Annotated in this window: 51 protein-coding genes (2 of these 51 only partly in view); 20 read left to right on the forward strand and 31 right to left on the reverse strand. The window is 63.0% G+C overall.

What is annotated here, in order from left to right; all coding sequences use genetic code 11:
- Positions 1–870, reverse strand: partial view of a DNA helicase RecQ gene (recQ, locus tag MJ639_RS06480; protein ID WP_243369486.1) — the beginning only. It extends 954 nt beyond the left edge of the window; 870 of the gene's 1,824 nt are visible here — the first part of the coding sequence; its start codon is at positions 868–870; its stop codon lies off the left edge, out of view.
- Complete coding sequence (locus MJ639_RS06485; RefSeq protein ID WP_243369487.1) at positions 867–2,117, reverse strand: BaiN/RdsA family NAD(P)/FAD-dependent oxidoreductase; 1,251 nt, start codon at positions 2,115–2,117, stop codon at positions 867–869. The genes recQ and MJ639_RS06485 overlap by 4 nt, the downstream gene beginning before the upstream one ends.
- A gap of 153 nt (positions 2,118–2,270) precedes the next feature.
- On the opposite strand from MJ639_RS06485, the gene MJ639_RS06490 reads away from it, so the two are divergent.
- Entirely contained in the window at positions 2,271–2,735 is a 465-nt protein-coding gene (locus tag MJ639_RS06490) for a CAP domain-containing protein (protein WP_243369488.1), read from the forward strand.
- A 214-nt stretch (positions 2,736–2,949) separates the two neighbouring features.
- Complete coding sequence (locus MJ639_RS06495) at positions 2,950–4,725, forward strand: SLC13 family permease (RefSeq protein WP_243369489.1); 1,776 nt, start codon at positions 2,950–2,952, stop codon at positions 4,723–4,725.
- 61 nt (positions 4,726–4,786) lie between these two features.
- Here MJ639_RS06495 and MJ639_RS06500 read toward each other — a convergent pair whose 3' ends face one another.
- Positions 4,787–5,059 carry a hypothetical protein gene (locus MJ639_RS06500; RefSeq protein ID WP_243369490.1) on the reverse strand — a complete coding sequence of 91 codons (273 nt, stop codon included), beginning with the start codon at positions 5,057–5,059 and terminating at the stop codon, positions 4,787–4,789.
- A gap of 564 nt (positions 5,060–5,623) precedes the next feature.
- On the opposite strand from MJ639_RS06500, the gene MJ639_RS06505 reads away from it, so the two are divergent.
- Positions 5,624–6,583 carry a DMT family transporter gene (locus MJ639_RS06505; protein WP_243369491.1) on the forward strand — a complete coding sequence of 320 codons (960 nt, stop codon included), beginning with the start codon at positions 5,624–5,626 and terminating at the stop codon, positions 6,581–6,583.
- On the opposite strand, the gene MJ639_RS06510 is transcribed toward MJ639_RS06505, so the two are convergent.
- Positions 6,546–7,508, reverse strand: coding sequence for a hypothetical protein (locus MJ639_RS06510; protein ID WP_243369492.1), 963 nt, complete (start codon positions 7,506–7,508; stop codon positions 6,546–6,548). The genes MJ639_RS06505 and MJ639_RS06510 overlap by 38 nt on opposite strands.
- Positions 7,509–7,731: 223 nt before the next feature.
- Here MJ639_RS06510 and ribA point away from each other — a divergent pair, with 223 nt between their 5' ends.
- Together ribA and MJ639_RS06520 are read left to right on the forward strand one after the other, a co-directional pair.
- A complete protein-coding gene (ribA, locus tag MJ639_RS06515) occupies positions 7,732–8,844 on the forward strand; it encodes a GTP cyclohydrolase II RibA (protein ID WP_243369748.1) in 1,113 nt (370 codons plus the stop codon).
- A gap of 146 nt (positions 8,845–8,990) precedes the next feature.
- A complete protein-coding gene (locus MJ639_RS06520; RefSeq protein WP_243369493.1) occupies positions 8,991–10,676 on the forward strand; it encodes an L-lactate permease in 1,686 nt (561 codons plus the stop codon).
- Between the two features lie 65 nt (positions 10,677–10,741).
- Here the strand turns inward: MJ639_RS06520 and MJ639_RS06525 are convergent, their stop codons facing one another.
- The 7 genes from MJ639_RS06525 to MJ639_RS06555 form a co-directional block, all read right to left on the reverse strand.
- Positions 10,742–11,911: a M20 aminoacylase family protein gene (locus MJ639_RS06525; RefSeq protein WP_243369494.1), complete on the reverse strand. Its 1,170-nt coding sequence runs from the start codon at positions 11,909–11,911 to the stop codon at positions 10,742–10,744.
- 147 nt (positions 11,912–12,058) lie between these two features.
- Complete coding sequence (locus MJ639_RS06530; RefSeq protein WP_243369495.1) at positions 12,059–13,270, reverse strand: peptide ABC transporter permease; 1,212 nt, start codon at positions 13,268–13,270, stop codon at positions 12,059–12,061.
- Between the two features lie 200 nt (positions 13,271–13,470).
- Positions 13,471–14,355 carry a 3-hydroxyisobutyrate dehydrogenase gene (gene mmsB, locus MJ639_RS06535; RefSeq protein ID WP_243369496.1) on the reverse strand — a complete coding sequence of 295 codons (885 nt, stop codon included), beginning with the start codon at positions 14,353–14,355 and terminating at the stop codon, positions 13,471–13,473.
- Between the two features lie 9 nt (positions 14,356–14,364).
- Positions 14,365–14,631, reverse strand: coding sequence for a hypothetical protein (locus MJ639_RS06540; RefSeq protein WP_243369497.1), 267 nt, complete (start codon positions 14,629–14,631; stop codon positions 14,365–14,367).
- Positions 14,628–15,782: an isobutyryl-CoA dehydrogenase gene (locus tag MJ639_RS06545; RefSeq protein WP_243369498.1), complete on the reverse strand. Its 1,155-nt coding sequence runs from the start codon at positions 15,780–15,782 to the stop codon at positions 14,628–14,630. Before MJ639_RS06545 ends, MJ639_RS06540 begins: the two co-directional genes overlap by 4 nt.
- Positions 15,783–15,875: 93 nt before the next feature.
- Entirely contained in the window at positions 15,876–16,553 is a 678-nt protein-coding gene (locus MJ639_RS06550) for a hypothetical protein (protein WP_243369499.1), read from the reverse strand.
- Positions 16,554–16,642: 89 nt separating this feature from the next.
- Positions 16,643–18,139, reverse strand: a complete 1,497-nt coding sequence (locus MJ639_RS06555) for a CoA-acylating methylmalonate-semialdehyde dehydrogenase (RefSeq protein ID WP_243369500.1) — start codon at positions 18,137–18,139, stop codon at positions 16,643–16,645.
- A gap of 112 nt (positions 18,140–18,251) precedes the next feature.
- Here MJ639_RS06555 and MJ639_RS06560 point away from each other — a divergent pair, with 112 nt between their 5' ends.
- The 3 genes from MJ639_RS06560 (at position 18,252) to MJ639_RS06570 (ending at position 20,758) form a co-directional block, all read left to right on the forward strand.
- Positions 18,252–19,142 (forward strand): LysR family transcriptional regulator, encoded by an 891-nt coding sequence (locus MJ639_RS06560; protein ID WP_243369501.1) that lies wholly within the window; start codon positions 18,252–18,254, stop codon positions 19,140–19,142.
- A gap of 80 nt (positions 19,143–19,222) precedes the next feature.
- A complete protein-coding gene (gene tal, locus MJ639_RS06565; protein ID WP_243369502.1) occupies positions 19,223–20,194 on the forward strand; it encodes a transaldolase in 972 nt (323 codons plus the stop codon).
- 6 nt (positions 20,195–20,200) lie between these two features.
- Positions 20,201–20,758 (forward strand): cysteine hydrolase family protein, encoded by a 558-nt coding sequence (locus MJ639_RS06570; RefSeq protein ID WP_243369503.1) that lies wholly within the window; start codon positions 20,201–20,203, stop codon positions 20,756–20,758.
- Positions 20,759–20,893: 135 nt separating this feature from the next.
- Here the strand turns inward: MJ639_RS06570 and MJ639_RS06575 are convergent, their stop codons facing one another.
- From MJ639_RS06575 to MJ639_RS06585, 3 genes are all read right to left on the reverse strand, one after another.
- A complete protein-coding gene (locus MJ639_RS06575; RefSeq protein ID WP_243369504.1) occupies positions 20,894–22,573 on the reverse strand; it encodes a thiamine pyrophosphate-binding protein in 1,680 nt (559 codons plus the stop codon).
- 78 nt (positions 22,574–22,651) lie between these two features.
- Complete coding sequence (amaB, locus tag MJ639_RS06580) at positions 22,652–24,199, reverse strand: L-piperidine-6-carboxylate dehydrogenase (RefSeq protein WP_279306527.1); 1,548 nt, start codon at positions 24,197–24,199, stop codon at positions 22,652–22,654.
- Positions 24,200–24,426: 227 nt separating this feature from the next.
- Positions 24,427–25,560: a saccharopine dehydrogenase family protein gene (locus tag MJ639_RS06585; protein WP_243369506.1), complete on the reverse strand. Its 1,134-nt coding sequence runs from the start codon at positions 25,558–25,560 to the stop codon at positions 24,427–24,429.
- Between the two features lie 119 nt (positions 25,561–25,679).
- Here MJ639_RS06585 and MJ639_RS06590 point away from each other — a divergent pair, with 119 nt between their 5' ends.
- The 7 genes from MJ639_RS06590 to MJ639_RS06620 all read left to right on the forward strand — a co-directional run bounded on the left by MJ639_RS06590 (position 25,680) and on the right by MJ639_RS06620 (position 33,801).
- Positions 25,680–26,108, forward strand: a complete 429-nt coding sequence (locus MJ639_RS06590) for an Lrp/AsnC family transcriptional regulator (protein ID WP_239351282.1) — start codon at positions 25,680–25,682, stop codon at positions 26,106–26,108.
- On the forward strand, positions 26,105–27,310 hold the full coding sequence (locus tag MJ639_RS06595; RefSeq protein ID WP_243369507.1) for an NAD(P)/FAD-dependent oxidoreductase: 1,206 nt from the start codon (positions 26,105–26,107) through the stop codon (positions 27,308–27,310). The genes MJ639_RS06590 and MJ639_RS06595 overlap by 4 nt, the downstream gene beginning before the upstream one ends.
- Before the next feature lie 397 nt (positions 27,311–27,707).
- Complete coding sequence (gene ugpB, locus MJ639_RS06600) at positions 27,708–29,015, forward strand: sn-glycerol-3-phosphate ABC transporter substrate-binding protein UgpB (protein WP_423790760.1); 1,308 nt, start codon at positions 27,708–27,710, stop codon at positions 29,013–29,015.
- Between the two features lie 123 nt (positions 29,016–29,138).
- Positions 29,139–30,020 (forward strand): sn-glycerol-3-phosphate ABC transporter permease UgpA, encoded by an 882-nt coding sequence (gene ugpA, locus MJ639_RS06605; RefSeq protein WP_243369508.1) that lies wholly within the window; start codon positions 29,139–29,141, stop codon positions 30,018–30,020.
- Positions 30,020–30,865 carry a sn-glycerol-3-phosphate ABC transporter permease UgpE gene (gene ugpE, locus MJ639_RS06610; RefSeq protein WP_243369509.1) on the forward strand — a complete coding sequence of 282 codons (846 nt, stop codon included), beginning with the start codon at positions 30,020–30,022 and terminating at the stop codon, positions 30,863–30,865. Before ugpA ends, ugpE begins: the two co-directional genes overlap by 1 nt.
- A gap of 116 nt (positions 30,866–30,981) precedes the next feature.
- On the forward strand, positions 30,982–32,061 hold the full coding sequence (locus MJ639_RS06615) for a sn-glycerol-3-phosphate import ATP-binding protein UgpC (RefSeq protein ID WP_243369510.1): 1,080 nt from the start codon (positions 30,982–30,984) through the stop codon (positions 32,059–32,061).
- A gap of 108 nt (positions 32,062–32,169) precedes the next feature.
- Positions 32,170–33,801 carry an HAL/PAL/TAL family ammonia-lyase gene (locus MJ639_RS06620; RefSeq protein WP_243369511.1) on the forward strand — a complete coding sequence of 544 codons (1,632 nt, stop codon included), beginning with the start codon at positions 32,170–32,172 and terminating at the stop codon, positions 33,799–33,801.
- A 50-nt stretch (positions 33,802–33,851) separates the two neighbouring features.
- On the opposite strand, the gene MJ639_RS06625 is transcribed toward MJ639_RS06620, so the two are convergent.
- Positions 33,852–34,157, reverse strand: a complete 306-nt coding sequence (locus tag MJ639_RS06625) for a hypothetical protein (protein WP_243369512.1) — start codon at positions 34,155–34,157, stop codon at positions 33,852–33,854.
- A 76-nt stretch (positions 34,158–34,233) separates the two neighbouring features.
- Here MJ639_RS06625 and MJ639_RS06630 point away from each other — a divergent pair, with 76 nt between their 5' ends.
- Positions 34,234–34,749 carry a GNAT family N-acetyltransferase gene (locus MJ639_RS06630; protein ID WP_243369513.1) on the forward strand — a complete coding sequence of 172 codons (516 nt, stop codon included), beginning with the start codon at positions 34,234–34,236 and terminating at the stop codon, positions 34,747–34,749.
- Here MJ639_RS06630 and MJ639_RS06635 read toward each other — a convergent pair.
- The 9 genes from MJ639_RS06635 to MJ639_RS06675 form a co-directional block, all read right to left on the reverse strand.
- The gene (locus MJ639_RS06635; RefSeq protein WP_243369514.1) at positions 34,746–35,192 is read right to left on the reverse strand and encodes a GNAT family N-acetyltransferase; all 447 of its coding nucleotides are present in this window, start codon (positions 35,190–35,192) and stop codon (positions 34,746–34,748) included. The genes MJ639_RS06630 and MJ639_RS06635 overlap by 4 nt on opposite strands.
- On the reverse strand, positions 35,189–35,632 hold the full coding sequence (locus MJ639_RS06640) for a GNAT family N-acetyltransferase (protein ID WP_243369515.1): 444 nt from the start codon (positions 35,630–35,632) through the stop codon (positions 35,189–35,191). The genes MJ639_RS06635 and MJ639_RS06640 overlap by 4 nt, the downstream gene beginning before the upstream one ends.
- Complete coding sequence (locus MJ639_RS06645; protein ID WP_243369516.1) at positions 35,629–36,867, reverse strand: allantoate amidohydrolase; 1,239 nt, start codon at positions 36,865–36,867, stop codon at positions 35,629–35,631. Before MJ639_RS06645 ends, MJ639_RS06640 begins: the two co-directional genes overlap by 4 nt.
- A gap of 189 nt (positions 36,868–37,056) precedes the next feature.
- Positions 37,057–38,100, reverse strand: a complete 1,044-nt coding sequence (locus tag MJ639_RS06650) for an NAD(P)/FAD-dependent oxidoreductase (protein WP_243369517.1) — start codon at positions 38,098–38,100, stop codon at positions 37,057–37,059.
- A gap of 71 nt (positions 38,101–38,171) precedes the next feature.
- On the reverse strand, positions 38,172–38,486 hold the full coding sequence (locus tag MJ639_RS06655) for a 2Fe-2S iron-sulfur cluster-binding protein (RefSeq protein WP_243369518.1): 315 nt from the start codon (positions 38,484–38,486) through the stop codon (positions 38,172–38,174).
- Between the two features lie 130 nt (positions 38,487–38,616).
- Positions 38,617–39,333, reverse strand: coding sequence for an ABC transporter ATP-binding protein (locus MJ639_RS06660; RefSeq protein ID WP_243369519.1), 717 nt, complete (start codon positions 39,331–39,333; stop codon positions 38,617–38,619).
- Entirely contained in the window at positions 39,330–40,106 is a 777-nt protein-coding gene (locus MJ639_RS06665; RefSeq protein WP_243369520.1) for an ABC transporter ATP-binding protein, read from the reverse strand. The genes MJ639_RS06660 and MJ639_RS06665 overlap by 4 nt, the downstream gene beginning before the upstream one ends.
- On the reverse strand, positions 40,103–41,950 hold the full coding sequence (locus MJ639_RS06670) for an ABC transporter permease (protein ID WP_243369521.1): 1,848 nt from the start codon (positions 41,948–41,950) through the stop codon (positions 40,103–40,105). Before MJ639_RS06670 ends, MJ639_RS06665 begins: the two co-directional genes overlap by 4 nt.
- A 48-nt stretch (positions 41,951–41,998) precedes the next feature.
- Complete coding sequence (locus MJ639_RS06675) at positions 41,999–43,204, reverse strand: ABC transporter substrate-binding protein (protein ID WP_243369522.1); 1,206 nt, start codon at positions 43,202–43,204, stop codon at positions 41,999–42,001.
- 155 nt (positions 43,205–43,359) lie between these two features.
- On the opposite strand from MJ639_RS06675, the gene MJ639_RS06680 reads away from it, so the two are divergent.
- The 3 genes from MJ639_RS06680 (at position 43,360) to MJ639_RS06690 (ending at position 46,511) form a co-directional block, all read left to right on the forward strand.
- Positions 43,360–44,553 (forward strand): amidase, encoded by a 1,194-nt coding sequence (locus tag MJ639_RS06680; protein WP_243369523.1) that lies wholly within the window; start codon positions 43,360–43,362, stop codon positions 44,551–44,553.
- Between the two features lie 61 nt (positions 44,554–44,614).
- On the forward strand, positions 44,615–45,496 hold the full coding sequence (locus MJ639_RS06685; protein ID WP_243369524.1) for an SMP-30/gluconolactonase/LRE family protein: 882 nt from the start codon (positions 44,615–44,617) through the stop codon (positions 45,494–45,496).
- A gap of 4 nt (positions 45,497–45,500) precedes the next feature.
- Entirely contained in the window at positions 45,501–46,511 is a 1,011-nt protein-coding gene (locus MJ639_RS06690; protein ID WP_243369525.1) for an aldose epimerase family protein, read from the forward strand.
- Between the two features lie 308 nt (positions 46,512–46,819).
- Here MJ639_RS06690 and MJ639_RS06695 read toward each other — a convergent pair whose 3' ends face one another.
- Both MJ639_RS06695 and MJ639_RS06700 read right to left on the reverse strand, forming a co-directional pair.
- Positions 46,820–48,880 (reverse strand): M3 family metallopeptidase, encoded by a 2,061-nt coding sequence (locus MJ639_RS06695; protein ID WP_243369526.1) that lies wholly within the window; start codon positions 48,878–48,880, stop codon positions 46,820–46,822.
- A gap of 46 nt (positions 48,881–48,926) precedes the next feature.
- Positions 48,927–49,706, reverse strand: a complete 780-nt coding sequence (locus tag MJ639_RS06700; protein ID WP_243369527.1) for a dienelactone hydrolase family protein — start codon at positions 49,704–49,706, stop codon at positions 48,927–48,929.
- Between the two features lie 184 nt (positions 49,707–49,890).
- On the opposite strand from MJ639_RS06700, the gene MJ639_RS06705 reads away from it, so the two are divergent.
- A complete protein-coding gene (locus tag MJ639_RS06705; RefSeq protein WP_243369528.1) occupies positions 49,891–51,915 on the forward strand; it encodes an AI-2E family transporter in 2,025 nt (674 codons plus the stop codon).
- Positions 51,916–52,036: 121 nt separating this feature from the next.
- Here the strand turns inward: MJ639_RS06705 and MJ639_RS06710 are convergent, their stop codons facing one another.
- The 5 genes from MJ639_RS06710 to MJ639_RS06730 all read right to left on the reverse strand — a co-directional run.
- Positions 52,037–52,864: an ABC transporter ATP-binding protein gene (locus MJ639_RS06710; protein WP_243369529.1), complete on the reverse strand. Its 828-nt coding sequence runs from the start codon at positions 52,862–52,864 to the stop codon at positions 52,037–52,039.
- Positions 52,861–53,718, reverse strand: a complete 858-nt coding sequence (locus tag MJ639_RS06715) for an ABC transporter ATP-binding protein (RefSeq protein WP_243369530.1) — start codon at positions 53,716–53,718, stop codon at positions 52,861–52,863. Before MJ639_RS06715 ends, MJ639_RS06710 begins: the two co-directional genes overlap by 4 nt.
- A gap of 2 nt (positions 53,719–53,720) precedes the next feature.
- On the reverse strand, positions 53,721–54,635 hold the full coding sequence (locus MJ639_RS06720; protein WP_243369531.1) for an ABC transporter permease subunit: 915 nt from the start codon (positions 54,633–54,635) through the stop codon (positions 53,721–53,723).
- Positions 54,632–55,642, reverse strand: a complete 1,011-nt coding sequence (locus MJ639_RS06725; protein ID WP_243369532.1) for an ABC transporter permease subunit — start codon at positions 55,640–55,642, stop codon at positions 54,632–54,634. Before MJ639_RS06725 ends, MJ639_RS06720 begins: the two co-directional genes overlap by 4 nt.
- 66 nt (positions 55,643–55,708) lie before the next feature.
- On the reverse strand, positions 55,709–56,186 hold the 3' portion of the coding sequence (locus MJ639_RS06730; protein ID WP_243369533.1) for an ABC transporter substrate-binding protein. The gene runs 1,124 nt beyond the window's last position; the window shows 478 of its 1,602 coding nt (coding positions 1,125–1,602); its start codon lies off the right edge, out of view; its stop codon occupies positions 55,709–55,711.

Consider the following 56,186-nt stretch of genomic DNA (forward strand, 5'->3'; position numbering starts at 1 on the left):
CGCCACCATCACCACGCCGTCCTCCTGCAGGAAGATGTCCTGGTTCTTGGAGCGCTCCGCCTGCGGCATGCCCGCGTGATAGGGCATGGCGCGATAGCCTGCCTGGCTCAACGAATCCGCGAGCTTTTCCGTCGCGTCGCGCGAGGAGCAATAGACGATGCCGCTCTCGTGCCGGTGCTTGTCGAGAAACGAGAAGAGCTGGCGCCTGGATTGCTCCTTCGCCTGCATGGCAAGCCGCAGGTTCGGGCGGTCGAAGCCGTGGATGAAGAGGCGCGGCTCCTCCTCGAACAGGCGATGCATGATGTCGCCGCGCGTTGCCACATCCGCAGTGGCGGTGAGCGCGATGGTCTGCACGTTGCCGAGACGGCGGCGCACCTCGCCGAGCATGGCGTATTCGGGGCGGAAATCGTGGCCCCATTGCGAGACGCAATGCGCCTCGTCGATGGCAAGCAGGTTCACGCCGGAGCGTCCGAGCCATTCGGTGGTGCCGGTATTGGCGAGGCGCTCGGGCGAGGCGTAGAGCAGGCGCATGCGGCCATCGCGCACCGCGTCGACCACGCGGCGGTTCTCGTCCGGATCGTTGGCGGAGTTGAGGCTTCCCGCCTCGATGCCGAAATGGCGGAGCGCCGCCACCTGATCGCGCATGAGTGCGATGAGCGGCGAGACCACGACGGTCAGACCCTCGCGGGCGAGCGTCGGCAGCTGATAGCAGAGCGACTTGCCGGCACCCGTGGGCATGACGGCCAGAACGTCCTCACCGCTTAAGACGGCGCGCACGATCTCCTCCTGTCCTTCGCGGAAGGAGGGGAAGCCGAAAACATCATGGAGAATCTTGGCGGGGTCGATCACGTTGGGGGTGTGGCCGATCACGGATTCGAGGTCAATGCGGCATCGGGAATCTGGAGCAAGGAAAGCACGCCCCGGGCCGCAGCCAAGCCGGTGGCGAAGGTGGCCTGGAGCAGGTAGCCACCGGTCGGGGCCTCCCAATCCAGCATCTCACCCGCCGCGAAAACGCTGGCTAAGCGCTTGAGCATGAGATTGCCGTCGAGCTCAGTGAAGGGGATGCCGCCTGCCGTGGAAATGGCCCGGTCCAGCGGCTTCGTACCCGTGAGCCTCAGCGGCACGGCCTTGATGAGGCGGGCCAGAGGGCCGGGTTCCAGGGGGAGCTGGGGTGCTGATTCGCGCATCAAGGCGATGCCGAGAGGCGTCAGGCCCGCCGCCTTGCGCAGGAAGGTGGAGGTGGATTGGCCTTTTCGCGGGGCGCTCAGGCGCTTTTCCAGCGCCTCCGGGGAAAGATCGGGGCGGAGATCCACATGAAGCGTGGCGTGGCCATGCCGCTCGATGGCGTTGCGCAGGGGGCCGGAGAGGGCATAGACCGCGCCGCCCTCGATCCCGTCCGCCGTCACGATGGCTTCGCCCTTCACGGTTCGGCCCTCGAAGGTCAGAGCAATGCGCTTCAAGGGCTCACCCTCGAAGCGGCCTCGCATGACTTCCGACCAGGGAAGCGTGAAGCCCATATTGGCTGGGCGCAGGGGAGCGATGGCGATTCCCTTGTCGGCGAGGAGGCCCGTCCACGACCCGTCCGAGCCCAGCCGCGGCCAGCTCGCGCCGCCGAGCGCCAGGATCGTGGCATCGGGCTTGGACGTCACCGTCCGGCCCGCTGCATCGGCGAAAACGAGAGCGCCATCCGCATCCCAGCCCTGCCATGTGTGGCGAAGGGCGAAGCGCACGCCGAGACTTTCTAGCCGGGTCACCCAGGCCCGCAGGAGGGGAGAGGCCTTGAAGGCCTTCGGGAATACACGTCCGCTGGAGCCCACGAAGGTCTCCTGGCCCAAGCCCTCGCACCAGGCCCGCAGATCCTCGGGCCGGAAGGCCTCGATGAGGGGCTTCAGAACCGGCTCGGCCTCCGCATAGCGGGAGACGAAGCGTGCGAAATCTTCCGAATGGGTGAGGTTCAGCCCGCCCCGTCCGGCCATCAGGAACTTGCGCCCGAGGGAGGGCATCCGGTCGTAGACGGTCACGGCAAGCCCTGCGCGGGCCAGCTTTTCCGCCGCGATCAGGCCGGCGGGACCGCCGCCGATGATGGCGGCCTGATGGGTGGAGGAGGGCGGGGACATGCGCTCAGCTGACGCGGGAAAGGACGATTCGGTGGTATGGACCCCCACGCTTCGCCATGGCATTCAGCGCTTCAGGTCGTGGCTTGCACATGACCACCACAGGACTTTTTTGCAAGGGGAACGGCATCTCAAGCCGTTTTAAGGGGATTCTCGATGCGTGCTCTTTCGTTCTGCGCCCTGATCGCGCTGGCGCTTGCGGGCTGTGCCAGCGATGCGTCGCTCGTGGGAGGCGATACGGTTCTCGCCAGCTCCACCAAGGATGCGACCGAGGCCGCGAAGCTCATTTCCGCCTATCGCGTCTCCCGGGGCCTGAGCCCGGTGACGGTCGATTCGAAGCTCAACGAGGCGGCGGAATACCAGGCCCGTGTGGTGGCGGCTGCGGGCAAGCTCAGCCACGGCAATTTCGGCGGCCGCATGGATCAGTTCGGCGTCATCGGCTATTCCGCCGAAAACCTCTCGGCCGGCGCGGATACGGTGGACGGCACCATCGAGCGCTGGAAGAGATCTTCCGGCCACAACGTGAATCTGCTCATGCCCCAGGCCCGCAAGATCGGCTTCGCCCGGGCGGATGCCAACAACCGCTATGGCCGCTACTGGGCCCTGGTGCTGGGTCAATAAGTCTCCGACGGCTTGAAACGCCAGCACAGCCTCACCCTGAGGAGCGCAGCGTCTCGAAGGGCGAGGCGTCTCCAGTGCCATCTGGGCCCTCCTTCGAGACGCCGCTTCGCAGCTCCTCAGGATGAGGGGCTTCGCGAGACTCATGAAGCTGTAGCGGCACAAAGCCCGACGGTTGCGCGTTAGAGAGCAAGGTCCTCTCTTTCGCGCACCCCTGATGACACAGCCTCAAATTCTTTCCTTCGCCATCGTCGCCGGGATGATGGCGCTCTTCGTGTGGGGACGCTTCCGCTACGATCTCGTCGCCGCCCTGGCCCTGCTGGCGGCGGTGCTTGTCGGCATCGTGCCGGCGGACAAGGCGTTCACCGGCTTCAGCGACGACATCGTGATCATCGTCGCCAGCGCGCTTCTGGTGAGCGCCGCAGTGGCGAAATCGGGGGTGCTGGAAGTCGCGCTCAACCGGGTTGCGCCTTATCTTCGCAGCGAACAATCCCAGGTGATCGTGCTTGTCGCTGCCGTCACCGTTCTCTCCGCCTTCGTGAAGAATATCGGCGCGCTCGCGATGATGATCCCCGTCGCGTTCCAGATCGCGCGGCGCACCAACACGCCGCCTTCAAGCTTTCTCATGCCCATGGCCTTCGGCTCGCTTTTGGGCGGCATCGTCACTCTGGTAGGAACGTCTCCCAACATCATCGTGTCGCGGATGCGGGGCGAATTGCTGGGCGAGCCTTTCGGCATGTTCGACTTTACGCCTGTCGGCATCGGTGTGGCGCTCGCCGGCGTGGCGTTCCTCGCCTTCGGCTATCGCATGCTGCCGAAGGGACGAAAGGGTGCTGCTTCGCTCGATGAAGCCCTCAACATCAAGGATTACATCACCGAGGCCCGCGTCATTCCCGAATCCGATGTGGTCGGCCAGACGGTGGCGGACCTGCACACCCTCGCCAATGGCGAGGTGAAGGTGGCAGCCATCATCCGCAACGAGACCCGCAGCTCAAGTCCGCTGCCGGATGCGATGATCCGCGAGAATGACGTGCTCATGCTGGAGGGCGAACCCGATGCCTTGGAAAGCGCCGTCGCGCGTGCCGGGCTCAAGCTGTCGCGCGAACATCGTCAGCCCGAGATGGAAGAAGCGACCGACGAGATCGGCGTGATCGAAGCCATCGTCGGACCCAGCTCTTCGCTGGCAGGATATTCTGCGGAGAACCTCGAACTCTACGAACGCTTCGGGGTCAACCTCATCGCAGTCAGCCGCAGCGGCGAGCGTTTCAAGGAGCGTCTGCGGACCATCGTTCTGCGCCCCGGCGATGTCATCGTGCTTCAGGGCAATCTCAAGAAGATGCCGGACACGCTGCGCCATCTCGGCTGCCTGCCTCTCGCGGCGCGCGCCATTCGCCTCGGCAATGCGCGCCGCAGTCTCATTCCCATCGCGGTTCTCGCCGCCACCATGGTGCTGGTGGCGTTCAACCTGTTGCCTGTCTCCATCGCCTTCTTCGGCGCGGGCGTGCTGCTCATCCTGTTCGGATCGCTCACCTTGCGCGAGGCTTATGAGACCATCGAATGGCCGATCATCGTCATGCTCGGCGCGCTCATCCCGGTCAGTGAATCCATCCGCACCACGGGCGGAACGGATCTGATCGCGGGCTGGCTTTCAGCTGCCGCCAACATGCTGCCGCCCACCGGTGCGCTCGTGCTCATCATGGTGGCGGCGATGGCGGTGACGCCGTTCCTGAACAATGCCGCGACCGTGTTGGTGATGGCGCCGATCGCCGCGAGCTTCGCCACGCAGCTCGGCTTCAGGCCGGATGCGTTCCTCATGGCAGTGGCGATTGGCGCGGCCTGCGATTTCCTCACGCCCATCGGGCACCAATGCAACACACTGGTGATGGGCCCGGGCGGTTATCGCTTCGGCGATTACTGGCGGCTCGGCCTGCCGCTCTCGATCATCGTAGTGGTGGTGGGGACGCCACTGATCATGCTGTTCTGGCCGCTGTGATAGGCATCGGGCGCAAAAGTGGGTACCGGTTTTGCGCGAAAAGATGCTTCAAGCCGAAAGATCAACGCAGCATGGCGGTGAGCAGAAGCGTAGTGCCTGCGGCGGAAGAGGCCAGCGCGATCACCATGGACCAGCAATGCAGGCGGTCTCGCTGCGCCTGGTTGAGCAGGGGGCGAATGCGTGAATCCGAGCGACCGAAGACGAAGCTGGTGCTGCGATCCGGGCCGTGAACATGCGGCATGATGCAAAAGCTAGACCGCACTTGAGCGCGCGACGGAGCATAGCCGTGGTGGCCGGCGCCGTAAGACGGATGATGTGAGCTCTGCGGGTTCATGCTGGAGGCTTCCGAGGCGTGTGAGGCCTCTAAACTCGCCGCAAGGCGTGAACGAGCGGTAAAGGTTCGAAACTACCCACAATCGTCGTAAACCAATTCTTTCCGAGGCTTTGCTGGAATGAGCGATGGTTCATGAAGCGCTACGTGCGTTCCCTCCCCCTTGCGGGGAGTGGCAGGGGTGGGGGTGGTTTGGCTGGGTGAGTGGATCCATCAGTGAGACGCAGGCCCACCTCTCCCCGGTGGGGAGAGGTCGAGCGTAGCGAGGGTGAGGGGGGGAGACCTCTCCGGATGGACCTGTAACCCCTCACCCCAACCCTCTCCCTCAGGGAGAGGGAGGACGCTGTAGCGCTCTGTGCATGCACTGGAATTCGCGCAGCGCTCTGACTTTGCGAACCCTACCCTTCATCTCTCCCTGCAAGGAGGAGGGAAACACGCGCGTCTCATTTTTCTGAAGGCAGTCAGCCGCGCGATAATAAGGAGCGCTTATGACGCCCATCACAGGAATCGTGTCGCGCAACGGTGCTGCCCGTGGCATGAGTGAGCCCAACGTTCGGGACCCTGCTCATGATTCAAGCGCCCATCCAGAAAACCATCGCGGCGTCCGATTGGGCGCTGCTCGGCCTGCTCTCCGTCATCTGGGGCGGCTCGTTCCTGTTCATCGGCGTGGCCGTGAAGGAATTGCCGCCGCTCGTCATCGTGGCGTTGCGCGTGTCGCTGGCGGCGATTGCGCTTCAGATCGTGCTGCGCGTCATGGGTCTCACGCTGCCCCGCGAGCGTCAGGCCTGGGCTGCCTTCTTCGGCATGGGCATTCTCAACAACGTCATTCCCTTCAGCCTGATCGTCTGGGGACAGAGCCATATCGCGAGCGGGCTCGCCTCGATCCTCAACGCCACCACGCCGCTCTTCACGGTGATCGTCGCGCATTATCTCACGACGGATGAGAAGCTCACGGGCTCGCGGCTCGGCGGTGTGGTCGTCGGTTTCGTCGGTGTGGCGGTGATGATCGGCTCCGCCGCACTCACATCGCTGAACGCCAATGTTCTCGCGCAGCTCGCCATTCTGGGGGCGGCCTTGTCCTATGGCTTCTCGGGCGTGTTCGGGCGACGCTTCAAGACACTCGGCATTCCGCCGCTCGTGGCCGCTGCCGGGCAGGTTACTGCATCGAGCTGCATGCTGCTCCCTGTGAGCCTCATCGTCGACAGGCCGTGGACGCTGACGATGCCGAGCCTCGCCACCATTCTGTCGATTCTCGCGCTGGCGCTCGTCTCGACGGCCGTTGCCTATCTCATCTTCTTCCGCCTGCTCGCGCGGGCAGGGGCGACGAATGCGGGTCTCGTCACGTTTCTCATTCCGGTCAGCGCCGTTTTCTTCGGCGTGCTGCTGCTCGGAGAGACGCTGGAGCCGCGCCACATGGCCGGCATGGCGTTGATCGCGGCGGGGCTGATGCTGATCGACGGGCGGCCCGCCGCCGCGCTCGGAAGATACGTTAGCGAGAAGCGCCCAGCGGCCCGCGGAAATGGTTGAACATCATGTCCGGCGCGCTGGTGTTGTGACGTGAGGGGACGAGACGCCCCATCCACGCATCCGTCGCCGTGGCGTCGCGGAAATTCATGATCATCTCTTCGCGCCAGGAGCGGGCCTTCTGCTCGCGAACGGCAATGCGCGCCACATCCGCGTTGAATTCGGTCACGTACATGGAGCGCAGGGTCGCGAAAGGCATGCCGGTCACGGGCTGATCGAACTCCACATCGAGGGTCATGCGTTCCTCGTTGAGGTTCGCGACTGCGACATGGGCCTTGCCGCCCTTGGCGAGCGTGAGAGCGAACGTCATGGTCTTCGGATCGAAGGCCACGTCTTTCAGGTTCGCGATGGGGCGCTGATCGAACTCGATGGGACCGACGATGAAGGACGACCCATAGGCCGTCCATTCCAGATGCTGCGGCGGCAGCGGCTTGATGCGCCAATAGCCGTCGCCCGGATACATCGCGATCACCTCTTCCGCCTTGCCCTTGTGCTTCTTCAGAAGCTGCATCAGGTGGATGTTGCGCGTGACTTTGCCGCCGATGGTGACGGTGGTCTCCATGGGGCGCCAGAACTCGCTGAACGAGAGGCCCATGATGCGCACCTGGTCATCCTCGTAGAGCGTGTGCATCACCGGATGCGGCTTGGTGGAGGTGGCCTCCGAGATGTCCTCGCAGGCCGTCCAATCCGGCTCCCAGCGGTCCTGCTTCAGGCTGCCCATATAGGCCGGGTGCACGGCCTCGATGCGGAAGCTCTTCACCTCCGGCGAGGCGAAGTTGATGGCCACATTGTCCTTCTCCGCGCAGAGCACCGGCTCGCTCGTATTCGTCACCTGGACGGCCAGGCCATCGAGGGTCGCGGCCTGAGCGGTCGCGGCGAATCCGAGGATACCAAGGGCAAGAAGCCGGGAAAGGAGCGTGCGGGCCATCGAAACCGTCTCTGGTTGGGCTTGAGTGAGGCGCACAGATAGCCCGCTCCGAAGGCTCCGTCGAGCGGGGCTGTTGATACGGCATGGCTGCCATCCCATCTAGAGGATTAGGGATCGCCCATAGCCTGTGATAAGGTGCGCTCGACCGGCAAGCGTGGCTTTAACGGCCTGCGCGCCTCAGATTTTCCATCGCGAGAAGGGCCTCCCTTAGAGTTCATCGATGATGCGCCTCTCTTTAAGCCTGTCCGACAACCCCGCCACGACCTCCGTCGAGCGGGCGATCATGGAGTTCCGCAGCGCCCGTCCCGTCGTGATCGACGGGGCGCAAGGCAGCGCGCTCGTGGTCGGCGTGGAGGATTGGGACGAGACCCGCAGCACGGAGATCGAGGCCTTGGCCGGAGGGCATGCCCATCTCGTTCTTCCTGCGGCACGCCTGCGCCGCCTCGGTCTCGACCGCGAGGCTCCCGGCCGCGTAGCCCTGCCCGTGGTGGAACGGGAGCGCATCGAGGTTCTGGCGCTCAAGCTCGACGGGCGCATCGACGCGCCGGTAAGGTCCATCGACGTCCTCGACGAAGAGGCTCTGGAGTTGGCCCGCCTGTCTCTCGTGCTGCCCGCCGTGATCGTGGTGCCGCTCTCATCCGGCATCGAGATCGATGCGTCGCTGGTGCGCGTCTCGGGCGCGGCCATCCGCGATTATCGCCGCGCGAAGGCCGCGGACCTCTCCCTCGTCAGCCGCGCTCCGGTGCCGCTGGAAGGCGCACCCACGAGCGAGTTCGTTGTGTTCCGTGGCGGTGAGGGCCTGCGCGATCAGGTGGCGATCATCGTCGGCAAGCCGGACCTGTCGAAGCCTGTCACCGTGCGGCTGCACTCGGCCTGCCTGACGGGCGACCTCTTCGGCAGCCTCAAATGCGATTGCGGCGATCAGCTGCGTGAAACCGTGCGCTTCATGGCGCAAAACGAAGGCGGCATCCTGCTCTATCTCGATCAGGAAGGACGCGGGAACGGCATCGCCAACAAGATCCGCGCCTACAAGCTCCAGTCTCAGGGCTACGACACCTACGAGGCCGACGAGGTTCTCGGCTTCGAAGCGGATCAGCGCCGTTTCGATTTCGCCGCCGTGATGCTCAAAAAACTCGGCGTGAGCGCGGTGCGTCTCATGACCAACAATCCGGAAAAGATCAAAGCTCTCTCGGAAGCGGGCCTGCAAGTGATCTCCGATCACCGCGTGCTCGGCCGTCCGACGGCGGAGAACGTAAGCTACCTCGCCGCCAAGCGTGACCGTGCCGGCCATTACATCGATCTCGAAGGCCTGCTCGCCTGTTCCAACAAGGATTGAGCGCCAGCCGGCGTTCAAGATTCCTCTTAAGACCATATTGCCGCGATAGATTAGACTCCTAGCTTCCCTCGGGCGGCCCGACCGCTTCGGCCTGACCGTTGTCATGCGTGCGCCAGCATGCGCTGGCGGGTTCAGGGGAAACGCTCATGTGGAGCCAAGTCTACGACCCATTCGGCAGCCCGGCGCTGTCGACGCTTGCCGCCGCCATTCCGGTGGTGCTGCTTCTGGTGATGATCGCCTCCGGTAAAGTGAAGGCGCATATCGCCGCCGTGATCGCCCTTCTGGCGGCGGTCGCCGTTTCGATCTTCCTGTTCACGATGCCTGCCGGACTTGCCATCCGCGCCGCCCTGTTCGGCGTCGTCACTGGCATGTTTCCTATCGGCTGGATCATCCTGAACGTCATTTTCCTCTACCGGCTCACGGTGGAGAGAGGGTACTTCGCGACCCTTCAGCAATCGGTGGGCGGCCTCACGACGGATCGCCGCCTGCAATTGCTTCTTGTCGCCTTCGCGTTCGGCGCGTTCTTCGAGGGCGCGGGCGGCTTCGGCACGCCGGTTGCTGTAACGGGCGCGATCCTCATCGGCCTCGGCTTCTCGCCACTCGCCGCCTCCGGCCTCTCGCTCATCGCCAACACCGCGCCGGTGGCTTACGGCGCGCTCGGCGCGCCGATCCAGGGCCTCGCATCGGTGACGGGCTTCGATCCTTACGTGCTCGGCGCGATGGTCGGCCGTCAGCTGCCGTTCTTCTCGCTGATCGTGCCGTTCTGGCTGATCTGGGTCTTCGCGGGATTCCGCGGCATGATGCAGGTGTGGCCGGCGATCCTGGTCTGCGCCGTATCCTTCGCGATCCCGCAATTCCTGATCTCGAACTACATCAATCCGTGGATCGTCGATATCGGCGCGTCTCTCATCTCCATGGCCTGCCTCGTGGGCTTCATGCGCATCTGGCATCCGAAGGAGATCTGGACCTCGCCCGCTCTGCGCACGCGCGACGACTCCGCCGCGACGCTTGCACGTCCCGCGCCGCTCGGCGCCGGCACCGCCGACATCACGCCGCGGCGTGCCTCCCGCGAAGAGGTCATCCGCGCCTGGGTGCCGTGGATCATTCTCTCGATCATCGTGGCGATCTGGGGCACGGGCTGGTTCAAGGCGCTGGTCAATCCGATCTTCACCTGGAGCTATCCGATCCCGGGCCTGCACAACATGGTGCAGAAGGTGGCCCCCATCGTCGCCAAGCCGACGGCGGAGGCTGCGGTCTTCGCCTTCACCTACATGTCCTATACGGGCACGGGCGTGCTGATCGCGGCGATCATCTCCGGCCTCGTCATGGGCTTCTCGCCGTTGCGGCTCATCACCGCCTGGTTCGAGACGATCTGGGTGCTGCGCTACTCGCTCATCACCATCGCCGCGATGCTCGCCATCGGGACGCTCACGCGCTTCTCCGGCGTCGATGCGACGTTGGGCTTGGCCTTCGCTGGAACGGGTATCCTCTATCCGTTCTTCGGCACGCTGCTCGGTTGGTTGGGTGTTGCGTTGACGGGTTCTGACACGGCGTCCAACGTGCTGTTCGGCGGCTTGCAGAAGATCACGTCGGAGCAGCTCGGCTTGTCGCCGATCCTGATGGCGGCAGCCAACTCATCCGGCGGCGTGATGGGCAAGATGATCGATGCGCAATCCATCGTTGTGGCTTCGACCGCGACGAACTGGTTCGGACACGAGGGCAGCATCCTGCGTTTCGTGTTCTGGCATTCCATCGTGCTTGCATGCCTGGTGGGCTGCCTCGTGATGCTTCAGGCTTATGTCTCACCCTTCACGTCGATGGTTCTGCACTGACTTCATCGATGCAAAAGAAAACCGCCGCCGGATCGTTCCCGGCGGCGCTTTCATTGTGATCACGTTTATCGCGCGGGCATTCCCGTCTCGATGATCTTTGCCCAGAGCGACACACCATAGGGCGTGGCTGCGTCGTTGAAGTCGTAGGCCGGGTGATGCACGCCTGCCGTGTCGCCGTTGCCGACGAAGATGTAGGCGCCGGGGCGCTTCTCGAGCATGTAGGAGAAATCCTCCGCGCCCATTTCCGGCGGGAATTCCGTGGCAACCGCGTTCTCGCCCGCAACCGCCTTCGCGACGGAGGCGACGAAGTCGGTCTTCTCCGCATCGTTCACGGTGACGGGGTATCCGCGATTATACTCGATGGTGGCCCTCGCGCCGAAGGCCGCGCAGGTATTCTCGATGATGGTGCGGATGCGCGCTTCGGCCAGATCGCGGACGGTCGACGACAACGTGCGCACGGTGCCGAGCATGGTGACCGTTTGCGGGATCACGTTGAAGGCGTCGCCGCCTTTGACCGAGCAGACTGACACCACAACCGATTCCAGCGGATCGACGCTGCGCGAGGAAACCGTCTGCAAAGCGGTGATCACATGTGCGCTCACCACGACAGGGTCGATGCAATTGTGCGGATAAGCCGCGTGACCGCCCTTGCCTTCGATGGTGATCGTGAAGCGGTCGGCTGCCGCCATGACGGGACCTTTGCGCATGGCGAAATGGCCGATCGGCACGCCCGGCCAGTTGTGCATGCCGTAGACCTCCTGGATGCCGAAGCGCTCCATGAGGCCGTCCTTCACCATCGCGTCGCCGCCGCCGCCGCCTTCTTCGGCGGGCTGGAAGATCATGATGGCGGTACCGTCGAAATTGCGCGTCTCGGCGAGATATTTCGCGGCGCCAAGAAGCATCGCCGTGTGGCCGTCATGGCCGCAGGCATGCATCTTGCCGGGCGTCTTGGACTTGTAGGGCACGTCGGTGGCTTCCAGGATCGGCAACGCATCCATGTCGGCGCGCAGGCCGATGACTTTGCCTGACGTATTCGTGCGTCCCTTGATGACGCCGACGACGCCCGTGCGGCCGATGCCCGTCACCACTTCGTCGCAGCCGAACTCCTTCAGCTTCTCGGCGACGATGCCCGCGGTGCGGTGCACGTCGTATCCGAGCTCCGGGTTCTCGTGGAAATCCCGGCGCCAGGCGGTGACCTCATCGGCCAGATCGGCAACGCGGTTGATGATGGGCATGGGATGTCCTTCTCATGAATCGAGCAAGTTGCTCTAGCAAGGGAGCAACGGATTGATCCCAAAAGTGCATTCCACTTTTGGGTCCTATGCTCCAGCGAACCAGATGCGGGGTGGTCCGGTCAATGCCGCTCTCGGAATAGCTGCTCTTCAGCGCAGGCGGCGCAGGATCGCCTTGGGCCGCTTCGTGCGAAACTGGCCGCGCTCGACCGCCACGAAAACCAGCACCAGCACGACAAGCGACGTGAACCACCAGACCTGGGCCGTGCCGATGCCGCAGGCGCCGAGTGCAAAGGCCGAGGCGAAGGCCGCCATGATGCCTGGTCCCAGAATGGGCCGGCTTCCGCCCGCGCTGGAGGCCGCCTGGAAGAGCAAAGCCGCAGCGGACAGGGCGCCGACTACGCCAAGCTCGTACCAGATCTCGAACAGAATGCTGAAGGGCACGGCTGCAGGCACGAGGCCGAACATACGTCCGCGCCAGGAGGTCTCCAACCCATGGCCGGTCACGAGGCGCAGGGGTTCTTTGAGAATCAGCGCCTGCCAGGCATCGAGCCCGGCAACGAGGGAGGACGGAGAGCCCAGGATTTCGCTGGCGAGGGGCTTGAGCAGGAAAGGCAGGGCTGGAGCCGCCACCAGCAGGAGGGCCATGAGAAGGCCGATGAGGCGGCTGCCGGTTTTCGGGCTTGTCGCGGTGAGGACGAAGGCCACGGCGCCGACTGTAAGACCGATGAGAGGCAGCACGCTCGCTGTCAGGAAAGCGCTCAGGCCCACGGCCAGCGCAAGCGCCGCCGCCTCCACGTTGCGTCCACGGGAATGGAGCCAGGTTACGGCGGGCCAGAGCAGGAGAACGAGCAGGACGATGCCGCGCTCCACGCCGAGGCCGTCGGGCTCAAGATGGCCGCCTTCGCGGATGAGCATGGGAATGCCGATCAGGGCGGCGAGGCCCACGCCCACGGGCAGCAGATAAAGGTTGGCCGAGCGCATCCGCTCCGGCAGGGCGAGATATCCTGCGATTGCCATCAGACCCATGGCGACGATGTTGAAGAGGCGCTCCGAGGCCTGGGGCATGAACGGCGTCCAGACCAGTGACAAGGCTGCCCAGAGTACCAGCACGAGGCCGGCGATGCCGGCCCTGGAAGTCACGACACCGATCGCCTTCTGCCAAGGGTCCCTGGCCATGCCGTCGAGAAAGGCCGCCAGCACGATGAGGCCCACAGCCAGAGGAGCCATCACCACCAGGGCGCGACGCGTGAAGAGCGCGGCCAAGGGAATTGCGAAGAAAAGGATCGCGAATCCCAAGCGCCGCAGCAGGGCGGCGGCGTCTGCGGAGAGATTGGCCGTGGGAAGAGCGGAGCGGACCATACGGGCGAACAACCAGGGATTGAGCGGGCAGGGGCGGGTTACGCTAATGGACCGGTCGCGTAAAAGCTGTAGGTGCAATGCAACACATGCCGAAGCTTTGCTTCACTTTTGTCGTCACCGGCCTTGCGCGCCTCCTCAGGATGAGGCTTGCGGTTCCAGAATGGCGTAGCCGGTACAAGCCCGGCCATGACGGGTATCAATCACCCCGTCTGCCCGCGCAGGAAGTTGATAATGCCGGAGAAGTCGTCACCCTCATGTCCCGCGCCGTTGAAGAGGGCATAGAGCTGAGCTGCTTCCGCACCCAGCGGCGTCGATGCGCCGGAGGCGAGCGCTGCTTCCTGGGCGAGCTTGAGGTCCTTGAGCATCAGCGCCGCCGCGAAGCCCGGCTTGTAGTCGTTGTTGGCGGGTGAGGTCGGCACCGGGCCGGGGACCGGGCAATAGGTGGTGAGCGACCAGCACTGGCCCGAGGAGGTGGAGGCCACATCGAACAGGGCCTGATGCGAGAGCCCGAGCTTTTCGCCGAGCACGAAGGCTTCCGCCACGCCGATCATCGAGATGCCGAGGATCATGTTGTTGCAGATCTTCGCCGCCTGGCCCGCGCCTGGCTCGCCGCAATGCACGACCTTCTTGCCCATCTTCGAGAGAATGGGTTCAGCGCGATCGAACGCGCCCTTCTCGCCGCCCGCCATGAAGGTGAGCGTTGCGCCCTTCGCGCCGCCGACGCCGCCGGAGACCGGTGCGTCGAGGCTCATCAGGTTGCGCTCCCGCGCCAGGTCATGGGCCTTGCGCGCGCTCTCCACGTCGATGGTGGAGCAATCGATGAGCAGCGCGCCTTCCTTCACTGAGGAGACGAGATTGGCATAGACCGAGAGCACATGCTTGCCGGCGGGCAGCATAGTGATCACGACATCCGCCTCACGCACCGCGTCCGTCGCGGAGTCGGAGATGGTCACGCCGTCGTTGCGCGCCTGATCGCAGGAGGCAGCCGAGAGATCGAAACCTGTGACGGCGTGTCCCGCCTTGACGAGATTGGCGGCCATGGGGCCGCCCATGTTGCCGAGGCCGATGAAGGCGATGTTGGTCATGATGCGATCCTATGCCTTGGGAATGGGACGGACACCGAAAATGCGCCGCCAGATCGTGCCACCGAGGTGATTGCCGATGACGAAATAGGCGATCAGGCAGATGAAGAACAACAGCGCTGGCCATCCGTTGATTTGAAAACCGTTCTCCGTCGTCTGGTCCGTCAGGTTGGCGATGATCATGCCAAGGACGATGAAGGCAGTCAGAAGGTCGAGAAGGAAGGACAGGACCGCCTTCCAGTAAGGAGCCGGTCCCGTTGCAGTTGCCACGTCAGTCACTTCACGTTCCCCCGTCCGACAAGATCGCGCGCCACGATGAGGCGCATGATCTCGTTGGTGCCTTCAAGAATTTGATGCACGCGCAAATCGCGCACGATCTTCTCTACGCCGTAATCGGCAAGATACCCATAACCGCCATGAATCTGGAGCGCGGCATTCGCCACCTCGAAGCCTGTGTCGGTGGCCATGCGCTTGGCCATGGCGCAGAGCTTCGTGGCATCCATCGCCTTCGCATCGAGCGCGGAGGCCGCGCGCCACAGGAAGGTGCGCGCCGCTTCGAGTTCGGTCGCCATGTCGGCGAGCTTGAATTGCAGCGCCTGAAAATCGGCGATGCGCTTGCCGAAAGCCTTTCGGTCATTCGCGTAGGACAGCGCTTTATCGAGCGCCGATTGCGCACCGCCGAGCGAACATGCGCCGATATTGAGGCGTCCGCCGTCGAGGCCCGACATGGCGATCTTGAAGCCCATGCCTTCATCAGCGAGACGGTTCGCCACAGGCACGCGCACGTCCTCGAAGATCACGGCGGCGGTGGGCTGCGCGTTCCAGCCCATCTTCTTTTCCTGCGCGCCGAAGGACACGCCCTTCATGTTCTTGTCGATGATCAGCGTGGAGATGCCGGAAGGCCCGTCCTCGCCCGTGCGGACCATCGTGACATAGAGATCGGAGGTGCCCGCGCCCGAGATGAACTGCTTCACGCCGTTGACGATGTAATGATCGCCGTCGCGCACCGCGCGGGTTTTCAGCGCAGCCGCATCGGAACCCGAGCCCGGCTCGGTGAGGCAATAGCTGCCGATCAGCTCCATCGTGCAGAGAGACGGCAGGAAGCGCTGGCGTTGCTCCTCCGAGCCGTAACGGTCGATCATCCACGCGACCATGTTGTGAATGGAGAGGAATGCCGAGATGGCGGGGCAGCCGGTGGCCAGCGCTTCGAAGATGAGCGCCGCATCGAGCCGCGTCATGCCCGATCCGCCGACATCGTCGCGGGTATAGATCCCGGCCATGCCGAGGGAAGCGGCCTCCCGCAGCACATCCACGGGAAAATGCTTTGTCTCGTCCCATTCGAGGGCATGGGGGGCGAGGTTGTCCGCGGCGAAGGCAAGGGCCATGTCGCGGATTGCGATCTGGTCTTCGGTCAAAGAGAACTGGGTCATGGCGCTATCGTCACGCTCGAGGGCCTTCGGGCAAGCATGACTTTCGATCTAGAGCAAGGAGGAGACAGGCCAAGGCCATTGAGAACCTGCAGATCAGCCGTTCCGAAGGATGACAGACTGTCCAGCTTCCAGAAGCTCTAAAACTCGTGTGCGATTCAGGGTTGGACTGTCATCCACTTCAATGACGCAATTGGCAGGAAAGAGCTCGTTAAGGGTCGTAAGATCGAGGCTCTGCCACCGTCCATGCGCATCCCATTGGCTCAACCTTTGTCGCACCTCGGCCTCGCCGTTGAGTTTCACAACATATCCATCCGTATCCATGAGGACTTGAGCGGATGTCCCTTCCATGACGACGAGGTCGCCATGATTATAGTCGCCCCAAAAGAGTTCTTCGACTCGGAGGGCGCCAGTCACATAGATGGTCTGTCCTCCGACGACCATATTGCGAGCCTGTAGGTCACCCAGAACGTACAACTCGGTTGCGCCATCCGTATCATGATTGCTGATATGGTGATCGACCCGCAGATGCCCATCGACCAGGATTAGAAAGATGAAATCCGAACCGTCCTCATCGCTTGATGAGGCTTCGAAGGCCAAAGGAATATCGAGGTTCAGGTTCTTCAGATGCAAATCGCCCGCATGATAAAGAACACGTTCGTTCTCGAATTCTCCGGCGTTTCTCTCGTTTCGAGAATAGGCCCAGCTCTCTTTTGGAAGCTTATGTTTTATGTCGCTAAAGCGTACTTCCTGAAAAGGAAAGTAGCCATTCATAGAGTGCCCCTTACGATTGCATCTGAGTTAGGAATGGCTTTTTAATGTAAAAATGGCCGGGAGCGAAGTCCCGGCCATCATGATCATTCTTACTTCATCGTCGGAATGGAGAATTCCGCGCCTTCCTTGATGCCGGACGGCCAGCGGGAGGTGACCGTCTTCGTCTTGGTGTAGAAGCGCACCGCATCCGGGCCGTGCTGGTTGAGATCGCCGAAGCCGGAGGCCTTCCAGCCGCCGAAGGTGTAATAGGCGAGCGGAACCGGGATCGGCACGTTGATGCCGACCATGCCCACATTCACGCGCGAGGCGAAGTCGCGGGCGGCGTCGCCGTCGCGGGTGTAGATCGCAACGCCGTTGCCGTATTCGTGATCGGACGGAAGACGCAGCGCCTCGTCGTAGTTCTTGGCGCGAACGACCGACAGCACGGGGCCGAAGATTTCTTCCTTGTAGATGCGCATGTCGGAGGTCACCTCGTCGAAGAGGCAGCCGCCCATGTAGAAGCCGTTCTCGTAGCCCTGCATCTTGAAGTTACGGCCGTCGACCACGAGCTTCGCGCCTTCCTTCACGCCGAGATCGACGTAGCCGCGCACCTTCTCCATATGCGCCTTCGTGACCATCGGGCCGAAATCGGCGGACGGATCGGTGGACGGGCCGACCTTCAGGCTTTCCACGCGCGGGATCAGCTTGTCCATCAGCGCGTCAGCCGTTGCCTTGCCGACCGGCACCGCGACGGAGACGGCCATGCAGCGCTCGCCCGCCGAGCCGTAGCCTGCGCCGATGAGGGCGTCGGCGGCCTGGTCGAGATCGGCATCGGGCATGATGATCATGTGGTTCTTCGCGCCGCCGAAGCAATGCGCACGCTTGCCGTTGGCGGTAGCGCGGGAATAGACGTATTGCGCGATCGGCGAGGAGCCGACGAAGCCCACGGCCTTGATGTCCGGATCGTCGAGGATCGCGTCCACCACTTCCTTGTCGCCGTTGACCACGTTGAGAACGCCTGCGGGCAGACCTGCCTCGATCATCAATTCGGCAAGACGCATCGGCACGCCCGGATCGCGCTCGGAAGGCTTCAGGATGAAGGCGTTGCCGCAGGCGATGGCGGGCGCGAACTTCCACATCGGGATCATGGCCGGGAAGTTGAACGGCGTGATGCCGGCCACGACGCCGAGCGGCTGGCGGATCGAATACATGTCGATGCCGGGGCCGGCGCCTTCCGTGAACTCGCCCTTCAGAAGATGAGGGATGCCGCAGGCGAATTCCACCACCTCGACGCCGCGCTGGATGTCGCCCTTGGCATCGGGAATGGTCTTGCCGTGCTCGCGGGCGAGCAGCTCGGCCAGCGAATCGGTTTCCTTGGCGATGAGTTCGAGGAACTTCATCATGACGCGGGCGCGGCGCTGCGGGTTGGTGGCGGCCCAGCCGATCTGGGCGGCCTTGGCGTTCTCGACCGCCTGGCGCAGCTCGTCCTTGGAAGCCAACGCGACGCGGCCGATCACTTCTCCGGTCATGGGCTGGAAGAATTCGGTGGTACGGCCCGACTTGCCGGGGACCTGCTTGCCGCCGATGAAATGTCCGACTTCGCGCATGGCGTTTCTCTCCTGATTTTAGGTGCCCTGTTCTAGCATTGTCGAAACTGCACGACTATGGGCGAAGATGAAGCCGCGTTGTGCAAAAATCCCAATATGCTAAAGCTCGCGCATGAGCGCTTTCGATTGGGACGATCTCCGCTTTTTCCTCGCCGTGGCAAGGGCCGGCCGCCTTACGGTCGCTGCCCGCCGCCTGGAGGCGGATCATACCACGGTTTCCCGCCGCATCTCGTCCCTTGAGAAGGCGCTGCAGGCCAAGCTCTTCGAGCGAAAGCCTCAAGGCTACACCCTCACCGAACAAGGCGAACGCTTGCTGGCCAAGGCCGAGAGCATGGAAAGCCAGGCGTTGGCGGTGGCGAGTGAGGTGGGAGGTTCGGATCTGGCTCTGTCCGGTACCGTACGCGTGGGCGCGCCGGACGGACTTGGCACCTATTTCCTCGCGGCGGAGCTGGGCACGCTCGCCGAGCAGCACCCGGATCTCACGATCCAGCTCGTGGCCCTGCCGCGCACCTTCTCGCTCTCGAAGCGCGAGGCCGACATCGCGGTGACCGTCGAGCAGCCGACGGAGGGGAGGCTCGTGTCGCGCAAGCTCACCGATTATCGCCTGCGGATGTATGCCTCGGACGATTACATTGAGCGGCATGGAATCCCTCAAACGCCTGAGGATCTCGCGGGCCGGATGCTCGTCACCTATGTGGCGGACCTCATCTACAGCCCCGCTCTCGAATATTTCTCCGGCCTCGAAAAATACGGCCCCCGACGTTTTGAATGCGCCAGCGTGGTGGCGCAGATGGAGGCCGTGAGGGCAGGGGTCGGCATCGGCATCCTGCACGATTACGCGGCCCGGCTTTATCCCGAGCTGAAGGTAGTGCTGCCGGAGATCGCGTTTACCCGCACCTATTGGATCGTCACCCACGCGGAGGTGCGCAACCTTCACCGCATCGCCGAGGTCCATGCCTTCATGCTGGACAGGGTGAAGGCGAACCGCAGCCTCTTCATGTGACGCATTTTCCCTTCACTCAGGGCGCTTAAACCCTTAAGTCTGGCGCAAACGAACCCCCAAGAACCCTTATGGAGCCCTCCATGCCCTCCAAGCTCGACCAATTGCGCGCCATGACGGTGGTCGTCGCCGATACCGGCGACCTCGACGCGGTGCGCCGCCTGAAGCCTCAGGACTGCACCACCAACCCGACCCTGCTGCTGAAAGCAGTCGAGACACCGGCCTATGGCCATATCGTCGAGGAGGCGCTGGCCTGGGGCCGCAAGCAGAGCGGTTCCGGCGAGGGCGTCGTGGCCGCGATCTGCGACCGTCTGGCTGTGGCCTTCGGCGCGGAACTCGCAGGCATCGTGCCGGGCCGCGTCTCGACGGAAGTGGACGCGGACTTGTCCTTCGACACGGAAGCGACGGTCGCCAAGGCGCGCGCCATCATCAAGGCTTATGAGGAGCGCGGCATCGGGCGCGACCGCATCCTGATCAAGATCGCCTCCACCTGGGAGGGCATCCGCGCAGCAGAAGTTCTCCAGAAGGAAGGCATCGATTGCAATCTCACGCTGCTCTTCGCGCAAGCCCAGGCGCAGGCCTGCGCGGAAGCGGGCGTGTTCCTCATCTCGCCCTTCGTGGGCCGCATCCTCGACTGGCACGTTAAGGCTAGCGGCGGTCCCTACACCGGCGAGACCGATCCGGGCGTGATTTCGGTGCGCAACATCTACGCCTCGTACAAGGCTCAAGGCATCAAGACTGTGGTGATGGGCGCGTCCTTCCGCAATATCGGCGAGATCGAAGCGCTCGCCGGCTGCGACCGTCTCACCATCTCGCCTGCACTTCTCGACGAGCTGGCGAATGCGCAAGGCGATCTGCCCCGCAAGCTCTCGGCTGATGATGTGCAGAAGATCGCGCCGCTGCCGCGCATGGACGAGAAGAGCTTCCGCTTCGCCATGAACGAAGATGCGATGGCGACCGAAAAGCTCTCCGAGGGCATCCGTTCCTTCGTGAAGGATCTGCGTTCGCTGCGTTCGCTCGTGGCAAAGCACCTCGACGAAGCCAAGGCAGCTTAAAGGACGATGACGAAAGCTCTCGTCATCATCGACGTGCAGGACGGCATCCTTCCTGAAAAGGGATCGGAACGTCCTGCTGTCAGACAGCTTTTCGATGAGGTGCGCAGCCGCATTGCTGGATTGGTGAGGGAGGCCAGAGTTCAGGGCCTTCCCATCATCTTCGTCCAACACGACGGAGAGGTGGGGCATCGTCTGGCGAAAGGCATGGCCGGATGGGAAATCTGCTCCGATCTTGGCCGAACTGACGAGGATGTCGTCGTCAACAAAACGGCCTGCGATTCATTCTACGAGACGAAGCTGCAGGATGTTCTCTCCACGCGTGGTATTCGTCACCTCGTCGTCGGCGGGCTCATGACGCAGTGGTGCATCGACACCACCTGCCGCCGTGCGGTCAGCCTCGGCTATGACGTGACACTCGTTGGCGATGCGCATACGACTTGCGATACACAAACGCTGACGGTCGAGCAGATCGTGGAGCACCATAATGCGCTGCTCGATGGGTTTGACGCAGGCAATGCCATTCTCAGGGTGAAGCCTGCGAGCGAGGCTTTCGCTGCGGCTTAATCCGCCCATCGTCATCCCGGACGCAGCGTAGCGAAGATCCGGGATCGTTATCAGGATAAAGCGCTATTCTCGTCTTGCGATCCCGGGTTCTGCTGCGCAGCCCCGGGATGACGTGTTTGTCAGTAAGCGTTCGCCTTACTTCTTGCTCTCAAACGCCTTGTCGCGGATTGCGGAGAGCGACATCGAGGGCGTGATCGCCTCGGGGTCGAGCAGGCAATGCAGGATCGCGGGCTTGCTTGAGGTCAGCGCGCGCTGGAGAGCGGCCGGGAAATCTTCCGTGCGCTCCACGCGCTCGCCATAGCCGCCGAAGGCCTTGGCGTAGGCGGCGAAGTCGGGATTCTTCAGCTCGGTGGCCGAGACGCGGCCCGGATATTCGCGCTCCTGATGCATGCGGATCGTGCCGTACATGCCGTTGTCGAGAAGCACCACGAGGATCGGCAGATCGTATTGCACGGCGGTTGCGAATTCCTGGCCGTTCATGAGGAAATCGCCGTCGCCGGCAAACACCACCACCGTGCTGTCGGGCTGCACGCGCTTTGCACCGACAGCGGCGGGAACGCCGTAGCCCATGGAGCCGGAAGTGGGCGCAAGCTGCGTGCCGAAATGCTTGAACGGCCAGAAGCGATGCACCCAGGTGGCGAAGTTGCCCGCGCCGTTGCAATAGATCGTATCGGACGGCATCACCTCGCGCAGATGCGCCATCACTTCGCCCATCTGCAGGTTGCCGGGAATGCGGATCTGCGCCGGATTGCTCCAGTTCAGGTAATCCGCATGCGAAGTCCTGGTGCTCTCAGACCAGGAAAGCGATGCGGGCGGATGCAGGCCTTCCAGCGCTGCCGTGAAGGCGACGGGCGAAGCGTTGATCGCGAGATGCGGAGAATAGACGCGGCCGAGTTCGCTCGAATCCGGATGGATGTGAACGAGCTTTTGCTGCGGCGCCGGAATGTCGAGCAGCGTGTAGGCCTGGCTCGGCACTTCGGAGAGACGACCGCCCACGAGCAGGACGAGATCGGCTTCCTTGATGCGCGCGAGAAGCTTCGGGTTCACGCCGAGGCCGAGATCGCCGATGTAAGAAGCGTGATCGGCGGGAAAGAGCATCTGGCGGCGGAAGGTGCAGGCGACGGGCAGCTCGAAACGCTCGGCAAAGCGCACGAAGTTCTGCACGGCTTCCTCCGACCAGCGGCTGCCACCGAGAAGGGCGACGGGCTTCTTCGCGCCGTGGAGCAGCTTTTGCAGGTCGGCCATCTGCGCGGGCGAGGGATGGGACTCGATCACCTGATAACGCGGCGCGTCGGCGACAGCGGCCATCTCGGTGAGCACGTCTTCCGGCAGGGCGATCACGACAGGGCCGGGGCGGCCCGAGGTTGCCACATGGAAGGCGCGGGAAATGATTTCGGGGAAGCGTGCCGGATCGTCCACTTCCGTCGCCCATTTGGCGAGCGGGCCGAAGGCAGCGCGATAGTCGAGTTCCTGGAAGGCTTCACGCTCGCGCATGCCGCGCTCGATCTGGCCGACGAACAGGATCATCGGCGTCGAATCTTGCTTGGCAATATGAATGCCGGGGGAGGCGTTCGTCGCGCCCGGACCGCGGGTGACGAAGCAGATACCGGGGCGGCCCGTGAGCTTGCCGTAGGCTTCCGCCATCATCGCCGCGCCGCCTTCCTGGCGGCAGATCGTGACGTTGATGCTCGCATCATGGAGCGCGTCCAGGGCCGCGAGATAACTCTCGCCCGGTACGCAGAAGATGTGATCGACTCCATGAACAAGAAGTTGATCGACAAGAATCTGGCCGCCGGTGCGGGAGGTCGCTGTCATGGAAGGCTCGCGATGTAAGAGAAGCTGAATATGAAAACGGAGGGCATCGCTGCCCTCCGTTGGATGGTCTTAGACGGATCAGGCGTCCACGTCGAACTTCACACCCTGAGCGAGCGGAAGCGTGTTGCCGTAATTGATCGTGTTCGTGGCGCGGCGCATGTAGGCCTTCCAGGAATCGGAGCCGGATTCGCGTCCGCCGCCCGTTTCCTTCTCGCCGCCGAACGCGCCGCCGATCTCGGCGCCCGAGGGGCCGATATTGACGTTGGCGATGCCGCAATCCGAACCCGTTGCCGAGATGAAGGCTTCGGCCTCACGCACGTTGAGCGTGAAGATCGAGGAGGAGAGGCCAGCACCGACTGCGTTGTGCAGCTCGATCACTTCATCGAAGTTCGAGTAACGCATCACGTAGAGGATCGGAGCGAAAGTCTCGCGCGTCACAGGGCCAGTCTGCTTCGGCATCTCCACGAGAGCGGGGCGGGCATAGAAGCCTTCGCCCGCCACATCCGTGTAGCGGCCGCCGCCATGCACCTTGCCGCCCGCATTGCGGGCCTCATCGAGTGCGCGCTCCATGCCCTCGAAAGCAGCCTTGTCGATCAGCGGGCCGACGAGCGTGCCTTCGGCGCGCGGATCGCCGATCTTCACACTGCCATAGACCTTGGCGAGACGCGGAACGAGCTGATCGTACACGCTGTCATGCACGAAGAGACGGCGAAGCGTGGTGCAGCGCTGACCGGCAGTGCCCATCGCAGCGAAAGCGATGCCGCGAAGCGCGAGATCGAGATCGGCGGAAGGCGCGACGATGGCGGCGTTGTTGCCGCCGAGTTCGAGGATCGCACGAGCGAAGCGCTGAGCAAGCTTCGGGCCGACCTGACGGCCCATGGCGGTGGAGCCGGTGGCGGAGAGAACCGGCACGCGGTGATCCTCCACGAGGATCTCGCCGATCTCACGGCCGCCGAGGAGAAGCTCGAGCAGGCCATCCGGCACGCCGCCGAAGCGCTTGGCTGCGCGCTGCGCAATGGCGTGCGTGGCGAGCGCCGTGAGCAGAGTCTTCTCGGAAGGCTTCCACACGACCGAGTCACCGCAGATCAGCGCGAGCGCCGCATTCCACGACCACACGGCCACGGGGAAGTTGAAGGCAGAGATCACGCCGCAGACGCCCAGCGGGTGCCAGGTTTCCATCATGCGGTGATCTGCGCGCTCGGTGGTGATGGTGAGGCCGTAGAGCTGGCGGGAGAGACCGACCGCGAAATCGCAGATGTCGATCATTTCCTGAACTTCGCCGAGGCCTTCGGAAACGATCTTGCCGGCTTCCAGCGTCACGAGACGGCCGAGATCGTCCTTGGCGACGCGCAGCTCCTCGCCGAGCAGGCGGATGAACTCGCCGCGCTTCGGCGCGGGGATCTTGCGCCAGGCCTTGAAGGCGCCATCAGCCCGGCCGATGGCGGCCTTGGCCTCGTCCGGCGTCGTCTCACGCACATGGGCGATCACTTCGCCCGTGATCGGGGAGGTGGCGGGGCGGCCCGTGGGGGCGAAAGCGCTGTCCGGCACGCCGAGACGGGCGAGAATGGCGCGGGCTTCTTCCGCCACGCCGGCGGAGGAGGTCGAAACGGAATGCAGGGCGGACATGGTCATTCTCCCAGAAAAACGGGGCATCGGCTCTTCTAAAGAGCCCGCCACCTTCGTGGTGTTCTAAAACGAGACGACGGCGGCCTTTACGGCCACCGTCTTAAAGCAAGTTCGGGAAAGGTGGGAACTTCTTTTCCCGAATAGGGTCATGCGATTTCGGAACGAAGCCGGTGGGGCTCTCAGCCGCGAGGACTGAAAGCCTGTTCCGAATCGTCATGCTCAAGGTGTCAGGCAACCGCGTCGAGGCGGATGTTCTTCACGGCCGGTTCGTCGGCCTCGTCCAGGCGCACGCCCGCATAGACGCGGCCGAAGCGGTTGGCGAGGAAGGCGTCGAGACCGATCTCCTCCTGGCGGACGAAACCCTTAGCTGGCAGCTTGCCCTCGACCAGCAGGTCGAGCATGGCGCAGATGCCGGCAGCGGTGGTCACCTGGATCGCGGTGCGCTGGGTGCCGCCGACCTTCTGGCCGTAGATGGAGCGGGCATAGGTTTCCTGCACGTAGCGGCCGTCGCGCTCGCCGGTCACGGTCACGAAGACGATGACCATGTCCTGCATGGTGGCAGGAACGGCGTTCTCCAAAATGTCCTTCAGGACCTCGCGGCGGTTGCGCAAGCCGAGGTCGTTGAGGAGCACGCGCATCAGGGCGCAGTGGCCCGGATAACGGATGGTCTTGTAGTTGAGGTTGCGCACCTTGCCGTCGAGCGTCTCGCAGAGCGTGCCGAGGCCGCCCGAGGTGTTGAATGCTTCATAGCGCGTGCCGTCGAGGGAGAACTCTTCCAGCTCTTCCATGGCGGGCACTTCGCGCAGCTTGCCGTCGACCACGGCCTCGCAGCGCTCGATATACTCGTTGATGACGCCGTCCGTGCTCCAGGTGAGGTTGTAGGACAGAGCGTTCGACGGGTACTGCGGCAGCGCGCCGACGCGCAAGCGCACGGTGTCGAGCTTGTCGAAACGGCTCGCGATGTCATGCGCCACGATGGAGATGAAGCCGGGGGCGAGACCGCATTGCGGGATGAAGGCGGTGGTCGCGCCTTCCGAGAGTTCCTTCACCATGCGGGTGGTGGCGACGTCCTCAGTGAGGTCGAAATAGTTCACGTCGGCGAGGCGCGCCGCCTGGGCCACATGGCCGGTCAGGTGATAGGGCGCTGCGCTGAGCACGGCGTAATGGCCCTTGAGGGCGTTCTGCAGGGCGACCGCGTCGCTGAAGTCGAGCTGGACCGTCTTGATGCCGTTCTTGCCGGCAGCAGCAAGGGCCTCGGCGGAAGAATCGGCCACGGTGACGGTGTAGTCGCCGGTGTCGTTGAGCATGTCGACGATGGTGGAGCCGATTTTGCCGGCGCCGATGACGAGAATGGACTTCATGGCTTTGGAACCTCCCTGTATGGAGGCCAAAAATAGGCAAAGCCCTGCAAAGCGCCATAGACAAGCTGACGGAAAGCCGAGTAGTTTTCGGCATATTGCCGTCAAGACTGGTCAATCTGATGCTCGACGAAACCGACCGCGCCCTGATCGCCCTCCTGCGGGAGAATGCCCGCATCGGCCATGCGGAGGCCGCCCGGCGCCTGAAACTCTCCCGCACCACCGTGCAGGCGCGGGTGGAGAGCCTGGAGCGGCGAGGCGTCATCGTCGGCTATACGCTCAGGCTCGCGGAGGAGGTGAGCCGCCGCATGGTGCGCGCGCATGTGACGATCGTCGTAGCGCCGAAAGCGTCTGCCGCCGTTGCCACCGCGCTGCAGCGCATGCCAGAGTTGCGCGCGCTTCATTCCGTTGCCGGTGTCTTTGATCTTCTGGCGGTGGTAGAGGCTCAAGACGTTCCAACGCTCGACGCGGCCATCGACAAGATCGGCGCGCTGGAGGGCGTGGAGCGCACGCAATCCTCCATCATTCTCTCAACGAAATTCGAACGATGACCATTTCTTCTCAGATTGCCGATGTCGTGATCGTGGGCGGCGCCGTCATGGGCTCCTCCACCGCCTATCATCTCCTCGCCGATTCCGGCTTCAAGGGGCGCGTCGTCGTCATCGAGAAGGATCACACCTATCAGCTCTCCGCGTCGGCGCTGTCGGCAGCCTCGATCCGTCAGCAATATTCGAGCGCGGTGAACATTCGCATCTCGCTGCATGGCATCCACTTCCTGCGCAACATCGCCAATTACCTCACCGTCGACGGCGACAAGCCGGAGCTCGGATTGAAGGAAGGCGGCTATCTCTATTGTGCGACGGAAGCCGGCGAACAGATCCTGCGAGAGAACCAGGCGCTGCAGGCAGCGGAAGGCGCGGACATTCTTTTCCTCAAGCCGGATGAGCTGAAACAGCGTTTCCCCTGGCTCAACGTGGAAGACCTCGCTGCCGGCACCTGGGGCCGTTCGGGCGAGGGTTGGTTCGACGGTTGGGGCCTGTTGCAGGCGTTCCGCAAGAAAGCGCGTTCGCTCGGCGCGGACTACGTGAAGGGCGAGGTCGCGGAGATCGAGCGCGAAGGCAATCGCGTCGTCGCCGTGCGCTTGAAGGACGGCACGCGCATCGCCTGCGGCACGCTCATCAACTGCGCGGGCTCGGGCGGACGTGCGATTGCCGAGATGGCGGGCATCAAGATTCCCGTGCAGGCGAAACGCCGCTACGTGTTCACCTTCTCCTGCAAGGAGCCGGTTGAGAACCTGCCGCTGCTCATCGACACGTCGGGTGCTTACGTGCGTCCGGAAGGCGAGGGGCATTTCATCTGCGGCGCGTCGCCGGAGGCGGATATGGATCTCGATTGGCATGACGATGATCCGGCGAGCCAGGAAATCGACTATTCCTTCTTCGAGGAATTCATCTGGCCGTCGCTCGCGACGCGCATTCCAGCCTTCGAGGCGATCAAGCCGGGCCGCGCCTGGTCGGGCCCTTATGACATGAGCCTGCTCGATCACAACGCGATCATCGGCAAGACGGACGTGATCGAGAATTTTTATCTCTGCAACGGCTTCTCGGGACACGGCCTGCAACAGGCGCCCGCCGTCGGTCGCGCGCTCTCGGAGTTGATCGTGCATGGCGGATACCGCACGCTCGACCTGTCCGAGCTCGGTTACGAGCGCGTGCTGGCGAACCGCCCGCTGCTCGAGCGCAACGTCATCTGATCGACATTCGTGGTTTGTGCGCTGCGGCATTGTGGCGAGCGAGGCTGACCCGCTCGTCCGCATCGGATTGGGCAGCGTGTCCCTCTTCTACGACTTTCGAACTATACGCCGCGGGCGATTCTGTTCGCTCCTGAGCGCCTGGGATGCCTGACCCGCCCGGAATCGGGCATCAAGCTTGCGTGAGCCTTGCGCCTCTTCCCCTGGGATACTCCCTCAACGAAGGGCAATTTTGCCCTCTTCCCGTCCCCAGTTGTTAAGTCTTTTCAAGGAAAAGGGCTTCCATTTTGGAGCCGGCTATGATTGTCATGGATGTGTCATTAAAACGTCATCCGGCTTTCGTGCCGGCATGATGAACGACAAGAACGTCCCTGAGGGGATGATTGGGAGAGACAAGACTATGATGAAGAAGTCCTTCCTCGGCGCCCTGGCCCTTGGCCTCGTGTCGAGCACGTCCGCCTTCGCTCAGACGGAACTCCACTGGTGGCACGCCATGACGGGCGCCAACAACGACGTGGTGAACCGCCTCGCCGAAGAGTTCAACAACTCGCAGAAAGACTACAAGGTCGTCGTCAGCTATAAGGGCCAGTACGCCGACACCCTGAACGCCGGCATCGCCGCGTTCCGCGCGGGCAACGCCCCCCACATTCTCCAGGTCTTCGAAGTCGGCACCGCGACCATGATGGGCGCGAAGGGCGCTGTGAAGCCTGTCGCCGAGATGATGAAGGAAGCCGGCGAGAAGTTCGATCCGAAGGCTTACCTGCCCGCCATCACCGGTTATTACTCGACCGCCAAGGGCGAGATGCTGTCCTTCCCCTTCAACTCCTCCTCGATGGTCATGTGGGTCAACAAGGACGAGCTGAAGAAGGCTGGCGTCAACGAGATCCCGAAGACCTGGCCTGACGTGTTCGCCGCCGCCAAGAAGCTGAAGGCTGCCGGCCACGACACCTGCGGCTTCTCGAATGCCTGGGCTTCCTGGGCGAATGTCGAGCAGCTCTCCGCCTGGCACAACGTGCCGATGGCCACGAAGGCCAACGGTCTCGACGGCTTCGACACGGAGATGAAGTTCAACTCGCCGTTCCACGTGAAGCACCTGCAGAACCTCGTCGATCTGCAGAAGGACAAGACCTACGACTATTCGGGCCGCGACTCGAAGTCCGAGGGCCGCTTCACCTCTGGCGAATGCGCGATCTTCCTCACCTCGTCGGGCTTCTACGGCAACGTGAAGGCCAACGCGAAGTTCGATTGGGCCAATGCCCCGATGCCGTATTACCCGGATGTGGCTGGCGCTCCGCAGAACTCCATCATCGGCGGCGCTTCGCTGTGGGTCATGGGCGGCAAGAAGGCTGACGAGTACAAGGGCATTGCCAAGTTCTTCACCTTCCTCTCGGACACCGACCGTCAGGCCAAGCTGCACCAGGAATCGGGCTACCTCCCGATCACGAAGGCTGCTTACGAGAAGACCAAGGCATCGGGCTTCTATGAGAAGAACCCCGCTCTCCAGACGGCTCTGATCGAGCTGACCAACAAGGAGCCGACCGAGAACTCCCGCGGTCTGCGCTTCGGCAACATGGTTCAGATCCGTGACGTGATCTCGGAAGAGATCGAGGCTGCTCTCGCCGGTCAGAAGTCCGCCAAGGACGCTCTGGACGCTGGCGTGTCGCGCAGCAACCAGATCCTCCGTCAGTTCGAGCGCACCGTTCGCTAAACCTGACTGAGTAAGAACTTTTCATCCCGGGCAGCCCGCAAGCTGTCCGGGATGATCTTATAAGATAACCTTGCAGACCGGTTGATGCCGTCATCTGCCCATCACCGGACAAGCGTTAACGCGATGGAAAAACGAGCTCACTTTTCAGGGTGGACGCTGCCTCTTCTGCTGATCCTTCCGCAGATGGCGATCACCGTCATTTTCTTCTATCTGCCGGCTTCCCAGGCCATCTGGCAATCCTTCCTGCGGGAAGACGCCTTCGGCCTCGCCTCCGAATTCGTCGGCTTCGAGAATTACATCGCGCTGTTCGAGCAGCCCGAATATTACCGGGCGATGATCACGACCGTGATCTTCTCGACGCTGGTGGCTTTCTTCTCAATGTCCATCGCGCTTCTTCTCGCCACCCAGGCCGACAAGAGCATTCGACTGGCTCATGGCTTCAAGACCCTGTTGATTTGGCCTTATGCGGTGGCTCCCGCCATCGCCGGCGTGTTGTGGATGTTCATGTTCCACCCGACGCTCGGCACGCTCGGCCGTCCGCTCAACGTCATGGGTTTCAACTGGAACCCGATGCTTGACGGCACGGATGCCATGATCCTGCTCGTGTTCTCCGCCACGTGGAAGCATATCAGCTACAACTTCCTCTTCTTCCTCGCGGGTCTGCAGGCGATTCCGAAGAGCGTGATCGAAGCCGGCGCCATCGACGGCGCAGGTCCCTTGCGCCGCTTCTGGACGATCATCTTCCCGCTGTTGTCGCCCACCACCTTCTTCCTTCTCGTCGTCACCATCGTTTACGTGTTCTTCGAGACGTTCGGCATCATCGATGCCGTGACGGGCGGCGGCCCCGCCGGTACGACGACGACTCTCGTCTATAAGGTTTACGCGGATGGACGCTCCGGCGGCGATCTCGGCCTCTCGGCCGCGCAATCGGTGGTCCTCATGGTCATCGTGATCTCGCTCACGGCCATCCAGTTCCGCTATGTCGAACGCAAGGTGCAGTACTGATGGTCGAGAATCGTCCCTTTAGAGACTTCATGGCCTATTTGACGCTGGTCATCGGCGTCATCATCGTGGCCTTCCCGGTCTATCTGGCCATCATGGCGTCGACCTTCGACACCGCCACCATCATCAACGGCAACATGCCGTTGACCCCGGGCGATCAGGCTCCCGAGAACTACACGCGCGCCCTGTTCTACGGCGGCAAGCTCGCTCGCGAGCCCGTGTCCATGATGATGATGAATTCCATGATCATGGCGCTCGGCATCGCCTTCGGTAAGATCCTGATCTCGATCCTGTCGGCCTATGCGGTGGTGTACTTCAAGTTCCCGTTCCGCAAGACGGCGTTCTGGGTGATCTTCATCACGCTGATGCTGCCCGTCGAAGTGCGTATCTATCCGACCTACAAGATCGTCGCCGATCTCGGTCTGCTCGATACCTATACGGGCCTCATCATGCCGCTGATCGCATCGGCCACCGGCACGCTGCTCTTCCGTCAGTTCTTCATGACGGTTCCGGACGAGCTGCTGGAGGCCTCCAAGATCGACGGCGCGGGCGCGTTCCGCTTCTTCAAGGACACGCTGCTCCCGCTCTCCATGACGACGATCGCGGCGCTTTTCGTGATCCAGTTCATCTACGGCTGGAACCAGTATCTCTGGCCGCTGCTGATCACGACGAAGAGCTCCATGCAGACCATCGTCATCGGCATCAAGAAGATGATCACGACGACGGACGCGCTGACCGAGTGGCAGATCGCCATGACGACGGCCGTGCTCGCGATGGTGCCGCCGGTTCTGGTGGTGATCTTCATGCAGCGGCTCTTCGTGAAGGGCCTCGTCGAGACGGAAAAGTAGCGCGTCTCTCGCGCATCGCCTCTCCCGCATCCGTGGGAGAGGCTCACAAGAATTATCGGAATTTTTCAGCCTGGCGCCCTTCATGAGGACCGGCTGACGGGAAAAGGAATGAAACTATGGCAGGGGTAACGCTCGACACCGTTCGCAAGATCTATGCGGGCAATGTGGAGGCCGTGAAAGGCGTGTCGCTCGGCATCGAGGATGGCTCTTTCTGTGTGCTCGTCGGCCCGTCGGGCTGCGGCAAGTCCACGCTTCTTCGCATGATCGCCGGCCTGGAGACGATCTCCGGCGGCGACATCAAGATCGGCGACCGCGTCGTGAACCAGGTGGAGCCCGCCGATCGCGACATCGCGATGGTGTTCCAGAACTACGCGCTCTATCCGCATATGAGCGTTTACGACAACATGGCCTACGGCCTGAAGAACCGTAAGACGCCGAAGGACGAGATAGACAAGCGCGTGAAGGAAGCAGCCCGCATCCTCGCCATCGAGCCCTTCCTTGACCGTAAGCCGCGCGCTCTCTCGGGCGGCCAGCGTCAGCGCGTCGCCATGGGCCGCGCCATCGTGCGCAAGCCCCAGGTGTTCCTGTTCGACGAGCCGCTCTCCAACCTCGACGCCAAGCTGCGCGTGCAGATGCGCGTGGAGATCAAGCGCCTGCAGAAGGCTCTCGGCGTGACCTCGGTCTATGTGACGCACGATCAGGTCGAAGCCATGACGCTTTCCGACAAGCTCGTCGTGATGTCCGGCGGCCAGATCGAGCAGGTCGGCACTCCGTCCGAGGTCTATCGCCGTCCCGAGACCCGCTTCGTGGCCACCTTCATCGGCTCCCCGCCCATGAACATCCTGCCCGGCAAGGTGGAAGGCCCCGGCCGCGTTTCGGTGGGCGGTCAGACCATTGCCGTCACGGACATGCGCGACGGCCTCACCCCCGGCTCTGCCATTGAAGTGGGCTTACGTCCCGAGGACGTTCAGGCGGGCGGCGGCGCTGGCTCCAGCAGCATTGCCATGGATGTGGATTTCGTCGAGGAACTCGGCGCGACCCAGCTCTTCCACGGCAAGGTGGCGGGCACGGAATTCGTGGTTCAGGCCTCCACGGGCCAGATTGCGGCCGATACCCGCAAGCTCACGCTCTCCATCGACCCGGCGAACGTCCACCTGTTCGACCCGCAGACCACCAAGCGTCTCGGCCGCGACTAAGGCGTATCGTTTCCATTTCCTGCAACAGCCGCTCCGAGGCACCTCGGGGCGGCTGTTGCGCGTTTGAGGCTGCCCCATTATCCCTTTAGGGAAACGTGAGGAACAGCGATGACGGTCAAGCTCGACGGAGCGACGCTCCAGATTCAGGATGTGATCAGCGTGGCGCGGCCCGATGCCAAGGGGCGCTTCGCGCAAGCCGAGCTGGCATCCGAGGCGCGCGAGCGGATCGCGGCGACCCGCGCCTATATCGACCTCACCTGGATGCATGACGACGCGCCGCTCATGTATGCCTTCAATACCGGCGTCGGTCTGTTCAAGGATCAGCGCGTTCTGATCGCCGACATGGCGGCCTATCAGCAGAAGACTGTCTATGCCCATGCCACCGGAATTGGCGAGCCTTTCGCGGAAGATGTGACGCGCGCCATGATGCTGTTGCGCGCCAACGCCTTCGCGTCGAACTATTCCGGCCCTCGCGTGGAATTGGTCGAGCGCCTGCTCGCCTTTCTCAATGCGGGCCTGCATCCCGTGATCCCGCAAAAGGGTTCCGTCGGCGCCTCCGGCGATCTCGCACCGCTCGCCCACATGGCCGGCGCGGTCTGCGGCTTTGCGGAAGCGCACATGATCTATCAGGGTCGCGTGATGCCGGCACGTGAAGCCATTGCGGCTGCGGGCTTCGAACCCGACTTCGATCTCGGCGCGAAGGATGCATCCGCGCTCATCAACGGATCCACCACCTCGCTGGCGCTCGCCTCTCTCGCCACGAGCGATGCACGCCGCATCCTCAAGCATGCTGACATCGCCATGTGCCTGTCGCTCGAGGCTATGCGCGGCGAGCTTGCCGCTTTCGATCCGCGCGTTCACAAGGCGCGTCCGCATCCGGGCCAGGCGCGGGTGGCGCGCAATCTTCTGCGCATTCTCGAAGGCTCAAAACGCTGCTCGCAAGATGCACGCGACATCGTCTTTCCGGACGAACCGCGTCAGCCGGGCACGCCTGCTGCGCCGCGCGTGCAGGATGTCTATTCGCTGCGCTGCACGCCGCAGGTTCACGGCCCTGCCGTCGAGGCGCTGGAATATGTGGAGCGCGTCGTCGGCACGGAGATGAACTCCGCCACCGACAATCCGCTCATCTTCGATGACGGGCAGGGCGGCTATGTGTCGATCTCGGGCGGTCACTTCCACGGGCAGTACATGGCGCAGGCCATGGACTTTCTCGCCATTGCCATGGCCGATCTCGGCGCGATCTCCGAGCGCCGCCTCGCACGCTTGATCGATCCCACCATGTCCTACGGCCTGCCGCGCAACCTGCTCGCGGGCAAGCGCGGCCTGAACACGGGCTTTGCCACCGTGCAATGCTCCATGTCGGCATTGGTGATGGAAAATCGCGGGCTTGCGACGCCGGGCTCCGTCGATTCCATTCCCGGAAAATCCAATGCGGAAGACCACGTGTCGAACTCTACCTGGTGTGGGCGCAAGGCGCGCACCATCGTGGAGAACGTGGAGCAGATCGTGGCGGGCGAATTGCTGATGGCGGCGCAGGCGCTCACGCTCGTCGAGCCGCTCGCCAAGGATTATCCGCTCGGCAAGGGCTCACGCGCTGCCATCGAAGCCATCCGCGCGGTGATCCCGCCCGCGCTCGACGGCGACCGCTGGTACGCCACCGAGATGCGCCAGGCTCTCGACCTCGTGCGCTCCGGCGCCGTGGTGGAGGCAGTCGAGAGTGCCATCGGGGATCTCGAATAAGAAAGGGCTCGGATATGATCCGAGCCCCAGCCATACCGGATGTCTGCAGTTTAGCGGCAGCGGCGCACGTTGCGCACCACCACGCTGCCGTTCGCACGATAGACGCGCTCCTGAACGATGCGGCAACGGCGGTCTCTGATCTGCCAGGCCGGCACGCCGCAGCGGCGGACCGTGCGATAGACGACGCGGCCGTTGGGGCGCATCGTGCGCATCCTGCGGTTCACGCAGGCGACGGTATCGACGAGGGATGGCGCTTCGATCCGCTGCGGGCTGAAACGGGCTTGCGCGTCCGGAGCGAAGCTGAGAAAACCGGCGCCGAGCACGACAGCGATGGCAGGGATGATAAAAGCTCGCATGATCCAATCCTTCGTTGGGGAAGACCGACGACAACGAGATCTTTAAGCCATGGTTCCTGAAACGGAGATGAATCGCATGTTGCCTCGCGTTACGATTAGCAGAGTCCAATCGTCGGATGGGGCCGAACTGGTTGCAGCGAACCTGGCGAGCATCGCGCTGCACGAGCCGTGGGTTTCACCATGCCGCGATGCCGCGAGCTTTCAGGGCTATCTCTCGCGCTGCGACGGCGATCGATCCATGGGTTTCATCGCGCGCGAACGCGAGAGCAACAGGATCGTCGGCGTCGTCAACTTGAGCGAGATCGTGCGCGGCTTCTTTCAAAGCACGTATATGGGCTATTACGGTGTTGCCGGTATGAATGGCAGAGGCCTGATGAATGAGGCCGTCGGCCTCGTGAGCACGCATGCTTTCACGGAACTCGGCTTGCATCGCATCGAGGCGAATATCCAGCCCGATAACGAACCCTCGCGCGCCTTGGTGAAGCGTCTCGGTTTTCGGCAGGAAGGATTCTCGCCGCGCTATCTCAAGATCAACGGCGAATGGCGCGATCACGAACGCTGGGCGATTCTGTCCGACGAATGGCCAGCTTAAGGCACGAGTCTCTTCTGCAGGAACATACGACTGGAGCCGACAGGATAATCCTTCAGCTCCCCAAAAACCGCATAGCCATTGCGCTGGTAAAGCCGCGTGGCCTCGGCGCTCACCGTGTCGAGCCAGGCCGAGTGGCAACCGCGCTTGACGGCTTCCTTCTCCGCCATGGCGATCAGTTTTGTCGCCACTCCCATGCCTCGAAACTCCTCGGGTACGAAGATCATCTCGATGGCAAGCCATCCGCCTGACATGCGGCTCACAAGGCCGCCGACTGCTTTGCCCGTGCGTGGATCGCGAAGCGCGATCGTCAGGTCCTGGCCAGGCGGTTGATTGGTGAAGAGCCTTTCGTTGAACGAGCGAATGCCGTTGAGGATGATGCGGTGAAGCTGTTCATCTCCCTTATCGAGAATCTCGATCAAAGGGTTGTCGGCGACAGCACTCATGCTGCGTCGGAGCCCATCAATCTCTTGCTCAGGAACGTCCGGCTTCCGCCTTTCGGAAAATCCTTCAGCTCACCGAAGCGCTGATAGCCGAGCCGTTCGTACAGGCGCATCGCCTCCGGATTGAGCGTGTCGAGCCACGCCGAATGGCAGCCGCGACTGACCGCTTCCTCTTCCGCAAGGGCGACGAGGTTTTGCGCGATGCCCTGCCTGCGAAGACTCTCGGGTACGAAGATCGCCTCAATCGTCAGCCATTCCCAGCCCGTATGAGCCCACAGGCCGCCGACAATGGTCTTGGATTCGAGTTCGCGGATCACAACGGCCAGGTCCTCGATCCTCAGATCCGGCATGAGGGTGCTGCGGTTGAAATCGTTGAGGCCGTTATTGATGATCTGGCGGACGATGTTATGCGGCTTCGGCAGAAGCTCGAGATGGAAGTTCACGCAACAATCCTTTTGACGGCCGTAAGCAACACGCGGGCCGCCGCATCTGCATCTTCGACCGTGATCGACTCGGCCGGGTTGTGACTGATTCCGCCCTTGCAGCGCACGAAGAGCATTGCCGAAGGGCAGAGATTGGCCATGGCCACCGCATCGTGCCCCGCGCCGGAGGCAAGCTGCATCGGCTTGACGCCGATGCTCCTCACCGCTTCTTCCAGCTGCGCCATGAGATCCTTGCTCATGGGCGTGGCGGGCGATTCCATGAAGGGCTCGATGGCGAAGGTGACGCCGCGCCTTTTCGCGGCCGCTTCGCATTCCGTCACGATGTCCTGCACCATGGCATGGCGCACCGCATCGTCGGGCGAGCGGGCATCGAGGGTGAAGTCGACACGCGCGGGAATGACGTTGATCGCGCCCGGCTGCACCTGCGCCACGCCCACCGTCGCCACCGTGTCGGTGCGCGTGGAGCTGGCGCGCTCCACGATGCCGATCATTTCGGCGACAGCAGCCAACGCATCGCGGCGCATGTTCATCGGCACGGTGCCCGCATGACCCGCTTCGCCGATCACATGCGCGCGGGCGCGGGTGATGCCGTTGATGGCGGAGACGATGCCGACGGGAAGGTCGTGCGCTTCGAGCTGCGGGCCCTGCTCGATATGCACTTCGAGATAACCGCGATAACGCGCGGGATCACGCGCAAGCGCCGCGACGCCGAGAGGATCGCCACCGAACGCGATCAGCGCATCGCGAAGGGCGATGCCATCCGCATCCCGGCCGTCGAGCCAGGCTTCATCGTAGCGTCCGGCGAAGGCGTAGGAGGTGGAGAGATTGGTGGGGAAGCGAACATTCTCTTCGTCACCGAAGGCCACGATCTCGAGGGGGCAGGAGGGCACGATTCCTTCCGCCTTCAGCGCCTCGGCCACGACGATACCGAGCACGACGCCGAGATTGCCGTCATAGCGTCCGGCATCGACCACGCTGTCGATATGGGAGCCGATGAGAAGGGCGGGAGCGGAAGGGTTCGAGCCGTCGAGGCGGCCCACCACGGAGCCTAAGGCATCGATATGAGCCGAAAGCCCGGCCTTGCGCATGATTTCCAGCGTCGAATCCGCTGCCGCGCGATGGGCGGGCGAGAGATAAAGCCGCGTCAGGCGACCGTATTCGTCCGTGTGCTGGGCCAGATCCTCGATCATCGCCATCACGCGGCGGCCGAGGCTGAGATCGGGTTGGTTCGTCATGAAGACAGAGTTTCAGGAACGGGCCTGCTACGCAAGAGGCGTGCTTCCTTACGCTCTCTGAAACTGCCCTCATCCTGAGGAGGATTGCTTGAGCAATCCGTCTCGAAGGAGGTTCCAGAACGCACTGGAACCTCCTTCGAGACGCCTGCTGCGCATGCTCCTCAGGATGAGGTTGGCGTGTGAAAAGATTTAAGCAGCGACGCCCAGCTTCTTCTGTAGGCTGGAGGAGGACGTCGTGTATTGGAACAGCAGCTTCTTCTCGGGGTAGACGTAGCGGTGGATCTTCTGAGCCGCGAGCGCGCCTTCGTGGAAGCCGGAGAGAATGAGCTTCAGCTTGCCGGGATAGGTGTTGATGTCGCCGATGGCGAAGATGCCCGGAACGTTGGTCTCGAACTTTTCCGTATCGACGGGGATCAGGTTCTCGTGGAGGTTCAGACCCCAATCGGCAATCGGCCCGAGCTTCATGGTGAGCCCAAAGAAGGGCAGCATCACATCGCAATCCACGGTGAACTCGGAACCGTCGTCCTTGCGGATCACGGCGCCGCTGAGCACGTGGTTCTCTCCCTTGAGGGAAGACACCTGGCCGAGATGCAGGTCCATGTCGCCGGAGGCGACGAGGGAGCGCATCTTTTCCACCGTATGCGGGGCGGCGCGGAAGGCGTCGCGGCGGTGAAGAAGCGTGAGGCGCTTGGCGATGGGCTGCAGGTTCACGGTCCAGTCGAGCGCGGAATCGCCGCCGCCGACGATGAGGATCTTCTTGTCGCGGAACATCTCCATCTTGCGGACCGCATAGAAGACGCTCGTGCCCTCATAGGCCTCGATGTTGTCGATCGGCGGCTTCTTGGGCAGGAAGGAGCCGCCGCCCGCTGCGATGACCACGGCCTTGCACTCGAAGGTCGTGCCGTTCTCGGAGGTCTTCACGCGGAAGCGCGGAGCCTCGGGCGTGCCGATGGATTCCAGGCTCTCCACCATCTCGTTGAAATGGAAGGTGGGATGGAACGGATCGATCTGCGCCATCAGGTTGTCGACGAGCCCCTGGCCCGTCACCATCGGAAAGCCCGGAATGTCATAGATCGGCTTTTCCGGATAAAGTTCGGCGCATTGGCCGCCCACCTTCGGCAGGATGTCGACGAGGTGGCATTTGATGTCGAGGAGCCCCAGCTCGAACACGGCGAACAGGCCCACGGGCCCGGCACCGATGATGACGACGTCCGTTTCGATATGGTCGGTCATGAACAGGCTCCTTCGAGAGACCGCTTTCGAAGCACGGTCTCGCAGTCTTGGCAATGCGGCAGGGAGGGGCGTCAGTTCCCCGTGGGGGCGAGGGTGACCTCCAGGCCATCGAGTTCCGGGGTCCAGAGAATCTGGCAGGAGAGGCGGGAATTAGGCTTCGTCACCACCGTGTCGAGCTGGTCCTCTTCCTCCTCGGTGGGCGGATAGAGCTTGTCCAGCCACGCCTCGTCCACGAAGACGTGGCAGGTGGCGCATTCGCAGGCTCCGCCGCACAGGCCTTCGATGGGCAGGCCCCAGTCCCGGATGATCTCCATCACCCGCCAGCCCTCGATGGCCTCGAGAGTATGGCGCTGGCCGGCCCGGTCGGTCACATGGATGACGCCCATGAAGCGGGAATTCCTTCGCGTGAAGTCAGGGAAGTGGCGGGGGAGCCCCGCCTTTGGGCTGCATATCGACCTTTCAGCCCGTCGCGTCAATGGCTTAACGGCCCCGTTTGTTTCCTTAATCGCCGGTCTTCTAGACCCCCAGCGTATCGGCTCTCAGGCGCTCATCGGCCATCAGCTCGGCCATGGAACCCTGAAACCGCATTTCCCCCCGCTCGATCACGATGGCGCGGTCGCTGATGCCGGCGGCGAAGGCCCAGTTCTGCTCGGAGAGCAGCACGGCCACGCCCTCCGCCTTCATGGCCCGGATGGCCTCCGCCATGGTCTGCACGATGACGGGGGCGATGCCCTCGGAAGGCTCGTCCAGCAGGATCGCGTCCGGGTTGCCCATGAGGGTGCGGGCGATGGTGAGCATCTGCTGCTCGCCGCCGGACATCTGGTTGCCGCGCCGCCCCCGCATCTCGGCAAGGTTGGGGAAGAGCTGGAACAGGCGCTCCGGCGTCCAGGGGGAGCGGCCCGGCCCCGCGGCCTTGCGGCCCGCCTCCAGGTTCTCGTCCACGGTCAGGTCGGTGAAGATGCGCCGGTCCTCCGGCACATAGCCGAGGCCCAGACGGGCGATCTTGTAGGTGGGCAGGCGCGCCAGAGAATGTCCTTTGAAGGTCGCTTTCTGGGCGGTCGCGGAGACGAGGCCCATAATGGCCTTCAGCGTCGTGGTCTTGCCCGCGCCGTTTCGGCCCACAAGCGCCAGGACTTCGCCTGCGCGCAATTCGAAGGTGAGGCCGAAGAGCACCTGCGCGCGGCCATAAGAGGCGGAGAGATTCCAGATTTCGAGAAGCGCGGGCGTGCTCATGCGGGGCTCACTCCCTTCGGTCGCTCGAGCGCGTGCTCGTCGCCGAGATAAGCGCGCCGCACCTCCTCGTTCTGGCGGATCTCCTCCGGTGAGCCGGTGGCGATGATCCGCCCTCGCAAGAGCACGATCACCCGTTCCGCATGGCCGAACACCACATCCATGTCGTGCTCGGTGAACAGAATGCCGATGCCTTTCTTGTCCGCGATCTGGGCGGTGAGGTCCATCAGCTCCGTTCTTTCGCGAGCGGCCATGCCTGCGGTAGGCTCGTCCATGAGCAGGAGCTTCGGTTGCCCGGCAAGCGCGATGGCGAGCTCCACGCGCTTCACATCGCCATAGGCGAGCGCGGAGCAGGGCTGATCCGCCACGCTCGCCATGCCGAGCTGTTCCAGCAATGCGCACGCTTCGTCGCGGTAACGGTGGCGCGCGGGAGTCCACAGGGCCGCGCTCTCGCGGTTGCAGCTCACGAGCGCCATCTGCACATTCTCGGCGACGCTCATGGAAAGAAAGCTCTGTGCCACCTGGAAGGTGCGTCCCACGCCGAGGCGGAAACGCTTTTGCGGTGCGGCGGTGGTGATGTTCTCTCCGTTGAGAAGCACCGAGCCTTGATCGGGACGAAGCTGCCCGCCAACCATGTTGAACACGGTGGATTTACCGGCACCGTTCGGCCCGATGATGGCGAGCATCTCGCCGCGTTCGAGCGAGAAGCTCACATCGCGCGCGGCCGTCACGCCGCCGAAGGACTTAGCGAGCTTCTGGACGGAGAGAAGCGTCATGCCGCATCCTCCCGCCATGCGCGAATGCTGCCCACGATGCCGCGCGGGAAGATGAGAACGATGGCGATGATGCTCAATCCCAGCAGCAGACGCCAGAGCGATGTCAGCGGCATGATCAGATCACGCAGCACATGCAGCACGCCCGCACCGACAAGCGGGCCCGTGATGGTCTGAATGCCGCCGATGAGCAGCATGGTCAGCGCATCGACCGAGGTGGGAATGCCGAGCAGGGTGGGATCCACCGAGCCGCGTGAAAACGCATAGAGGCCGCCCGCGAGGCCCGCGGCTGCGCCCGAAATCGTGAAGGCGATCCAGCGATGGCGGCGCACGCCCAGGCCGATGGCCTCGGAGCGCGGCTCGGAATCGCGTGCGGCGCGCAAGGCATAGCCGAAGGGCGCGTCGATGATGCGCATGATGAGAAAAACCGCGATGGAAGTGACAGCGAGCGTGAACAGATAATAGAAAACCGGCCCGCTTGCCCAAGCGGAGGGCCACACGCCGACAATGCCGTTGTCGCCGCCGGTCACCTCCACCCATTGGAACGCAACCGCATAGATGATCTGTGCGGCGGCAAGCGTCATCATGGCGAGGTAGATGCCGGACAGGCGCACGACGAAAGCACCGATGATCAGCGCGCCCAAAGCTGCAAGCAGGAGGCCTGCGGGAAGCGCTGCTTCCATCGGCAGCGCGAACCATTTCAGGCTGAGCGCCGCGCCGTAGGCGCCGAGACCGAAGAAGGCGGCATGGCCGAAGCTCACGACGCCGCTCACGCCGATGAGAAGCTGCAGGCTGAAGGCGAAGAGCGCGAAGATCAGGATCTCCGTCGTGACCTTGAGCACATAGGCATCGCCGATGAGCGGAAGACTGATGAGAGCGCCCATCACGGCCACCCACAGGAAGGGCGTGAGGACAGAGCGCTTGCGGCTTGCGATGCCCACCGCATGGGTGCCGCCGATCACTTCCGGGCGACCGAAGAAACCGTTGGGACGAATGGCGAGAACGACGGCCATGAGCAGGAAGACGACGACGAGCGTGCTCTTCGGGAAGATGAGAATGCCGAAGGCCTGCAATTGCCCGATGATCAGGGCCGCGAGAAAAGCGCCGGGCACGCTGCCCATGCCGCCGACGACCGTGACGACGAAGGCCTCGGCGATGATGGAGAGATCCATGCCCGCATGGGCCGACACGCGCGGAATCTGCAGAGCGCCGCCAAGCCCTGCGAGAAACGCGCCGAGAAAAAGCGTGCCGGTGAAGAGCAGCGCCTGATTGATGCCGAGTGCCGCGATCATCTCACGGTCCTGCGTCGCCGCGCGCACCAGCACGCCGAAGCGCGTCTTGCGCAGGAGAAACCACACAAGGCCGAGCACCACGGGGCCTGCGGCTATCAGCACGAGTTCGTAGGATGGAAAGCGTCGTCCGAGAATCTCGACGGGTGCGCGCAGGCCCGGTGCGCGTGGTCCTAAGATGTCCTCGGGTCCGAAGATCAGGATCGTGAGATCCTGCACCACGAGCACGATGCCGAAGGTAGCAAGCAACTGGAACAGTTCCGGCGCGCCGTAAATGCGACGCAGGAGCAGAACCTCGATCAGCACGCCGATCAGGCCGACGATGAGAGCGGAGAGAAGAATGCCGGCCCAGAATGTGAGCGGGCCGAATTGAAGTTCGAGCAGTCGCGGCACGAGCGTCGCGGCTGTGTACGCGCCGATCATGTAGAGCGAACCGTGCGCGAAGTTCACGATCCGCGTGACGCCGAAGACGAGCGTGAGGCCGCAGGCGGTGATGAAGAGGGACGAGGCGCTGGAGAGCCCGTTGAGAGCCTGGATGGCGAGGAAGGAAAGATCCATGTCCTGTCCTCTCAACGGGTGCCGGTCGTGCGCGCCTGTCTCAAATCATCAATCCTTCCGCGCGGCCTTCACCTCGGCCTCGCTCGGCATGAACGACGTGCCGTCCTTGTAGGACCAATCCGTCATGCCACCATTCGCACCCTTGAGCACGAGCTTGCCGACCCAGGCTCCCATGGTGGCCTGATTGTCTAGCCCGCGCATGGTGACGGGGCCGATGACCGTGTCGAACTTCGCATCCTCCATCGCCTTGATCAGCGCTTCGGTGTCGGTGGAGCCTGCGCGCTCGATGGTGTCGCGGATCATATAGACCACCATATAACCGAGCAGCGAGCCGAGGCGCGGCGTGTCGTTGAACTTCGCGCGATAGGCATCGATGAAGGCCTTGTGCTTGGGATCCTTGATCTCGTCCCATGGATAGCCGGTCACGGTCCAGCCTTCCGGCACTTCATCCTTCAGAGGCAAAAGCCATTCGGGCTCGCCGGTGAGCAGTGAGAGAACAGTTTTCTTCTCGAAGAGGCCGCGCGTGTTGCCCTCGCGCACGAATTGCGTGAGGTCGGGGCCGAAGAGCACGTTGAAGATGCCCTCGGGCTTGGCCTGCTCCAGCGCGGAGACGGTTGCGCCGGCCTCGATCTTGCCGAGGGCCGGATATTGCTCGGCGACGATCTCGGCATCGGGGATCTGTTCTTTCAGCAGGCGCTTGAAGGCTCCCGCCGCCGACTGGCCGAATTCGTAATTCGGCGCGACGATCGCCCAGCGCTTCACGCCTGAGGCCTTGGCCTGCTCCATGAGCATGCCGACCTGCATGGAATTGTTGGGACGAATGCGGAAGGTGTAGCGGTTGCCCTGCGCCATGGTGATGGCGTCGGTGAGCGGCTCGGCGGCGATGTAGACGATCTTCTTCTGGTTGGCGTAATCCGCCATGGCCACGCCCACATTGGACAGGAACGAGCCGAAGAGCAGAACCGCGCCTTCGCGGGTCACCAGTTCGTCCGCCACGCGGGTGGCATCGCTCGTGGTTCCGCCGTCGTCGCGGGAGACGATCTCGAGCTTGCGGCCGAGAACCCCGCCCTTGGCGTTGATCTCATCGAGCGCCATCTGCCAGCCGCTGCGATAGGGCACGGTGAAGGCCGCCTGCCGGGCATAGGAATTGAGCTCGCCGAGCTTGATCGAAGCCTGCTGGGCCTGCGCTGCGGGGCTCAGGAGCGCGAGGGATAATCCGAGGGCCAGCCAGCGGGTCATCGATGCCTTCGTCATGATATCTTTCCTGTTTCAAGGATGGGCGAGGATGTAGGGCCAATCCTGGCCGGAAGAAAGTCCAAACTGCCAAGCTTCGCGGAATCATGCCTTGCCTGGGTCAGGGGAGGAATGACACATTCGCGGCCCTCGTTCCCTCATGCCCCTGAGGTCTCATGCTTCTCGATGCCGATCCCGCTCGCGCCTTCATGCCCTATCCTGCCGCCGTCGTGCCCCATGCCGCAAGCGGCCCGCTCTCGGGCCTAACCTTCGCGGCCAAGGACCTGTTCGACGTGGCAGGCTACCCGACGAGCGCCGGATCGCCACACATGCTGGCCATGTCCGGCATCAAGACCCGCACGGCTCCGACCGTCCAAAAGCTCCTCGATGCGGGGGCGCGGCTCGTGGGCAAGACGATCACGGACGAGCTGGCCTTTTCCATGAGCGGCAAGAACGCCCATTTCGGCACCCCGGTGAATGGCGGCGCGCCGGGCCGCATTCCAGGCGGCTCCTCCTCGGGTTCGGCAGCGGCCGTTTCCAACGGGCTCTGCGATTTTGCCCTTGGCACCGATACGGGTGGCTCGGTACGCGCGCCGGCCAGCCATTGCGGCCTCTTCGGTATCCGCCCCACCCATGGGCGCGTGAGCCTGGAGCTCTGCCACGATCTCGCACCCTCCTTCGACACCTGCGGCTACTTCACCCGCGACGGCGATACATTCATGCGGGTGGGCGAGGTTCTGCTCGGGATCGACGATAATCCCGTCTCGCCCCAGCCGAAGCTCCTTCTGGCGAAGGATGCCTTCGGCCTTTTAAGCCCGGATGTGCGGGAAACTCTTGCACCGGCGATCAAGGGGATCGAGGCGCTGCTCGGTGCCTATGAGAACGTGACGGCCGCGACCGAGGGCTTTACGGCTCTCTACTGGACCATGCGCTACATCCAGAGCCGCGAGGCCTGGGGCGTCGATGGGCCGATGATCGAGCGCTATCATCCACCCCTGGGGCCGGGCGTGGCGGATCGGTTCGAATTCTCGCGCGGCGTCACCGATGCCCAGGTGACCGAGGCGCAGGTGATTCGCAGCGCCTTCCGGGCGCGGTTCAACGCCCTGCTGCCCCGGGACACGGTACTGATTCTTCCCACCATGCCCGATGTGGCGCCGCTGCTCTCCGAGAGCGACGAGGCGCTCAACGATTACCGCAACAACGCATTGAACCTGCTCTGCCTGTCGGTGCTTTCCGGCCTGCCGCAGGTCTCGATTCCGCTCGCCTCACGCCTCGGTGCGCCTTTCGGGCTCTCCATCATGGGACCGGCAGGCTCTGATTTGAGCCTCGTGGCCTTGGCAAAGCGCATCGCGGCTGCAGCTAAGGCCTGAGTGAACCGCTTTCGCCCTGTGCTCGTTAGCGGCAGGCGCTTCTCTTCCAAAAGGGGACATCATGACCAATCCGACCGTTCACCCTCATATGCCGCATGTGGCGGTGGCGAGCGCCTGCATGCTCGGCGAAGGGCCCGTGTGGGACGAGCGCTCCAGCACCCTGTTCTGGGTCGACATCAAGAACCCGGCCGTGTGGCGCTATCATCCCGACACCAACGAGCATTCGCGCATTGCAGCGCCGGAGCGCATCGGCTTCATTGCGCTCACGCCCGATCCGGATGTGGTGGTGGCGGGCTTCAAATCGGGCCTTGGCCGCTTCAACCTGAAGACAGGTGCGGTGGAGCCTATCGTTGCGCCGGAGAAGGATTTGCCCGGCAACCGCATCAACGATGGTTACGTCGGTCCCGATGGCGCGATCTATTTCGGTACCATGCATGATGACGAGACGGACGAGAGCGGATCGTTCTGGCGCTGGGACGGCAAGGAGCTGAGCCAGTTCCATTCCGGTTTCATCGTCACCAACGGCCCCGCCTTCAGTCATGACGGGCAGGTGCTCTACGGCACCGATTCCGTGAACGGCACGATCTACGCTTTCGACGCGAATGACGGGCAGATCGGCGAGCACCGCCGCTTCGTTCAGTTCGAGAAGGGCTGGGGCCATCCCGACGGCATGGCGGTCGATGCGGAGGGTTATGTGTGGGTGTGTCATTGGGGCGGATCGCGCATCACGCGCTTCGCGCCCGACGGATCGGTGGAGCGCACCGTGCCGGTGCCGACCGCGCAGGTGACGAAATGCGCCTTCGGCGGACCGGACCTGACGACGCTCTACATCACCACCGCCGCTATCGGCCATGATCCGCATGTGGATCCCATGGCGGGTCATCTCTTCAAGGTCGAGACCGGCGGCATCCGCGGACTCAAGACCAAAATCTTCGAAGGATGATGCCATGACGATTGAACGATTTGGTTCTGTCGGCGGAGAAGACGTCTTTCAGATCACGCTCACCGGGCCCGATGGCGTTACGATGCGCGTGCTCACCTGGGGCGCGGTGATGCGTGAGCTCATCGTTCCCACCAAGAGCGGGCCGCAGGGCGTGCTACTGGGGCTGAATTCCATCGAGGATTACGTTGCCCACTCGCCCTATTTCGGCGCCATCGTGGGACGGCACGCCAACCGCATCGGGCGAGCGCAGTTCACGCTGAACGGCGAGACCTACAAGCTCGATGCCAATGAGGGCGCAAACCAACTCCATGGCGGCTCCATGGGTTTCGGCACGAAGCTTTGGAGCATCGCCGATCATAGCCAAACAAGCGTCACCTTGAGCCTCGTTTCTGAAGACGGCGACATGGGCTATCCGGGACGGCTGATCGCCACCTGTACCTACACGCTTCTGTCCTCATCCACTTTGCGGATCGAACTCACAGCCACGACCGACAAGCCGACGCCGGTCAATCTCACCACGCATGGCTATTTCAATCTCGACGGCAGCGCGGACATTCTCTCCCATCGCCTGATGATCGCGGGAGATTACATCACGCCGACGCATCCCGATCTGATTCCCTCCGGCGAGATCCTGCGCGTGGCGGATTCTGCCTACGACTTCACGAGCGCGAGGCCCATCGGCGCGGAACTGATCAACGACGACACACTCTACGATACGAATTACGTGCTGCGCGGCCCTTACGGGGTACTCCGTCAGGCGGCGTTTCTTCAATCGCCGAAGAACGGTATGAGCATGGAGCTATGGACGACGGAGCCCGGCGTTCAGTTCTATGCCGGGCACATGATCGACATCCCCGTCGCAGGTTTGAACGGTGCGAAATATGGGCGTCATGCGGGGCTCTGCCTGGAGCCACAGCGGTTTCCGGATAGCCCCAATAATGCCCATTTTCCATCGTCAATACTCGAGCCGGGGCAGGTTTCAAGGCAAGTCAGCGAGTTGCGGTTCTCGAGCTAGATGGGAACTTTGCCACAAGTTGGCCGTTTTTCCTGCAGGCGTTGCGTTCCGTAAAAACACGAAAGAGAAGGGAATGCCCTCGATGCCCGTGCTCGATGCGAAAGCCTTGGAAATCGATCCCAAGGGAACGGCTTTCCTCTTGAGCGTTCTGCGTCAGAGCTCTGCCGCGGCGAAGTCTCAGCCGAAGGAAGTATCTCCACCGATAAGGATGCCGCAGAAAGTGCGCATGCATTTTCGCATGACCCGGCGGATAAAGCAGGTTCTTCCCACTTTGGTATAGCAGGCGCTTTCGCGCCTGCCGTTTCTTACTAGGCCGCCAGTCCACGCTTGGCCAAAAGCGCGTCTGCCGTCGGCAGTCGACCACGGAAGGCGGTATAGGCCTCGGCCGGATCGCGCAGATTGCCCGCGGAATAGATGAAGCGCTTCAGCTTCTCCGCCATGTCCTTGTTGAAGGCATCGCCCGTTTCCTCGAAGGCCACGAAGGCATCGGCGTCCAGAACCTCCGACCAGAGATAGCTGTAATAACCCGAGGAATAGCCGTCGCCTGAGAACACGTGCAGGAAATGCGGCGTGCGGTGGCGCATGATGATCTCGCGTGGCATGCCGATCTTCTCCAGCGTTTCCTTCTCGAAGGCCGAAACGTCGAGACCCGTTACATCCTTGCGGCGATGCAGCTCCAGATCGACGAAGGCGGAGGCGAGATATTCCACCGTGGCAAAGCCCTGGTTGAAATTGCGCGCGGCCATCAGACGTTCGAGCAGCTCTTCCGGAATCGGCTCTCCGGTCCGGTAATGGGTGGCGTAGCGGCGCAGGATCTCGGGTTGCGACAGCCAGTGTTCGTAGAGCTGCGAGGGAAGCTCCACGAAGTCCGTCGATACGGAGGTGCCCGCGAGCAGCGGATAGGTCACGTTCGAGAGAAGGCCGTGCAGGCCATGTCCGAATTCGTGGAAGAGTGTGCGCGCATCGTCGAAGCTCAAGAGCGACGGTTCGCCTGGGCTGCCCTTGGCAAAGTTCATCACATTCACGATGATCGGACGGATGTCGCCGGTGAGCTTTTCCTGCGAGCGGAAGGCACTCATCCATGCGCCACTGCGCTTGGAGGATCGGGCGAAGTAATCGCCGATGAAGGTGCCGATGTGATTGCCGTTCGCGTCCAGCACTTCCCACGCGCGGATGTCGGGATGATATTTCGGGAAATCCTTCAGCTCGTTGAAGCTCAGGCCGAAGAGGCGATGCGCGGTCTCGAAGGAAGCTTCGATGATGCGGTCGAGCTGGAAATACGGCTTGATGGTCGCCTCATCGAGATTGTGACGCGCCAAGCGCACCTGATCCGAATAGAAGCGCCAGTCCCACGGCTCGATGACGATGTTGTCGCCCTGCGATTGGGCCAGCGCCTGCAGATCATCGCGCTCCTCTTGCGCGCGGGCGCGGGCAGGCGCCCACACGTCGTTCAGGAGCTTCTGCACCGCATCCGGCGTCTTCGCCATGGTGTCGGAGAGCTTGAAATCGGCGAAGGTCTCGTAGCCCAGAAGCTTCGCGCGCTCGACGCGCAAGGCCGCCATTTCGGCGATGATCGCCTTGTTGTCGGTGTCGTTGTTGTTGTCGCCGCGCAGGGCCCAGCCCTTGAAGGCCTGCTCGCGCAGGTCGCGGCGCTTGGAGAATTGCAGGAAGGGCTCGATGCTGGAGCGAGACAGGGTGATGACGTATTTGCCCTTCAGCCCGCGCTCTTCCGCAGCCTGTGCCGCCGCTTCGCGCAAGAAGGAGGGAAGGCCTGCAAGGTCGTCTTCCGTCTCCAGCACGAGCTGATAGGACTTCTCGTCCGCAAGCACATTCTGCGAGAATTGCGTGCCGAGCGAGGCGAGACGCTCGGTGATGGCGGCGAGACGCTTCTTGCTCTCGCCCTGCAGCTTCGCGCCCGCGCGCACAAAAATGGTGTGGTAGCGGTCGAGCACGCGCGCCTGCTCGGCAGTGAGACCGAGGCTTTCACGCTTGTCGTAGAGCACTGCGACGCGCTTGTAGAGCGCCTCGTTCATGAAGATGCTGTTGCGGTGCTTGGCGAGGATCGGCGCCATCTCGCGCTCCACCGCCTGGATCGCGTCGTTGGTGTGCGAGCCCGCAAGATTGAAGAACACGCCGCCCACGCGCTTGAGGCTCGCGCCGCTCTTCTCCATGGCCTCGATGGTGTTGGCGAAGCTCGGCTCCTCGCTGCTCTCCGCGATTGCAGCGATCTCGGCCTGCTGCTCTGCCAGCGCTGTATCGAAGGCCGGCTTGTAATGGTCGGGCGTGATGCTCTCGAAGGGGGGAAGGCCGAAAGGCGTGTTCCAGGTGGCGAGAAGGGGATTGTTCGAGAGGTTCGCGCTCGAGGCCATGCCATCATGCTCCGTGAATTGATGCGTGATCCCTGTTGTAGCCGCCTCAACCGCCCATCGGAAGAGGCGCGGCGTCGTTCCCCACCAGGTGCCGGCGCAGGAAGGCGAGCGCCCGCTGCGTGGCGTCCTTCTCGGCGGCGCCCCTGAAGCCGTGACCCTGGCCAGGATAGACCTTTACCTCGTGCGGCACGTTCTGCTGGCGTAGAAGGGCTTCCACCGCATAGGCGTTCGCAACCGGCACGATGTGATCGGCCGAGCCATGCAGAACAAGGGTCGGCGGCAGACGCGAGGTGGTTGCGATCGCTCCTTCAGGCAGGGGGCCGAAATAGGTCACGAGGGTCTTCACGCGCTTATCCGTCGAGGACACCGCAAGTCCAAGCGCGGCGCCCAAGGAAATGCCGACGATGCCGATGCGGCCCGCATCCACGCCCGGATACGTTGCCGCGAAGCCGAGGGCATCCTGCACCGTGTTCATCCAGGGCATGAAATTCTGGAACAGGGTGGCGAAGGAGGCCCGCCTCTCGCCCGTGCGGTCGAGATAATGGACCAGGTGAACCTGATAGCCGGCAGCGGCTACGCTGCGCGCGCCCTCACGATACTGCGTGTTGTATCCCAGTCCGTCCGCGCCATGCAGCATGAGCACCGCCGGACGCGGCCCGGAGCCTGGGGTTTGAAAGGTTTCGACGGCAATGGTCTTGCCGCCGCTGGTGAAGCTGTTGCGCTTTTCCTGAAGCGGCATCGTCGAGGGTCTATCCTGTTGGGCATGAAGGGAGGTCGAGGCGGCAAGGGCGCCACCGACCAGAAGGCTGCGTCTCGTGAGCGACATGGAATGAAATTCGCGGGAATGAAGCCGTTGATGTCTCTTGAGATGGGTTCGGCTCCCGCCCGGTCCCAGATGGCAAAACGTCTCAATATCCCCTTTCACCAACGGCCAAGGATCGTTTTGCGGGTTCCATACGTTGTTCAGAGCTGCGGGATTTTCCCCAGTGCAGCCCGAGACCCTGGAAACGATGTCCTCTTCGCTCAAACCCGTGCCGCCCCCGGAAACGGAGGTTCAGCCTCCCGGCGTCCCAGGCCTGTCCGGCCTGCTCACCCTGGCGGTGGGCGTGGTCGTGCTGGCGGCGCTTTATGTGGGCAAGGAGGTCTTCCTGCCCGTCGTTCTCGCCATTCTCCTGGCCTTCGTGCTCGCCCCCTTCGTGGATGTGATGCGCAGATGGCATCTGGGACGGGTGCCGTCGGTCATCGTCGCCGTTCTGGTGACCCTTGGCATCATCGTCTCTCTCGGCAGCCTCATCGGCTTCCAGCTGGCTGGGCTGGCCTCCGATGTTCCTCGCTACCAGACCACCATCGAGCGGAAGGTCGGCTCCCTGCGCGAGGGCACGCTGGGCAGGTTTCCCGCCATGCTCAAGGATTTCGGCCGCCACTTCGACAGGGCCGTGAGCGATAAGCCGCCCGAGGGTACAAACCCGCCTGCCCCCGCCACCCAGGCGGAGCCCGCGCCGGCCGAGGCGCAGCCTCTGCCCGTCGAGGTGCACCAGCCCGACCCGACGCCGGCTGAAGTTGCGCGCAATGTCCTGCTGCCACTGCTCGCGCCGCTGGCGACCATGGGCATCGTGTTCGTGGTGCTTGTCTTCATTCTCATGCAGCGGGAGGATCTGCGCGACCGCATGATCCGCCTGTTCGGGTCGAGCGACCTGCACCGCACCACGGTGGCCATGGACGATGCGGCGCGGCGCTTGAGCCGCTATTTCCTCACGCAGCTCGCCTTGAACGCGAGCTTTGGCGTGGTAGCAGGCTTGGGCCTATGGGCCATCGGAGTGCCGAGCCCCGCTTTGTGGGGAGTCTTCGCCGCGCTCATGCGCTTCGTGCCCTATATCGGTTCCTTCGTGGCTGCGGCGCCTCCGATCCTGCTCGCCGCCGCCGTCGATCCGGGCTGGTCCATGGCGCTGATGACGCTCGCGCTGTTCCTCATCGGCGAGCCTCTGATGGGCCATGTGGTCGAGCCGGTGGTCTATGGACAGAGCACTGGCCTCTCGCCGTTCGCTGTCGTGATCTCCGCGATCTTCTGGACATGGATCTGGGGCCCCGTGGGTCTCCTCATCGCAACGCCACTCACTCTCTGTCTCGTGGTGCTGGGGCGGCACGTGGAGCGGCTCGAATTTCTCGATGTGCTGCTCGGAGACAGACCGGCATTGACGCCTGCAGAGAACCTCTACCAGCGCATGCTCGCTGGCGATCCCGACGAGGCGCTGGAATCGGCGGAGCTTTTGCTGAAGGAGCGCTCGCTCACCTCGTATTACGACGAGGTCGCGCTCAGAGGATTGCAGCTTGCGGCCAACGATGCCACGCGCGGCGTGCTCACTCATCGCCAACTCGATCAGGTGCGCAATGTGATCCACGCGCTCGTGCAGGATCTCGGCAGCCATGACGATGTGGAGCCCAAGCCGCACGCGACCAAGGACGAGCCTGTAGCCTCGCCGCAAAGCGAGAAGCCATCCATCAAGGAACCTGCCGTCAAAAGCGAGATGCCCCACGAAGATAAGATCTCCGAGGAGTGGAAAGCGGAAGGCGCGGTCATGTGCATCGCGGGTCGTGGCCCGCTGGACGAGGCAGCCTCTGAGATGCTGGCGCAGCTCCTGAACAAGCACGGGCTGGGAAGCCGTCTCGTGCCGCACGAGGCGGTATCACGCTCGACGATCTACAATCTCGATATGACCGGCGTGCAGATGATCTGCATCAGCTATCTCGAGATCAGCGGCACGCCCGCGCATCTGCGCTATCTGCTGCGCCGCTTGAGAAAGCAGGCTCCGAAGGCTCCGATTCTTGTCGGCTTGTGGCCTGCGGAGGATGCTGTTTTGAAAAGCGAGGCGATGCGCGCGACCCTGGGTGCTGATTACTACGTCTCGTCGATGCGCGATGGCGTGGTGCGTTGCCTGAAGGTGGCAACAGGCGAAGAGGAGTTGCCGCGGACCGTGACCACCGGCAAGGCCGCGAATGAAGCAGAGGCAGGAAAGCGCTTGCCGTTGCCGGCTTGATCTTAAGCGTCATCCCGGACGGCGTGAGCCGATCCGGGATCGTTGTCAGAATAAGGCGCCATTCTCGTCTTGCGATCCCGGGTTCTGCTGCGCAGCCCCGGGATGACTGCTTGAAAGGCTTTTAGGCTGCGTTCTTGCGCGCCAGTCGGGCGCGAATGCTCGCAGGGTCTGCCTTGGGCGTCGCCGCAAACAGCGTCTTGGTGTAGTCGTGCTTCGGATCAGCGAACACCGCTTCCCGCGTACCGTATTCCACCGCCTCGCCGAAATACATCACCATCACCTCGTCGGCGATGTAGCGCACCACCGAGAGGTCGTGGCTGATGAAGACGTAGGTGAGGTTGAACTCGTCCTGCAGGTCGGCGAGCAGGTTCAGCACTTGAGCCTGGACCGAGAGGTCGAGTGCGGAAACCGGCTCGTCGAGAACGAGCAGGCTCGGGTTGAGCATCAGCGCACGGGCAATCGCGATACGCTGGCGCTGGCCGCCGGAGAACATGTGCGGGTAGCGGTTATAATGCTCCTCGCCGAGGCCGACCTTCTTCAGCATCATCATGGCGCGTTCGCGGCGCTCGTCGGCCGGAACGTTGCCTTGAATCACCAGCGGCGCGGTCAGCACGTCGCCGATCTTCTGGCGCGGATTGAGCGAGCCATAGGGGTTCTGGAAGACGATCTGCACTTCGCGGCGCAGATCCTTCGTCAGGTCACCCTTGGTGATGTCGACCTTCTTGCCCTTGATGAAGAGATCGCCGGACGTGGCGGGATCGATCAGCGTGAGAATGCGCGCAAGCGTGGACTTGCCGCAGCCGCTCTCGCCGACGATTGCCAAGGTCTTGCCCTTCTCGACCGAGAAGCTCACGCCCTTGACGGCATGGACGACGCCGCCCTTGGAGAAGAGGCCGCCGGGCAGTTGGTAATCCCGGACGATGTTTTTGGCTTCGAGAACAACACTCATGATACGGCCGCTCCGGCGATCTCGCTTCCGTCCTTGAAATAATCGGCGATGGTGGGCAGGCGGTCGCCTGTGGCGTTGTCGGGCAACGCGGCGAGAAGGGCCTTCGTGTAGTTGCTGCGCGGGTTTTCGAACAGCGACAGAACGTCGGCCTCTTCCATCTTGCGGCCCTTATACTGAACCACGACACGGTCGGCAGTCTCTGCGACCACACCCATGTTGTGGGTGATCATGATCATGCCCATCCCGTGCTCGGCCTGAAGCTTCACGAGAAGGTCGAGGATCTGCTTCTGGATCGTCACGTCGAGCGCCGTGGTCGGCTCGTCGGCGATCAGGAGCTTCGGGTTGCAGGCGATGGCCATGGCGATCATCACGCGCTGGCATTGGCCGCCGGACATCTGATGCGGGAACGAGTCCAGGCGCTCGGCGGGATTGGGGATGCCGACAGCCGTCAGAAGCTCAATGGCGCGGGCGCGCCGCTCCTTGCGGCCGAGACCGAGGTGGAAGCGCAGCACTTCCTCGATCTGGAAGCCAACCGTGTAGCACGGATTGAGGCTGGCGATGGGCTCCTGGAAGATCATCGCGATGTCCTTGCCGACGATCTTGCGACGCTCGGCATCGGACAGGGTCAGAAGATCGCGGCCGTTGAAGGTCATCTTGTCGGCGGTGACCTTCGCGGTCCACGGCAGAAGACCCATCACGGCGAGCATCGACACGGACTTGCCCGAGCCGGATTCACCGACGATGGCCAGCACCTCGCGCTGGTCGACTTTCAGCGACACGCCATCGACGGCACGGAACATGCCGGTGGTGGTTTGGAATTCGACGACGAGATTCTCGATTTCAAGAAGTGCCATGATCAGGACCTCTTCAGCTTGGGATCGAGCGCGTCGCGAAGGCCGTCGCCCAGAAGGTTGAAGGCCAGCACCGTGATGAGGATCGCAAGACCGGGGAAGGTCACGACCCACCAGGCGCGGAGCACGAACTCGCGCGCATCGGCGAGCATGGTGCCCCATTCGGGAGCCGGCGGCTGTGCGCCGAGGCCGAGGAAGCCGAGTGCCGCAGCATCAAGGATCGCGGTGGAGATGCCGAGCGAGGCCTGCACGATCAGGGGTGCGGTGCAGTTCGGCAGCACTTCCTTGAACATCAGGCGCAAGGGACCGGCGCCGCTGACGCGGGCCGCCATGACGTAATCCTTCGAGACCTCGGTGATGACGGCCGCACGTGCAAGGCGCACGTAATGCGGCAGGATCACCAGCGCCACGGCCGTCATCGAGTTGATGAGGCCAGGGCCGAGGATCGCCACGATCACGATGGCGAGCAGAAGGCTCGGCAGGGTGAGGATGATGTCCATCACGCGCATGATCGCGATTTCGGTCACGCCGCGCACATAACCGGCGACAAGGCCGAGAACCGTGCCGACGAGGATCGAGACCGTCACGACCATGATGCCGATCAGAAGCGACAGACGTGCGCCGTAGATGAGACGCGAGAGCATGTCGCGACCGATCGGATCCGTTCCGAGCGGATAGGAGATCGAGCCGCCCTCCTGCCAGAACGGAGGCTTCAGGGCGATCGTGGTGTCGGTGATGTAAGGCGAGTGAGGGGCCACGACATCCGCGAAGATGGCGAGCAGCACCACGAAGAGGATCACGAAGAGGCCGGCGACGGCACCGTGATTGGCGCTGAAATAGCCCCAAAACTCGCGCAAGGGATGGGGAGGGGTAGCCGTCGGTGCGGCGACGGCCGGAGCTTCCATGGTTTCAGTGGTCATCGCGTATGCCTAATGCGCGGATTGATGAGGCCGTAAGTCAGGTCGACGATGAGATTCACGCTCATGACGATGGCGCCGACGAGCAGAATGCCTCCCTGAAGAACGGGATAGTCACGGCGGAAGATCGCTTCGATCAGCCATTTGCCGATGCCGGGCCAGGAGAAAATCGTCTCGGTCAGGATGGCGCCGGTGAAGAGCACGCCGATCTGCAGGCCGATCACGGTCACGACCGGGATCATGGCGTTGCGCAGGGCATGCAGGGCAATGATGCGGAATCGCGAAAGACCCTTGGCTTTCGCCGTGCGGATGTAGTCCTCGCCCAGAACTTCGAGCATGGCCGAGCGCGTCATGCGGGCAATGACCGCAAGGGGCACGGTGCCGAGCACGATGGTCGGTAGGATCAGGTGCTCGAGAGCCGACAGGAAGGCGCCCTCATCATCCGAGAAGAGCGAGTCGATCAGGAGAAAGCCTGTTACCGGCTCGATGTAATAGAGAACGTCGATGCGGCCCGAAACCGGTGTCAAACCGAGCTGAACGGAAAACAGCAGGATAAGGATCAGGCCCCACCAGAAAATGGGCATGGAATATCCGGTCAGGGATAAACCCATCACACCGTGATCGAAGATCGAATTTCGCCGTACCGCCGCCAGGATGCCCGCCGGAATGCCGAGAATCAGAGCAAACAGAATGGCGCAGATGCCTAGTTCGACCGTTGCCGGGAACAGGGTCTGGAATTCGGTCAACACGGATTCTCGCGTGACGACCGACTTGCCGAGGTCGCCTTGCAGCACGCGGCCGATATAGATTCCGTATTGAACCAGCAGCGGCCGGTCCAAACCGAAATCTTTCTTGAGCTGCTCGTGACGCGCGGGATCGATGCCGCGTTCGCCGGCCATGGTTTCAATTGGGTCGCCGGGAACGAGCCGGATCAGGAAGAAGGCAGCCAGCGTGATTCCGATGAAGGTCGGAATGAGGAGGCTCAGACGGGTCAGAATGAAGCGGATCATGTCTTATAAAACGGAAAAAGGCGGAGCAGCCGGAAAGCTGCTCCGCCGGAGGCCAATGGAAAAGCCTTACTTACCCTTAATGTCAACACCGTAGAAGGTGTGGCGACCGAAGGGCGAGAGCTTGAAGTCGACGACTTCCTTGCGGACCGGCTTCAGCTGAACGGCGTGAGCGATCGTGAACCAAGGAGCCTGCTCCTTGAAGATCACCTGAGCCTGCTCGTAGAGCTTGGTACGCTCAGCCTGGTTCGTCACGACCTTCGCCTTGGTGACGAGATCGTCGTAGGGCTTGTAGCACCACTTCGCGATGTTCGAACCCGAAGCGCTCTGCGCCGAGGCGCAGCCGAGCAGGGTGTGCAGGAAGTTGTCCGGGTCGCCGTTGTCGCCGGTCCAGCCGAGCTGCGCCATCTGGTGCTCACCGGCCTGAGCGCGCTTGCGATACTCGCCCCACTCGTAGGACTTGATCTCAGCCTTCACGCCGATCTTGGCGAGGTCGGCCTGCATCAGCTCGGCCATACGCTTGCCGTTCGGGTTGTACGGGCGCTGG

The organism is Microvirga solisilvae (assembly GCF_022808595.1).
In the GTDB taxonomy this organism is placed as follows: domain Bacteria; phylum Pseudomonadota; class Alphaproteobacteria; order Rhizobiales; family Beijerinckiaceae; genus Microvirga; species Microvirga solisilvae.

What these genes read in the sequence shown, in the direction of transcription:
- MJ639_RS06485 (WP_243369487.1), bottom strand. Translation starts at nt 2,117, where the DNA reads ATGTCCCCGCCCTCCTCCACCCATCAGGCCGCCATCATCGGCGGCGGT.
- MJ639_RS06490 (WP_243369488.1), top strand. Translation starts at nt 2,271, where the DNA reads ATGCGTGCTCTTTCGTTCTGCGCCCTGATCGCGCTGGCGCTTGCGGGC.
- MJ639_RS06495 (WP_243369489.1), top strand. Translation starts at nt 2,950, where the DNA reads ATGACACAGCCTCAAATTCTTTCCTTCGCCATCGTCGCCGGGATGATG.
- MJ639_RS06500 (WP_243369490.1), bottom strand. Translation starts at nt 5,059, where the DNA reads ATGAACCCGCAGAGCTCACATCATCCGTCTTACGGCGCCGGCCACCAC.
- MJ639_RS06505 (WP_243369491.1), top strand. Translation starts at nt 5,624, where the DNA reads ATGATTCAAGCGCCCATCCAGAAAACCATCGCGGCGTCCGATTGGGCG.
- MJ639_RS06510 (WP_243369492.1), bottom strand. Translation starts at nt 7,508, where the DNA reads ATGGCCCGCACGCTCCTTTCCCGGCTTCTTGCCCTTGGTATCCTCGGA.
- ribA (WP_243369748.1), top strand. Translation starts at nt 7,732, where the DNA reads ATGCGCCTCTCTTTAAGCCTGTCCGACAACCCCGCCACGACCTCCGTC.
- MJ639_RS06520 (WP_243369493.1), top strand. Translation starts at nt 8,991, where the DNA reads ATGTGGAGCCAAGTCTACGACCCATTCGGCAGCCCGGCGCTGTCGACG.
- MJ639_RS06525 (WP_243369494.1), bottom strand. Translation starts at nt 11,911, where the DNA reads ATGCCCATCATCAACCGCGTTGCCGATCTGGCCGATGAGGTCACCGCC.
- MJ639_RS06530 (WP_243369495.1), bottom strand. Translation starts at nt 13,270, where the DNA reads ATGGTCCGCTCCGCTCTTCCCACGGCCAATCTCTCCGCAGACGCCGCC.
- mmsB (WP_243369496.1), bottom strand. Translation starts at nt 14,355, where the DNA reads ATGACCAACATCGCCTTCATCGGCCTCGGCAACATGGGCGGCCCCATG.
- MJ639_RS06545 (WP_243369498.1), bottom strand. Translation starts at nt 15,782, where the DNA reads ATGACCCAGTTCTCTTTGACCGAAGACCAGATCGCAATCCGCGACATG.
- MJ639_RS06550 (WP_243369499.1), bottom strand. Translation starts at nt 16,553, where the DNA reads ATGAATGGCTACTTTCCTTTTCAGGAAGTACGCTTTAGCGACATAAAA.
- MJ639_RS06555 (WP_243369500.1), bottom strand. Translation starts at nt 18,139, where the DNA reads ATGCGCGAAGTCGGACATTTCATCGGCGGCAAGCAGGTCCCCGGCAAG.
- MJ639_RS06560 (WP_243369501.1), top strand. Translation starts at nt 18,252, where the DNA reads ATGAGCGCTTTCGATTGGGACGATCTCCGCTTTTTCCTCGCCGTGGCA.
- tal (WP_243369502.1), top strand. Translation starts at nt 19,223, where the DNA reads ATGCCCTCCAAGCTCGACCAATTGCGCGCCATGACGGTGGTCGTCGCC.
- MJ639_RS06570 (WP_243369503.1), top strand. Translation starts at nt 20,201, where the DNA reads ATGACGAAAGCTCTCGTCATCATCGACGTGCAGGACGGCATCCTTCCT.
- MJ639_RS06575 (WP_243369504.1), bottom strand. Translation starts at nt 22,573, where the DNA reads ATGACAGCGACCTCCCGCACCGGCGGCCAGATTCTTGTCGATCAACTT.
- amaB (WP_279306527.1), bottom strand. Translation starts at nt 24,199, where the DNA reads ATGTCCGCCCTGCATTCCGTTTCGACCTCCTCCGCCGGCGTGGCGGAA.
- MJ639_RS06585 (WP_243369506.1), bottom strand. Translation starts at nt 25,560, where the DNA reads ATGAAGTCCATTCTCGTCATCGGCGCCGGCAAAATCGGCTCCACCATC.
- MJ639_RS06590 (WP_239351282.1), top strand. Translation starts at nt 25,680, where the DNA reads ATGCTCGACGAAACCGACCGCGCCCTGATCGCCCTCCTGCGGGAGAAT.
- MJ639_RS06595 (WP_243369507.1), top strand. Translation starts at nt 26,105, where the DNA reads ATGACCATTTCTTCTCAGATTGCCGATGTCGTGATCGTGGGCGGCGCC.
- ugpB (WP_423790760.1), top strand. Translation starts at nt 27,708, where the DNA reads ATGATGAAGAAGTCCTTCCTCGGCGCCCTGGCCCTTGGCCTCGTGTCG.
- ugpA (WP_243369508.1), top strand. Translation starts at nt 29,139, where the DNA reads ATGGAAAAACGAGCTCACTTTTCAGGGTGGACGCTGCCTCTTCTGCTG.
- ugpE (WP_243369509.1), top strand. Translation starts at nt 30,020, where the DNA reads ATGGTCGAGAATCGTCCCTTTAGAGACTTCATGGCCTATTTGACGCTG.
- MJ639_RS06615 (WP_243369510.1), top strand. Translation starts at nt 30,982, where the DNA reads ATGGCAGGGGTAACGCTCGACACCGTTCGCAAGATCTATGCGGGCAAT.
- MJ639_RS06620 (WP_243369511.1), top strand. Translation starts at nt 32,170, where the DNA reads ATGACGGTCAAGCTCGACGGAGCGACGCTCCAGATTCAGGATGTGATC.
- MJ639_RS06625 (WP_243369512.1), bottom strand. Translation starts at nt 34,157, where the DNA reads ATGCGAGCTTTTATCATCCCTGCCATCGCTGTCGTGCTCGGCGCCGGT.
- MJ639_RS06630 (WP_243369513.1), top strand. Translation starts at nt 34,234, where the DNA reads ATGTTGCCTCGCGTTACGATTAGCAGAGTCCAATCGTCGGATGGGGCC.
- MJ639_RS06635 (WP_243369514.1), bottom strand. Translation starts at nt 35,192, where the DNA reads ATGAGTGCTGTCGCCGACAACCCTTTGATCGAGATTCTCGATAAGGGA.
- MJ639_RS06645 (WP_243369516.1), bottom strand. Translation starts at nt 36,867, where the DNA reads ATGACGAACCAACCCGATCTCAGCCTCGGCCGCCGCGTGATGGCGATG.
- MJ639_RS06650 (WP_243369517.1), bottom strand. Translation starts at nt 38,100, where the DNA reads ATGACCGACCATATCGAAACGGACGTCGTCATCATCGGTGCCGGGCCC.
- MJ639_RS06655 (WP_243369518.1), bottom strand. Translation starts at nt 38,486, where the DNA reads ATGGGCGTCATCCATGTGACCGACCGGGCCGGCCAGCGCCATACTCTC.
- MJ639_RS06660 (WP_243369519.1), bottom strand. Translation starts at nt 39,333, where the DNA reads ATGAGCACGCCCGCGCTTCTCGAAATCTGGAATCTCTCCGCCTCTTAT.
- MJ639_RS06665 (WP_243369520.1), bottom strand. Translation starts at nt 40,106, where the DNA reads ATGACGCTTCTCTCCGTCCAGAAGCTCGCTAAGTCCTTCGGCGGCGTG.
- MJ639_RS06670 (WP_243369521.1), bottom strand. Translation starts at nt 41,950, where the DNA reads ATGGATCTTTCCTTCCTCGCCATCCAGGCTCTCAACGGGCTCTCCAGC.
- MJ639_RS06675 (WP_243369522.1), bottom strand. Translation starts at nt 43,204, where the DNA reads ATGACGAAGGCATCGATGACCCGCTGGCTGGCCCTCGGATTATCCCTC.
- MJ639_RS06680 (WP_243369523.1), top strand. Translation starts at nt 43,360, where the DNA reads ATGCTTCTCGATGCCGATCCCGCTCGCGCCTTCATGCCCTATCCTGCC.
- MJ639_RS06685 (WP_243369524.1), top strand. Translation starts at nt 44,615, where the DNA reads ATGACCAATCCGACCGTTCACCCTCATATGCCGCATGTGGCGGTGGCG.
- MJ639_RS06690 (WP_243369525.1), top strand. Translation starts at nt 45,501, where the DNA reads ATGACGATTGAACGATTTGGTTCTGTCGGCGGAGAAGACGTCTTTCAG.
- MJ639_RS06695 (WP_243369526.1), bottom strand. Translation starts at nt 48,880, where the DNA reads ATGGCCTCGAGCGCGAACCTCTCGAACAATCCCCTTCTCGCCACCTGG.
- MJ639_RS06700 (WP_243369527.1), bottom strand. Translation starts at nt 49,706, where the DNA reads ATGTCGCTCACGAGACGCAGCCTTCTGGTCGGTGGCGCCCTTGCCGCC.
- MJ639_RS06705 (WP_243369528.1), top strand. Translation starts at nt 49,891, where the DNA reads ATGTCCTCTTCGCTCAAACCCGTGCCGCCCCCGGAAACGGAGGTTCAG.
- MJ639_RS06710 (WP_243369529.1), bottom strand. Translation starts at nt 52,864, where the DNA reads ATGAGTGTTGTTCTCGAAGCCAAAAACATCGTCCGGGATTACCAACTG.
- MJ639_RS06715 (WP_243369530.1), bottom strand. Translation starts at nt 53,718, where the DNA reads ATGGCACTTCTTGAAATCGAGAATCTCGTCGTCGAATTCCAAACCACC.
- MJ639_RS06720 (WP_243369531.1), bottom strand. Translation starts at nt 54,635, where the DNA reads ATGACCACTGAAACCATGGAAGCTCCGGCCGTCGCCGCACCGACGGCT.
- MJ639_RS06725 (WP_243369532.1), bottom strand. Translation starts at nt 55,642, where the DNA reads ATGATCCGCTTCATTCTGACCCGTCTGAGCCTCCTCATTCCGACCTTC.